Genomic DNA, 56,277 nt, shown 5'->3' with positions numbered 1-56,277 from the left:
CCGAGGCCGCCTTCCCGGACGGCGAGCTGCGCACCGGCGACATCGGCTTCATGGACGCGGCGGGCTGGCTCTACGTCGTCGACCGCAAGAAGGACATGATCAACGCCTCCGGGTTCAAGGTCTGGCCCCGCGAGGTGGAGGACGTCCTGTACACCCACCCGGCGGTGCGCGAGGCGGCCGTCGTGGGCGTGCCCGACGCGTACCGCGGGGAGACCGTACGCGCCTATGTCAGTCTGCGTCCGGGCACAACCGTCGAACCGGGCGAGCTGGGGACGTACTGCAAGGAAAGGCTCGCCGCGTACAAGTATCCGCGCGAGGTGGAGATCCTGGCCGAGCTGCCGAAGACGGCGAGTGGGAAGATCCTCAGGCGGGAACTGCGTTCCTCCCGTTAGAACCTCGTCGAAACAGCGAACGCACGGTATGAAAGGCAGGTGGCGGCTCATGGCCAAGGCGACGGAGCAGAACGGCACTCCCGTCCCCCAGAGGCTGCTGGCCGCCGCCACCCGGCTCTTCGCCGAACGCGGGTACGACCGCACCTCGGTCCAGGAGATCGTCGAGGCGGCGGGCGTCACCAAGGGGGCGCTCTACCACTACTTCGGCTCCAAGGAGGACCTCCTCCAGGAGGTGTACGCCCGGGTGCTGCGGCTCCAGCAGGAGCGGCTCGACGCCTTCGCGGACGCCGACGCGCCCATCGAGCAGCGGCTGCGCGACGCGGCCGCCGACGTGGTCGTCACGACCATCGACAACCTGGACGACGCCGCGATCTTCTTCCGCTCCATGCACCACCTGAGCCCGGAGAAGAACAAGCAGGTACGGGTGGAGCGCCGCCGCTACCACGAGCGGTTCCGGGCGCTGATCGAGGAGGGCCAGCGCAGCGGGGTGTTCTCCACCGCGACCCCCGCCGACCTGGTGGTCGACTACCACTTCGGCTCGGTCCACCACCTCTCCACCTGGTACCGCCCGGACGGCCCGCTCACCCGCCAGCAGGTCGCCGACCACCTCGCGGACCTGCTGCTGCGGGCCCTGCGCCCGTAGCGCGCCGAGCGCGGGGGAGCGCATGGGAGGGCACAACACCGCCCTGTTCAGAGCCGGTTGAACACGTCCAAACGCCGATATGTGTTCGTTAATGGAACTGACATGTCCGCTTTCCGCTCTTGACGGAACACTGTCACCTCATTGACCATCGGTCACGCGCCGCACGGGCCACCGGCCCCGCGGCGCGCACCACCAGCTCCAGGACCCGGCCGTACGTTCCACGCGGCCGGGTGCCCCCCGCACGTTCCGTCAGTCCCCGAACGGAATCCGGAGCCCCATCGATGAGACCGAACCGACTCACCCTGCGCAGATCCCCGGCGGCCGTCGCCGCCGTCGCCCTCGCAGCCCTCCTCGGGACCGCCGCGCCCACCGCGCAGGCCGCCCCGGCGACGACCACGGCGGCCGCCGCCGTGGCGGCGCCCGACATACCCCTGGCAGGCGTCAAGGGCCACCTCACGCAGTTCTCGACGATCGCCGCGAACAACGGCGGCAACCGCGCCCACGGCCGCCCCGGCTACAAGGCGTCCGTCGACTACGTGAAGGCCAAGCTCGACGCGGCCGGATACACCACGTCGATCCAGCAGTTCACCTCCAGCGGCGCCACCGGCTACAACCTGATAGCCGACTGGCCCGGCGGCGACCCGAACAAGGTCGTCTTCGCCGGAGCCCACCTGGACTCCGTCTCCTCCGGCGCCGGGATCAACGACAACGCCTCCGGCTCGGCCGCCGTCCTGGAGACCGCCCTCGCCGTCTCGCGCGCCGGCTACCAGCCCGACAAGCACCTGCGGTTCGCCTGGTGGGGTGCGGAGGAGCTGGGCCTGATCGGCTCCAAGTACTACGTCAACAACCTGCCGGCCGCCGAGCGCTCGAAGATCTCCGGCTACCTCAACTTCGACATGATCGGCTCGCCGAACGCGGGCTACTTCGTCTACGACGACGACCCGGTCATCGAGAAGACCTTCAAGGACTACTTCGCGGGCATCGGCGTGCCCACCGAGATCGAGACCGAGGGCGACGGCCGCTCCGACCACGCCCCGTTCAAGTCGGCGGGCGTCCCGGTCGGCGGCCTCTTCACCGGCGCCAGCCGCACCAAGACCGCGGCCCAGGTGCAGAAGTGGGGAGGGACGCAGGGCCAGGCCTTCGACCGCTGCTACCACTCCTCCTGCGACACCACGGCCAACATCAACGACACCGCCCTGGACCGCAACAGCGACGCCGCCGCCCACGCCATCTGGACCCTCTCCGCGGGCTCCACGGGCGAGCCGCCCACCGGCACCGTCTTCTCCAACGACGCCGACGTCGCCGTCCCGGACGCCGGGGCGGCCGTGACCTCCTCGGTCACCGTCTCCGGCCGGACCGGCAACGCGCCCGCCGCACTCCAGGTGGGCGTGGACATCAAGCACACCTTCCGCGGTGACCTCGTCATCGACCTGCTGGCACCGGACGGCGCCGCCTTCCGGCTGAAGAACTCCAGCAGCGGCGACTCGGCGGACAACGTCATCACGACGTACACCGTCAACGCCTCCGCCAAGGTCGCCAACGGCGTCTGGAAGCTCCGGGTGCAGGACATCGCCCGGCAGGACACCGGCTACATCGACAGTTGGAAGCTCACCTTCTGACCGTCACGTGACCCCGGTGCGGCCCGCTCCCCAGGAGCGGGCCGCACCCGGTTTCTCACACGTACCGCTTGATCTCCCGCCGGGCCAGCGACCGCTGGTGCACCTCGTCCGGCCCGTCCGCCAGCTTCAGCGTCCGCGCCGACGCCCACAGCTCCGCCAGCGGGAAGTCCTGGCTCACCCCGCCCGCCCCGTGCAGCTGCACCGCCGCGTCGAGGATGTCCACCACCGCGCGCGGGGTGGCGATCTTGATGGCCTGGATCTCGGTGTGCGCGCCCTTGTTGCCCACCGTGTCCATGAGCCAGGCCGTCTTCAGCACCAGCAGCCGCAACTGCTCCACCGTCACCCGGGCGTCCGCGATCCAGTTCTGTACGACGCCCTGCGAGGCGAGCGGCTTGCCGAACGCCGTACGTGCCACCGCCCGCCGGCACATCAGCTCGATGGCCCGCTCCGCCATCCCGATCAGCCGCATGCAGTGGTGGATCCGCCCCGGCCCCAGCCGGGCCTGCGCGATCGCGAAGCCGCCGCCCTCCTCACCGACCAGGTTGGCCACCGGCACCCGTACGTCGTGGAAGACCACCTCCGCGTGACCGCCGTGGGAGTGGTCCTCGTACCCGTACACCTGCATCGCGCGCCGCACCTCGACGCCCGGCGTGTCGCGTGGCACCAGGATCATCGACTGCTGGCGGCGGAGGTCGGCGCCGTCCGGGTCGGTCTTGCCCATAACGATGAAGACCGCGCAGTCCGGGTTCATCGCCCCGGAGATGTACCACTTGCGCCCGTTGATGACGTAGTCGTCGCCGTCCCGGATCATCCGGGTCTCGATGTTCGTCGCGTCCGAGGACGCGACCTCCGGCTCCGTCATCGCGAACGCGGAGCGGATCTCCCCGGCGAGCAGCGGCTCCAGCCACTGCTTCTTCTGCTCGGCGGTGGCGAACTGGAAGAGCACCTCCATGTTCCCGGTGTCCGGCGCCGCGCAGTTCAGGGCGGTCGGTGCGAGGTGCGGGGAGCGGCCGGTGATCTCGGCGAGCGGCGCGTACTGGAGGTTCGTCAGCCCGGCCCCGTACTCCGCGTCGGGCAGGAAGAGGTTCCACAGCCCCTGCCGCCGCGCCTCGGCCTTCAGCTCGCCGACGATCGCGGGCGTGTCCCACGGCGAGGCGAGCAGCGCCCGCTGCTCCTCGGCGACCGGCTCGGCCGGATACACGTACTCGTCCATGAAGGCGAGCAGCCGGGTACGGAGCTCCTCGGTACGGGCGTCGAATGCGAAGTCCATGGGGGGTCAGCCTTCCTGGAGGGTGGTGAGGCCGTGCTCGATGAAGACCGGGACCAGATCGCCGATCTGGTCGAAACCGGCGCCGACGGTCTGGCCGAGGGTGTAGCGGTAGTGGATGCCCTCCAGGATCACGGCGAGCTTGAACCAGGCGAACGCGGTGTACCAGGAGATGGCGGAGGTGTCCCGGCCCGACCCGGCGGCGTACCGCTCGATCAGCTCGGCGGGGGAGGGGTGGCCCGCCGCGCCGCTGGTGGTGGAGACGGGGGAGTGCGGCAGATCGAGGTCGGAGCTGTACATCACGAGGAGCCCGAGGTCGGTCAGCGGATCGCCCAGGGTGGACATCTCCCAGTCCAGGACCGCGTTGATGCGGTCGTCCGGGCCGAGCAGCACGTTGTCCAGGCGGTAGTCGCCGTGGACGACGGTGGGCGCGGGGGAGGCGGGCAGCTCACGGCCGAGCGAGGCGTGCAGCTCGTCGATGCCGGCCAGGTCCCGGTTGCGGGAGGCGTCCAGTTGCTTGCCCCAGCGCCGCAACTGCCGGTCCAGGAATCCCTCCGGCCGCCCGAAGTCCCCGAGCCCCACGGCCACCGGGTCCACCGCGTGCAGGTCGACCAGCGTGTCGACGAGCGCGAGGACGGCGGCCCGGGTGCGCTCGGGCCCCAGCGGGGCGAGCTGCTCGGCGGTGCGGTACGGGACGCCCTCGACGTGCTCCATGACGTAGAACGGCGCCCCGAGCACCGCGTCGTCCTCGCAGAGGAGCACCGGCTCCGGCACCGGGACGGCGGTGGGGTGCAGAGCGCTGATCACCCGGTGCTCGCGCTTCATGTCGTGCGCGGTGGCCAGCACATGGCCCAGCGGTGGTCTGCGCACCACCCAGCGGCCGGTCCCGTCGGTGACCGTGTACGTCAGGTTCGAGCGGCCGCCCTCGATGAGCCGCGCTTCGAGGGGTCCGCTCACCAGCCCCGGCCGCTCGCGGTCGAGATGGCCGCGCAGCAGCTCCGGGTCGAGACCTGGCGGGGGGACTGGGCTCATGGTGCGCACCTCCGGGGCGACGGGACGATCGCTGACAGGAACGATCGCTGACCATGATGCCGACCAGTCGGTATGTCGTCCAGTGCCCTCCCGCAATCAAGCGCGGGAACCCCGTCCCGTGAGCGCGGGAACCCCGTCCCGGCCCTGGCGATGGGTCGCATCCCTGAATGCAGTTCACGTGTGCATGCCGACGAAATGGTGATCGAAGGCGTCCGACTCACCCCGATCCTCGTGGCCGATCCGCCCCTGCCGCGCGGTCACCGATCCGAACGGACTCTTCGCCCTCGCCGACGAGGTGTGCGACGACGCACGGCCGGCCGGGGACCGGGAGGTGAGCGGCGCTGTCCGCTCTGAGTTGCGGCGACCCTGACCTGCGCGGAAGGTCGAGGGATGAAGGCGATCAGCTACAGCGCGTACGGCTCGGCCGATGTCCTGGAGTACGGCGAGCGGCCCGACCCCAAGGTCGGCCCCGACTCCGTCCTGGTGAAGGTGCGGGCCGCCGCCGTCAACCCGGTCGACTGGAAGGCCCGCGAGGGCTACCTCCAGGGCGGCCTCGAAGCCGTCTTCCCGGTGATCCCCGGCTGGGACGTCTCCGGGGTGGTCGTGGAACCGGGCATCGCCGTGGACGAGTTCGGGGTCGGGGACGAGGTGATCGGCTACGTCCGCGAGGACTTCCTCTCCCGCGGTACGTTCGCCGAGTACGTCGCCGCCCCCGTCCGCACCCTCGCCCGCAAGCCCCTCAGCCTCAGCTTCGAAGAGGCCGCGGGCCTGCCGCTGGCCGGGCTCACCGCGTACCAGGTGCTGCACCGCACCCTGAAGATCCGCGACGGCGACACCGTCCTCGTCCACGCGGCGGCGGGCGGCGTCGGCTCGCTCGCCGTGCAGCTCGCCCGCCACACCGGCTGCCGGGTCATCGGCACCGCGAGCGCCCGCAACCACGACCATGTACGGAGCCTCGGCGCCGAACCCGTGGAGTACGGGGACGGCCTCGCCGACCGGCTGCGGGAGCTGGTCCCCGAGGGCTTCGACGCGGCGTTCGACACGGTGGGCGGCGAGGCGCTGAGGGTCTCGGCCGAGACCCTCGCCGAGGGCGGCCGGCTCGCCTCGATCGCCGACAGCGAGGTCTTCTCCTACGGCGGCCGCTACGCCTTCGTCCGGCCCGACGCCGCCGACCTGGCCCAGCTCGCGGAGCTGGCCGAGCGGGGCATCGTCACCGTCCATGTGGACCAGGTCTTCCCGCTGGAGCAGGCGGCCGAGGCGTACCGCCTCAACCAGGAGGGACGCACGCGCGGCAAGATCGTGGTCACGGTGGACTGGGACGGCTGAACACCCCCCAGGCGCGCTCAGAACAGCATGGCCACCGCGAATACCGCGACCGCCACCGTGCACACCGCCGCCGCCAGCGCCCCGCGCGGCGCGAGCGGCTCCGGCCGCGCCACCCCCAGGCGCCGCACCCGGAGGTGGGCCACCGCCAGGAGCCCCAGCCAGGCCGCCGCCGTCAGCGCCACCGCCACCAGCGCGGCCGGGGACGCACCGCTGTGCAGCGCCTGCCGCGCGGCGATCAGGGCCACCACCGTGGCGGACAGCGTGGTACGCCGCCACGCGAGCCGGGTCCGCTCGGGCTGCAGACCCGGATCACGGTCCCGTACCACCGCCGTCACCGGCCCTCCCAGCCGAAGAGGACCACCACCACCATCGCCACGGCCACGACCGCCACCACGATCCCCAGCAGCGTCGGGAACCGGGAGACCGGCAGATCCTGCCCGCGCCGCATCGCCCGCTCGCACCGCACCCAGTGGTTGACCGCCCGCAGCGCGCACAGCACCCCGGCGGCGAGCAGCCCGAGCGCGAGTCCGGCCCGCACGCCCCAGGCCAGCTCCGGCAGGAACTGGTCCACGGCGAAGCCCCCGCCGATCAGGGCCAGCGCGGTCCGGATCCAGGCGAGGAACGTCCGCTCGTTGGCCAGCGAGAACCGGTAGTCCGGGGTGGTCCCCTCGTCCCGGACCCGCTGCGGCGCGAACCACAGGCGTACGCTCTGCGCGATCTTGTTCACACAGGGCACCTTACGAGGTCAGAGCGCCCGGAACCGCTGCAGCCGCCGGTACGCCTCCACCCCGTCCGGCACCCACGGCCACTCACCGAGACGCTCCTCCAGCTCCTTCTCGCCCAGGAAGGTGTGCCAGGCGACCTCCTCGGCCTGCGGGGCCACCGGAAGCTCGCACCGCACCTGGTAGACGGCGGACCACCAGGAGTGCTCGGCATCGGTGTAGAGGAACCGGAACAGCGGCTCGGGGGCCGGCAGCCCCGAGACCCCCAGCTCCTCCTCCGCCTCGCGCAGCGCCGCCTCGTCGTAGGACTCGCCCGCGCCCACCACCCCGCCCACGAACATGTCGTAGTGCGAGGGGAAGACCAGCTTGGTCGCCGTCCGGCGGTGGACGAAGAGACGCCCCTCGGCGTCGCGCGCCTCGATGAACACACAGCGGTGGCGCAGGCCCCGGGCGGTCGCCTCGCCGCGCGGGGCCTGCCCGATGACCTCGTCTCTCTCGTCGACGATGTCCAGGATCTCCTCGGAAGGCGTCATGCGATTCATCCAACAGCACCCGGGTGGTTGACGTGGCAGCGGCCGGTACCCAAGATCTGACGCACGGGTAACTTGTCTCCCGGCTGCCCCTCCCCGACAGGATGGAACCGATGGCGTACGACGCTGATGTGATCGTGATCGGGGCAGGGCTCGCCGGACTCGTGGCCACCGCCGAACTGGTCGACGCCGGCCGTTCCGTGATCCTCCTCGACCAGGAGCCCGAGCAGTCCATCGGCGGGCAGGCCCACTGGTCCTTCGGCGGCCTCTTCCTCGTCGACTCGCCCGAGCAGCGCCGGCTGCGGATCAAGGACAGCCGCGAGCTGGCCCTCCAGGACTGGTACGGCACCGCCGGGTTCGACCGCAAGGAGGACCACTGGCCCAAGAAGTGGGCCGAGGCGTACGTCGACTTCGCGGCCGGCGAGAAGCGCTCCTGGCTGCACCAGCAGGGGCTGCGGATCTTCCCGGTCGTCGGCTGGGCCGAGCGCGGCGGCTACGACGCGAACGGCCACGGAAACTCCGTACCCCGCTTCCACATCACCTGGGGCACCGGCCCCGGCGTCGTCGCCCCCTTCGAGCGCCGGGTCCGCGCGGGCGTCGCCAAAGGGCTCGTCCAGCTCAGGTTCCGCCACCGCGTCACCGGCCTCGCCCGCACCGCCGGGGTGCTGGACACGGTCACCGGCGAGATCCTGGAGCCGAGCGCGGCGGAGCGGGGCGCCGCCAGCAGCCGGGAGGCCACCGGCGCCTTCGAGCTCAGGGCCCAGGCGGTGATCGTCACCTCCGGAGGCATCGGCGGCAACCACGACCTGGTCCGCGCGCAGTGGCCCGAGCGCCTCGGCACCCCGCCCGAGAAGCTGCTCTCCGGCGTCCCCGCCCATGTGGACGGCCTGATGGTGGGCATCGCCGAGGAGGCGGGCGCCCACCACATCAACCGGGACCGGATGTGGCACTACACCGAGGGCATCGAGAACTGGAACCCGATCTGGGCCAAGCACGCCATCCGCATCCTGCCCGGCCCCTCCTCCCTCTGGCTGGACGCCCGCGGCAAGCGGCTGCCGGTCCCGCTCTTCCCCGGCTTCGACACGCTCGGCACCCTCGAACACATCATGCGCACCGGTTACGGCTACACCTGGTTCGTGCTCAACCAGCGGATCATCGGCAAGGAGTTCGCCCTGTCGGGCTCCGAGCAGAACCCGGACCTGACCGGCAAGTCGGTACGGGACGTGATCGGCCGGGCCCGCGCGGACGTGCCCGCACCGGTCAAGGCGTTCATGGACCACGGCGCGGACTTCGTCGTGGAGAAGGACCTCGACGCCCTGGTCCGGGGCATGAACGCGGTCAGCGGCGACGGCCTGATCGACGCGGCCGAACTGCGCCGCGAGATCACCGCCCGCGACCGGGAGATCGCCAACCCCTTCACCAAGGACCTCCAGGTCACCGCGATCCACGGCGCCCGCGCCTACCTCGGCGACCGCCTGATCCGTACGGCGAAACCGCACCGCATCCTGGACCCGGCGGCGGGCCCGCTCATCGCCGTACGCCTCAACATCCTGACCCGTAAGTCCCTGGGCGGCCTGGAGACGGACCTCTCCTCCCAGGTCCTCACCGCCGACGGCACCCCGCTCCCCGGCCTGTACGCGGCGGGCGAGGCGGCGGGCTTCGGCGGCGGCGGAGTCCACGGCTACCGCTCGTTGGAGGGCACGTTCCTGGGCGGCTGCATCTTCTCGGGCCGAGCAGCAGGCAGGGCGGCGGCAAAGACACTGGCTGACTGAGCCCCTCCGGCCTCCATGAGCCGTTCCGGCACAGGACGGACCGGGCCAGCAAACCAAGCCCCTCCGGCGATTGAGGAGCGGGGCCCGGGGCAGCGCCCCGGAACCTCACCCGGCCGAAGGCCGCCGCGCACCCCGAGGGGCCCTCACCCGGAGGAGGCCCCACCCGGACCCAACACCTCCACCACCCGAAACCGCTCAGCCACGATCATCGTCCCGTCATCCACCGTGAACGACGGATCCCCCATCGCCTCCCGCATCTCCTCCCCGTGCCAGAACGCCTCGTGCCCCGCGCGCCATTCGGCCACCGACCGATACCCCTCGCCCTCGTCCAGCGCATGCTGGAGACCGACCTCCCCGAGCGGCAGCACCCGTACCTCGGTCATCTCCAGCACCGCCACCTCCCGCCCCTCCGAGTCGATCAGCGCGGACCGTTCGCCCACCGGCGGAAGCTCCTCGCCCTCCAGCTCGTACTCGGCCAACAGCCCGGAGGTGGACACCTTTTCACCGGAGAGGACCGCCGCCACCAGCCGGTCGCGCAGCGGTCCGGGAAAGGCGAGAAGGAAAGGAGGGAGAGGTTCACGAGGTTCCATAACCTCAGTGTGTCAGGGGTCACCCGCCCCCCGCCCACCCCACCCGCACGCTGCGTAAACACCTCTCCCGGCCCGACGACTTCCAGCCAACTATCCGGAAACGGAGAGGAGTTGGTAGAGACCACCTCTTGACTCGGAGCATTCCCTACCGCTTTGCTGTGCGCGATCGTCTGCTCGCACACCGCGTCGAAAGAAGTCTGCGGCATGTCCCCGCCTCCGCCGCCCCTGGGCCGCTCCCGCCGCCGGGGCGGCCGCTCGGACCACGCCTTCGACCCGGCCCTGGACGACCGCGAACTCATCGACGCCCGGAATCAGTTCACCCAGGGCCGCTGGGGCGACGCCCGCGCCCTGCTGGTGACCACCGGCAAGGACTGGGACCGCCGGGGACACCGCCTCCTGGCCCTCGCCGAGATCCCCTCCGCCGCGGACTGGGCCGGCGAGTGGCTGCTCGCCGAACCGGAGAGCGCCGACGCAACCACGCTCCTCGGCTGCGCCGGTGTCGTACGGGCCCTGCGCCCCAAGGCCAGGCCCGACGACGCGGCCCGCGCCCGGCAGGCCTGTCTCACCGCCGCCCGCATCACCCCCGACGACCCCACCCCGTGGCTGGCCCTGCTCCTCCTGGACCGGGGCCGCGACGACGGCGGTGACGAGACCGGCCGGCTCTTCGAGGAGGTCCGCTCCCGCCACCCCGAGCACCACCACGCCCACCACGTGATGACCGCGCAACTGGCCGAGAGCCGCCCCGACAGCGGCCAGGACCCGCTGCACGAGGTGTACGACTTCGCCGCCTGGGCCGCCGAACAGGCCCCGGCCGACTCCCCGCTCGCCGTCCTCCCCGTCATCGCCCACGCCGAGCGCTACCGCGTCCTCGTCGCGGCGGGCAGCGAACCGGACGACCCGGTGGCGTCCGGCCACTGGTCGGGCAGGCGGGCCCGGCAGGTGATGAAGGCGGCCTTCGACTGGTGGCTGGAGTGGGAGCACGAGGGCCACCCCCGCCACCGCGTCGACCTGAACTTCCTGGCCCACGCCAAGGTCTGCGAGGGCCGGACCGCCGAGGCCGCCGCCCTCTTCCACCGCATCGGCCCGCACGCCACGGCCGCGCCCTGGTCGTACTCCGGCCGCGACCCGTACGCCACGTTCACCGCCGCCCGCGACCACGCACTCGGCACCCCCTGATCAGCGCGCCACCGAGAACCGAAGACGGAACCCCGAGAACCGAAGACGAAACCCCAGAACCGAAGAAGGGACCACCCCCGCCATGTCGACGGGCAGTTCATCTCCAGGCAGGACCCGGCAGACCGGCACCACCAGGCTGACCGGCGATACCGGCGGGATCAACACCTACAAGGGGGAGGAACGCGCCCTGCGGGCCGACCGCCTCGGCACCCCCGGCCTGCTGCTCTCCGTGCTCGCCGCCAGCGCCCCTCTGATGGTGGTCGCCGGGGTGATGCCCACGGTCTTCGGCGTGATGGGCATCGTCGGCCAGCCCTTGCTCTACGTGATCCTCGGCGTCGTCCTGATGCTGTTCAGCGTCGGCTACGCGGAGATGAGCCGGCACGTCCACAACGCGGGCGCCTTCTACGCGTACATCGCCCGGGGCCTCGGCCCGACGGCCGGTGCCGGCGCCTCGCTCGTGGCGCTGGTGGCGTACAGCGCGATGCAGGTCGGTATCTACGGGATCCTCGGCTTCGAGGTCTCCGTCATCCTCTCCACGTACGCCGGCATCGACGTGCAGTGGTGGATCCCCGCACTGATCTCGGTGGTCGCGGTCGGCATCCTCGGCTGGCTGAAGATCGACCTCAACGCCAAGGTGCTCGGCGTCCTGCTGGTCATCGAGTGCCTGCTCGTCGTGATCTTCGACATCGCCGCCGTCTCCGACCCGGGCCCCGAGGGGCTCTCGTTCGCGGCGTTCGACCCGCAGACCCTCACCGGCGCCGGGCTCTCCACCGCGCTCTGCTTCTGCATCGCCGCGTTCGTCGGTTTCGAACAGGCCCCGGTCTACGCGGAGGAGACCAGCCGCCCGCAGATCGTGGTCTCCCGGGTGATGTTCCTGGCGGTGGGGTACGCGGCGCTGTTCCTCGCCATCAGCTCCTGGGCCATGACCGTCGCCGCCGGCCCCGGCTTCATCGCCGACACCTCGCTCAAGGAGGGCCCGGGCATGCTGTTCGGCCTGACCGAGGAGCGGCTCGGCTCGACCTTCACCGACGTCCTGCACATCCTCTTCGTCACCGGCATGTTCGCGGCACTCCTCAGCTTCCACAACGTGGTCGCCCGTTACGCGTTCGCCATGGGCCGCGAAGGCCTGCTGCCCGCCCGCTTCGGCCGCACCAACCGGGCCAGCGGCGCGCCCGGCACCGGCTCGCTGCTCCAGTCCGTGATCTCCGTCGTGATCGTGCTGGCCTTCGCCTTCGCCGACGGCAACCACATCGGCGACCCCACCGTCCCCGTCCTGCGCCTGTTCACCTGGATGGGAAACGTCGGCGCGCTCGGCGTCATCCTGCTGATGGCCGCCGCCTCGTTCGCCGTCATCGCCTTCTTCGTCAAGCGTGGCGCGGGCCGCGCCCAGGCCCCGCGCCTGGTCGCCTCGGGCCTCGCCGGGATCGCGCTGCTGTCGATCGCCGTCTTCACCGTCCGCGACTTCGACATCCTGGTCGGCTCCGGCGACGGCTCGGCCCTCAACTGGCTGCTGCCCGGCGTGATCGTCCTCGCCCTGATCGGCGGCCTGGTCTACGGAGCGGTCCTGCGCAAGGTCAAGCCCGAGGTGCACGCCCGGATCGGCCTCGGCAACGAGGCGTTCCAGTTGGAGAAGGCGGCCGAGAGCGAGGCCACCCGCCGCTGACCACGCCGTAACCCTTCTCCGTACGCAGAGAAAGCGCGCGCCCCGGTGGATTCCTCCGGGGCGCGCGCTTTCCCACTTCTCAGCGCCGCTACAGCAACAGCGACAGCAGCATGATGAAGGCCATCGCGACCACCGAGATGATCGTCTCCATCACCGACCAGGTCTTCACGGTCTGGCCGACGTCCATCCCGAAGTACTCCTTCACCAGCCAGAACCCGGCGTCGTTCACATGGCTGAAGAAGAGCGAACCGGCGCCGACCGCCAGGACCAGCAGGGCCGCGTGCGCGGTCGACATGTCGGCCGCGAGCGGGGCGACCAGACCGGCGGCGGAGATCGTGGCGACCGTGGCCGAGCCGGTGGCGAGGCGGATCGCGACGGCGATCAGCCAGCCGAGCAGCAGGGCGGGGATCGACCAGTTCTCGGAGAAGTCCAGGATCATCTGGCCGACCCCGGCGTCGATCAGCGTCTGCTTGAAGCCACCGCCGGCGCCGACGATCAGCAGGATCCCCGCGATCGGGGCGAGCGACTTCTCGACCGTCCCGGCGAGCTTGCCCTTGGTGAACCCGGCGGCCCGGCCGAGGGTGAACATCCCGAGCAGGACGGCGGCGAGCAGGGCGATCAGCGGCGAGCCGATCACGTCCGTCACCCGCTGGACGCTGTTCTCCGGGTCGTCGACGACGATCTCGACGAGCGCCTTGAGCAGCATCAGCACGACCGGCAGCAGGATCGTCACCAGGGTGGCGGCGAAGCTGGGGCGGCGGTCAAGGTCCTCGGACGGGCGCTGCGGGATCATCTTCTCCGGCGGCTCGATGTCCACCCAGCGCGCGGCGTACCGGGCGAAGACCGGTCCGGCGATGATCACGGTCGGGATGGCGACCAGCACACCGAGCGCCAGCGTCACCCCGAGGTTGGCGTCCAGCGCGTCGATCGCGACCAGCGGGCCGGGGTGCGGCGGGATGAGCCCGTGCATCACGGAGAGTCCGGCCAGCGCCGGGATGCCGATCCGCATCAGGGAGAAGTTGCCGCGCTTGGCAACGAGCAGCACCACCGGGATCATCAGCACGATCCCGACCTCGAAGAAGAGCGGCAGACCGATGATCGAGGCGATGAGGACCATCGCCCACGGCATGGCCCCCCGGCTCGCCTTCGCCAGGATGGTGTCGACGATCTGGTCGGCCCCGCCGGAGTCGGCGAGCAGCTTGCCCAGGATGGCGCCGAGCGCGATGAGCACGCCCACGCTCGCGACGGTGGAGCCGAGGCCCGCGGTGAAGCTGGCGATCGTGTCGGCCGGGGCCGCTCCCGCGAAGGAGCCGAGCGCCAGCGAACCGATGGTCAGCGCCAGGAACGCGTGCATCTTGAGCTTGGTGATCAGGAGAACGATGACGGCGATGCCCGCCAGTACGGCGATGCCCAACTGCGCGTTGCCTGCCGAAGTGATCGGTTCGGCGGCGTCCGCTGCCAGCATCTCGACGCTGAGACTGGTCACGGTGATGGTCCTTAACTGTCGAGCCGGCGCAGTGCCGCGACGGCTCGCTGGGTGATTTCCGTAGGGGTGCCGGACACGTCGACATCCACCCCGGCCTCATCGGCCTGGAGCGGCTGCAACGTCGCGAACTGGGAGTCGAGCAGCGCGGTGGGCATGAAATGGCCCTTGCGGTCCGCCATCCGCTCCTCGATCAGCGCCCGGTCGCCGGTCAGATGCAGAAACAGCGCGTCAGGCGCCCCGGCCCGCAGCCGGTCCCGGTAGGACCGCTTGAGGGCCGAGCTGGAGACGACCCCGCCGAGCCCCGCCCGCCCGTGCGCCCACGCACCGATGGCGTCCAGCCAGGGCCACCGGTCGTCGTCGTCCAGGGGGGTGCCGGCCGACATCTTCGCGATGTTCGCCGGCGGATGGAAGTCGTCGCCCTCGGCGTACGGAACGCCGAGTTCGGCGGCGAGCAGGGGACCGATCGTGGTCTTGCCGGTTCCTGCTACGCCCATCACCACGACGACGTGAGGGGTGCTCATGGGGTGCCTCGCTGTCTTCCTCGACATCGGTCCGTCGCGCTACTGAAACCTATTAGGTACGACTTATTCAAGAGTCTGTGACACATACGTCGTACTTTTTGTTCCCGAGGGCCGCCCCGTAGGCTTGACCCATGACCACACAGAGCCAGGGGCTGCATACACATGTGCTGGACACCCTGGGTCTGGAGATCTCCTCCGGCCAGTGCCCGCCGGGCAGCGTCCTACGCACCGACGAGCTGGCCCAGCGCTTCGACGTCTCCCGTACGGTGATCCGCGAAGTGATCCGGGTCCTCGAATCAATGCACCTGGTCGAGTCCCGCCGCCGCGTCGGCGTAACGGTCCGCCCCACCGAGACCTGGAACGTCTACGACCCCCAGGTCATCCGCTGGCGCCTGGCCGGCTCCGACCGCCCCCGCCAACTGCGCTCCCTCACCGTGCTGCGCTCCGCGATCGAACCGGTCGCCGCCTCCCTCGCCGCCCGCCACGCCACCGCCGAACAGTGCGCCGAGCTCACCGAACGCGCCCTCGGCATGGTCGCCACCTCACGTGGCCAGCAGTTGGAGGGCTACCTCGAACACGACATCGCCTTCCACCGGATCGTCCTCAACGCCTCCGGCAACGAGATGTTCGCCCGCCTCGGGGACGTCGTCGCCGAGGTCCTCGCGGGCCGTACCCACCACCAGGTGATGTTCGAGGACCCCGACCCGGCCGCCGTCACCCTGCACGTACGCCTCGCCGAAGCGGTCCGCGAAGGCGACCCGGAGGCCGCCGAGCGCATCACCAAGGAGATCGCGGTGGGCGCCCTGCACGAGTTGGACGTGCTCGCTCCGTAGAGCGTCCTTTGAGGCGTACGGTGGTCCGCGATCGATCTTCGCGAAGCGCGGGAGCAGGGAGAGCAGGGTTATGCCACAGCAGGTGCAAGGGGTCATCGCTCCAGGGAAGAACGAGCCGGTGCGGGTCGAGACGATCGTGATCCCGGACCCCGGTCCCGGAGAGGCCGTCGTGAAGATCCAGGCGTGCGGCGTCTGCCACACCGACCTGCACTACAAGCAGGGCGGGATCAACGACGAGTTCCCCTTCCTCCTCGGCCACGAGGCGGCGGGCGTCGTGGAGTCGGTCGGCGAGGGCGTCACGGACGTCGCCCCCGGAGACTTCGTCATCCTCAACTGGCGTGCGGTGTGCGGCCAGTGCCGTGCCTGTCTGCGCGGCCGCCCCTGGTACTGCTTCGACACCCACAACGCCAAGCAGAAGATGACCCTGCTCGACGGCACGGAGCTGTCGCCCGCCCTCGGTATCGGTGCCTTCGCGGAGAAGACCCTGGTCGCCTCCGGCCAGTGCACCAAGGTCGACCCCGAAGTGGCCCCCGAGGTCGCCGGACTCCTCGGCTGCGGCGTCATGGCGGGCATCGGCGCCGCCATCAACACCGGCCAGGTCGGCCGCGGCGACTCGGTCGCCGTCATCGGCTGCGGCGGCGTCGGCGACGCGGCCGTCGCCGGAGCCCGGCTGGCCGGCGCGGCGAAGATCATCGCGGTCGACATCGACGACCGCAAGCTGGAGACGGCGAAGAAGATGGGCGCCACCCACACCGTCAACTCCCGCTCCACCGACCCCGTCGAGGCGATCCGCGCCCTCACCGACGGCAACGGTGCCGACGTCGTCATCGAGGCAGTCGGCCGCCCGGAAACCTACGAACAGGCCTTCTACGCCCGCGACCTCGCTGGAACGGTCGTCCTCGTCGGCGTCCCCACCCCGGACATGAAGCTCGAACTCCCGCTCCTGGACGTCTTCGGCCGCGGCGGCTCCCTCAAGTCCTCCTGGTACGGCGACTGCCTGCCCTCCCGCGACTTCCCGATGCTCGTCGACCTCCACCAGCAGGGCCGCCTCGACCTCGCCGCCTTCGTCACCGAGACGATCGGCATCGGCGACATCGAGCAGGCCTTCGCCCGGATGCACGACGGCGACGTCCTCCGCTCGGTGGTGGTCTTCTGATGACCGTCCGCATCGACCACCTGGTCACCTCCGGCACCTTCGCCCTCGACGGCGGGGAGTGGGACGTCGACAACAATGTCTGGATCGTCGGCGACGACACCGAGGCGATCGTCATCGACGCCGCCCACGACGCCGCCGCCATCGAGGCCGCGCTCGGCGGCCGTACGCTGCGCGCCATCGTCTGCACTCACGCGCACAACGACCACATCGACGCCGCGCCGGCCCTCGCGCAGGCCACCGGCGCCCCGATCCTCCTCCACCCGCACGACCTCCCGCTCTGGCTCCAGACCCACCCGGAACGGACCCCCGACGGCCCCCTGGCCGACGGCCAGGAACTCACCGTCGCCGGGACCACCCTCACGGTCCTGCACACCCCTGGCCACGCCCCCGGCTGCGTCTGCCTCTACGCCCCCGAGCTGGGGACGGTCTTCACCGGCGACACGCTCTTCCAGGGCGGCCCCGGCGCCACCGGCCGCTCCTTCTCGTCGTTCCCCACGATCATCGACTCGATCCGGGACCGGCTGCTCACCCTCCCCGGCGACACCAAGGTCCGCACGGGCCACGGCGACCCCACCACCATCGGCGCGGAAGCCCCGCAGCTCGACGACTGGATCAAGCGCGGCCACTGAGCACGGCCGCCCTCACCTCTCCGGCCAGGCGGAGAGCCGCAGCCCGCTCTCGAAGCGGCGCGGCTCCCCGCTGACCGGATCGGTGAACTCCAGCCGCCGCGCCAACAGCTGCAAGGGCCGGTTCCAGTCCTCCACGGCCTCCTCCGGCTCCACCACCGGATACAGCGGATCGTGGACGATCGGCACCCCCAGCGCGTTCATGTGCACCCGGAGCTGATGGGTACGCCCGGTGGCGGGCACCAGCCGATACCGCCCCAGCGAACCCCGACGCTCCACCAGCTCCACCCGGCTCTCACTGTTCGCCTCACCCGGCTCCTCCCGGGCGGCGAGCACCCCGCGCTCCTTCACGATCCGACTCCGCACGGTCCGGGGAAGGACCAGCTCCGGGTCGTACGGAGCCACCGCCTCGTACTCCTTGCTCACCAGCCGGTCCCGGAACAGCGTCTGGTACGCGCCCCGCTCCTCCGGTCGCACCACGAAGAGCACGAGCCCCGCCGTCAGCCGGTCCAGCCGGTGCGCGGGCTGGAGCGTAGGCACCCCCAGCTCCCGCCGCAGCCGCGCCACCGCGGTCTCCGTGATGTGCCGCCCCCGGGGCGTGGTGGCGAGGAAGTGCGGCTTGTCAGCGACCACGAGATGCCCGTCCCGGTACACGATCCCGATGGGGAAGGGCACCGGCTCCTCGGCCGCGAAGTCCCGATGGAACCAGAGGCTCCGCCCGGCGGTATACGGCTCGTCACTCCGTACGCCGGTCCCGTCGGCCCCCACGAACCGCCCCGCGTCGAGCATCGCCGCGACCCGCCCGGCCCCGATCGCCCCACCGAACCGCCCGAGGAGATACTCCCCGACGCATCCCCAGCGCCCCTCCGGATCCTCCGGCAGCCGCACCCGCACGGCATCGATCCCGTCCCGCTGGGGCAGAGGCCCGGCGGGAGTCTTCCTGCGGCCCCTCATCCTCGCCCTTTCCCGCTCCGGCCCGGTGACGCAAAAGAGCCCCACCGAAGTGGGGCTCCTGCTGGTGTCCGAGGGGGGACTTGAACCCCCACGCCCGATAAAGGGCACTAGCACCTCAAGCTAGCGCGTCTGCCATTCCGCCACCCGGACAAGGTGTCTGTCTCGCGGGCCGTGCCCGTTCCGACGTGGAAAACCATAGCAAACATTCGGGGGTGCTCGATCACGCCCCGATGGCTGTGAACGGTGCGTGACGGGGGGTGCACGGCCTTGGGCGTGGGCCGTGGGCGCGGGAGGATGGGAAGGGAGCACCAGAGCGACAGCGGAAGGAAGCAGCGTGAGCGAGAGCAGCACGGGCAAGGCCGTCGGCGGCGGCAACGCCGAGAAGGAGGTCGTGGACCTCTGTCGCGACCTGATCCGGATCGACACCAGCAACTACGGCGACCACTCCGGCCCCGGTGAGCGGCTCGCCGCCGAGTACGTGGCGGAGAAGCTCGCCGAGGTGGGCCTGGAGCCGCAGATCTTCGAGTCGCACAAGGGCCGCGCCTCCACCGTCGCCCGCATCGAGGGCGAGGACCCCTCCCGGCCCGCCCTGCTCATCCACGGTCACACCGACGTCGTCCCGGCCAACGCGGCGGACTGGACGCACGACCCGTTCTCCGGGGAGATCGCCGACGGCTGCGTCTGGGGGCGGGGCGCCGTCGACATGAAGGACATGGACGCGATGACCCTCGCGGTCGTACGCGAGCGGATGCGCACCGGCCGCAAGCCCCCGCGCGACATCGTGCTGGCCTTCGTCGCGGACGAGGAGGCGGGCGGTACGTACGGGGCCCGCTACCTCGTCGACCACCACCCGGGGCTCTTCGAGGGCGTCAACGAGGCGATCAGCGAGGTCGGCGGGTTCTCGTTCACCGTCAACGAGAAGCTGCGCCTGTATCTGGTGGAGACGGCCCAGAAGGGCATGCACTGGATGAAGCTCACCGTGGACGGCACGGCCGGGCACGGCTCGATGATCCACAAGGACAACGCCATCACGGAGCTGTCCGAGGCGGTCGGACGGCTGGGGCGGCACAAGTTCCCCGTCCGGGTCACCAAGACGCTGCGGCACTTCCTGGACGAGCTCTCGGACGCGCTCGGCACCGAGCTGGACCCGGAGAACATGGACGAGACGCTCGCCAAGCTGGGCGGCATCTCCAAGCTGATCGGGGCCTCCCTCCAGAACACCGCCAACCCCACCCAGCTCGGCGCCGGCTACAAGGTCAACGTCATCCCGGGCCAGGCCACCGCCCACGTGGACGGCCGGTACCTGCCGGGGTACGAGGAGGAGTTCCTCGCCGACCTGGACCGGATCCTGGGCCCCAACGTGAAGCGCGAGGACGTGCACGCGGACAAGGCGCTGGAGACCACGTTCGACGGCGCGCTGGTCGACGCCATGCAGACCGCGCTGGTCGCCGAGGACCCGATCGCCCGGGCCGTGCCGTACATGCTCTCGGCCGGCACCGACGCCAAGTCCTTCGACGACCTCGGCATCCGGGGCTTCGGCTTCGCCCCGCTGAAGCTGCCGCCGGAGCTGGACTTCGCCGGGATGTTCCACGGTGTCGACGAGCGGGTCCCGGTGGACGGTCTGCAGTTCGGCGTGCGGGTGCTCGACCGGTTCATCGACAACTGCTGACCGGGGCCACCCGTACTGCTGACCGGTCCGCACGAACCGCCGACCGGTCCCGCACGAACCACCGACCGGCCCGGTACGCAATTCGACTGCCTGTGCGTACGTGACCGAAAGGGTGAAACGCGCCGTTCATGCGTAGCCCCGCTCCACCCTCCTCGTTACAAGGTGTGCGGTCCGCGGCTGGGACCGCACTTTCCAACTAGGAGGAATCATGATCAAGAAGGTCGTCGCAGTTGCGGCTGCCACCGGTGGCCTCGTTCTCGCGGGTGCGGGCATGGCTTCCGCCGACGCGGGCGCCCAGGGTGCGGCCATCGGCAGCCCCGGCGTGCTCTCCGGCAACGTCGTCCAGGTCCCGGTCCACGTGCCGATCAACCTGTGCGGCAACACGGTCTCCGTGATCGGGCTGCTGAACCCCGCCTTCGGCAACACCTGCGTCAACGCCTGACGCTGGTCGTCAACCCGTTAAGGGTTTGAGCCCGGCCGGTCCCGGAGTGCGTGCCATGCACTCCGGGACCGTTCGGCATTCGGCTCCCGCACGGTCATGTCCGGGGGTTTTTCGGAAGGCAGAAGGCAGGAAACGAACCTATGCGACAGGTCACTCGTAAAGGCCTGATCACCATGGCGGCGGCGGGCGGGGTCCTCGCTCTCAGTGGCGGCTACGCCCACGCCGACGCCGGGGCGGCCTCGACGGCCACGGGCTCGCCGGGCGTGCTGTCCGGCAACTCGGTCTCGGTCCCGATCGACATCCCGGTCAACGTCTGCGGCAACTCGGTCACCGTCGGCGGTCTCATCAACCCCACCTTCGGGAACGACTGCGAGAACGGGTCGGCGCAATCGCGCCAGGACTCGGGATCGCAGAACCGTATCGGCGGCTCCGGCGAAGGAGCCCAGGCCGGCAACGGCGCGCAGGGCGGCAACGCCGCGCAGGCGGGGAACACCACCGCGACCGACCGGCACGGCGAGCCCGGCACGGGCCGTCACCGGGCCGGTGGCGCGAGCGCGGAGGGGGTCGCGCAGGGCTCGCCCGGCATCCTCTCCGGCAACGCGGTCCAGGCGCCCGTCAGCGTCCCGGTCAACGTCTGCGGCAACAGCGTCTCCGTGATCGGGCTGCTGAACCCGACCTTCGGCAACAGCTGCTCCAACGACGCCGAGCCGCCGCCGCCCCCGCCGCCGGTGAAGCCTCCGGTGAAGCCCCCGGTCACGCCGGAGACGCCGGTGGACCCGCCGGTCGAGCCCCCGGCCAACCAGCCGCCCGAGCCGAATGTCCCCGGGCCGCAGCTCGAGCCGGAGGAGCAGCTCGCGCAGACCGGCGCGGGGGGCATGGAGATGCTCATCCCCGCGAGCGCCGGACTGCTGCTGGCCGGAATGGGATCGGTGCTCTACCGCCGCTCCCGCAGCGCCGCCTGATCCGGGCACGCACAGCTCAGCAGGACGCACCATGGACGGGCCCCGCGGTCACGCGGGGCCCGTTCCCTGTCGTTCAGGTGGCGCGTATCCCTGTCACCAGGTGGCTCGCAGCTGACGGATGATCCGTCGGCGCAACCGCACCCTGCGGCTGCCGTCGCGGCGCAGCGTCAGGCGGTCCAGCTCCCAGTGTCCGTACTCGGCGTGGTCGGTCAGCAGTCGGGCCGCTTCCTTGCGGGAGACCCCGCGCGGCACATACACGTCGACAAATTCGTATTCCGGCATCGCATCTATTGTGCGGGCAGAGCCCCGGTACGGATAGCGTCTGCACTATGTCTGATGCTGCGCAGCCCACCGCTGCCGAGGTACGTGCCGCCGCCGAGGCGGTCAAAGCCGCGATCGACCGTCACCTCGACGCGGTCGAACGCCGTACCGGGGACGACGACCCCGCCGTCTACGAAGCGTTCAACTCACTGGCCGCCGCTGCCGAGGTCTACGACGAGCTCCTCTACGACCGCTACGACGAGGTCACCCCCTTCGAGATCCCCGGCGCGGACGACTCCCTGCCGCCCTACGCCGGACCCGCCGAGCCCAGCGCGCTGAGCGTGCTGATCCGGCGCGACTACGCGGTCGCGGAGCCCCCGCGGCTGCTCGCCCAGGCCCAGCGCCTCGCCGACATCGACGCCGGACCCGGCGCGGACGGTTCCACGACCGCAGTGGTCGGCACCAGCGTCCACGCCGCGCTCGGCATGCTCTTCGGCGAGTACGAACCGGACGAGATCGCCTCCCGGCACAAGGAGTTCGGCCTGGAGGAGGGGGACTCCACCCTCTGGGTCTCGGCCGCCGACGCGCTGCCCGAGCCGGGGGAGTGGCTCGGCGCCCCGTTCGAGGACGCCGACCCGGAGCTGGTGGTGTGCCGCTTCGACGTCAGCGCCGTCTTCGACGAGGAGGAGCTGGACGAGGAGCTCGACGAGCCGGCGGCGGGCCGCGCGTGACATGAGAGCGGGCCCCGGCGCGAAGTGCGCCGGGGCCCGCTGTCGTACGTCCCTCAGGAAGCCGCGTCAGGCGTCGGGACGGCTTCGAGCAGTGCCCGGAGCCGGGTCGTCCGTTCCTGGGCCGGGACCTGCGCCACCGCGTGCGGGAGCGCCTGGTCCACCCCGTGGACCACGGACAGGTGGCGCTCTCCTCGGCCGAACGCGGTGTAGACCCACGGCCGGCTCAGCCCCGCCGCCGCATCGCCCGGCAGCACCACCACCGCGGCGGGCCAGCGCATCCCGGCCGCCTGATGGGCACTGAGCGCCCACCCGTGCCGCACCGCCGACTCCACCCGCTCCTGCGGTACGACGACGGGGACGCCGCCGCACTCCAGGTGGAGCCCCTCCGCGTCGGCCGAGCGCACCACCCCGGGCACGGCGCGGCCGGGCGCGGGGACATGGATCACGCGGTCCCCCGGGTCGAACCCGCCGAACCGGCCGGGCCCCGGGTTGAGCCGCTGCTTGAGGGCCTCGTTCAGCACCCGGGTCCCGGCCGCCCCGCCGTGGCCCACGGTGATGACCTGGGTGTCGCCTGCGGGGATGGAGAAGGCCCGGGGCACCGAGTCCGCGACGAGCTGCACCGTACGGTGGACCGCCTCGCCCGCATCGCGGACCGGGACGATCACGACCTCCTTGCCGGGGGCCTCGACCTGGGCCAGCTCACCGATGCCGATGCCGGAGACCAGCTCACCGATCGGCCCGGGGTCCGGCGTACGGGAGACGACCTGCGGGCACGCCCGTGCCGCCAGCACATCGGCGAAGACGCGTCCGGCGCCCGCCGAGCCCAGCACACCGGGGTCACCGCTCAGCACCAGCCGGACCCCGTCTGCCAGCGCCTCGACCAGGACGGCCGCGCCCTCCACGTCGAGCTGCGGCGCGTCCAGCACCACCAGCAGGTCCAGGGCGAGCGCCCCGTCCTCGTCGCGGCCGGGGCCCTCGGCGCCGGAGAGCAGCCCGGCCAGGGTGACCGCCGCGTCCGGGGCGCCGACCGCGTCGGCCAGCCGGCGGCGGCCGTCCTCGCTGTGGACGGCGCCCAGGGCCCGCAGCCCCAGGCCCCGCGCCGCGGCGATCAGGGCGGCGGGTTCGGCCCGGGCCGCCTCGCCGCCGCTGTGCGCGACGAGCCCGGCGGTGGCCGCCGTACGGATCAGCTCGGCGGCCGAGGGGGAGGGCGCGGCGGCGGCCGCCTCCGCCCAGTCGGCGCCCTTCTCGCAGGCGTTCATGAGGCGGGCCAGGCCGTCGGCGAGGCTCTCCTCGGCCAGCGCGTACCGGTCCAGGCCCAGCAGCACCTGGACCGGCTCCGGTGCCTCGGTCTCCGCCTCCGCAGGTGCCTCGCCGTCCTCCTCGTACGCGGCGTCCGGCTCCGTGGGGTCCGTGCCCTCCTGGAAGACCAGGGCGACCCCCTCCTCCACGGCGTTGCGCACGGCCTCCTCCGGGTCGCTCACCGCACGCTCGGCGAGCGCCGCCCGGACCGCATCGGCGTCCAGCGCCGTGTGGCCCTGGAGGGCGGCGCGCTCCAGCAGCCAGCCGACCAGGGCCGCCGTGCGGCGCCCATCGTCCGGGCCGCACGCGGCGCCCAGCAGGGCCCGGGCGAAGCCGTCCGCCTGCTCGGGGCGGACGCCCGGGACCGCCAGCAACTGCCAGGGGTCGGCGCGCAGCAGCTCGGCGGCCTGCTCGCCCAGGATCCCGGTGGCGGGGCGGGCCAGGGCCTCGGGGGCCCCGCCCTCGGTGAGAACCGCCCGCACCGCGTCCAGGGCCTCGGGCGAGGCGGCGAGGTCGGCGGGAGCGGTCGTCACCGGTGCGGGGCGGGGAGGCTGTCCGGCGGGGGCCGGGGCGGCGCGGCGGGGCGCGGGCGCTGGTGCGGGGGAGTCGAAGAACTCCGCGCCCGCCTTCTCGCCGCTCTCCACGGCCCGTACGGCCGCGAGCAGATCGGCGGCGGTGCCGCTCAGCTTCGTACCGGCGGGGACGGGGCCTTCCTTCTCGGCCTTGCGCTTCGCGATCTTCTCGCGCAGCTCACGCTGGGCGGCCAGCTCGGCCTGCGCCTCGGAGAGCGCGGCGGCTACGGGCGCGTCGCCCTCTTCGCCGACGGAAGCCTCACCGACGGAAGACTCACCGGCAGGTGCGTCACCGGCGGAAGCACCACCGCCAGGTGCGTCACCGGCGGCCAGGTCCTCCGCAGCGGTCTCCGCACCGTCGGAGCCGTCCGCTGCGGGCTCCGTGGCTTCGGCCGACTCCTCGGCGCCGGGCGCTTCGGCGTGCGCGGGGCCTTCGGCGTCGGTGGCCACCGGGGGCTCGGCGCCCTGCGGTGTGTCCGTGCCGACGGTGCCGGGGGTCTCCCCGGGAAGCGCAGTCACAGCGTGCTCCAGTCCTGGTCGGGATAGCGGTGCACGGGCGCCGACACATCGTCGAGCGCCTGGCAGATCTCGTAGGGAAGACTAAGCGCCTCCACTGACAAAGCCTCCGCGAGCTGCCCGGCGTTGCGCGCACCGACGATCGGGGCCGCCACCCCCGGCCGGTCGCGCACCCAGGCCAGCGCCACGTGCAGGGGGCTCGTCGCCAGGCCGTCCGCCGCCGTCGCCACCGCGTCGGTGATCCGGGCCGCCGCGTCGTCCAGATACGGCTCGACGAAGGGGGCGAGCCGTTCCGAGGCGCCCCGGGAGTCGGACGGGATGCCCTGGCGGTACTTACCGGTCAGCACGCCCCGGCCCAGCGGCGAGGAGGGCAGCAGCCCGATCCCGAGGTCCAGCGCGGCGGGCAGCACCTCACGCTCGATGCCCCGCTGGAGCAGCGAGTACTCCATCTGCGTACTGGCCAGCCGGGTGCGCACCCCGGGCGCGGCGAGCTGCCAGGTGGCGGCCTTGGCCAGTTGCCAGCCGCAGAAGTTCGACACGCCCGCGTACCGGACCCGGCCGGAGGAGACGGCCAGGTCCACCGCCTGGAGGGTCTCCTCCAGCGGGGTCGCCGGGTCGAAGGCGTGGACCTGCCACAGGTCCACGTAATCCGTGCCGAGCCGCTCCAGCGAGGCATCCAGGGCGGCCAGCAGGTGCCCGCGCGAGCCGTTGAAGCGGCGGTAGGGGTCGGGGACGTTGCCCGCCTTCGTGGCGATGACCAGATCCTCGCGCGGCACCAGGCTGCCCACGAGCCGCCCGAGCAGGAATTCGGCCTCCCCGCCCCCGTACACATCGGCGGTGTCCACCAGGGTGCCGCCCGCGTCCCAGAAGGTCTTGAGCTGGTCGGCGGCGTCGTGCTCGTCCGTGTCCCGGCCCCAGGTGAGGGTGCCGAGCCCGATCCGGGACACGCGTAGGCCGGTGCGGCCGAGATGCCTCTGCTCCATGGGCGCTGAGATTACTGGCCACGGCCCCACGGGGTGCGGGCCTGTGGACAACGGGAGGTCGCGCGGGCCTGCCGGATCGCCGTCACCCGCGCTAGAGTCGCGAGGAAGGGACGTTACTGATCAGTAAGGGGAGCGGCTATGCGGCTCGGCATCAATCTCGGCTACTGGGGCGCGGGCATGGACGGCGACAACCTCGCCGTCGCGCAGGAGGCCGACCGCCTCGGCTACGACGTCTGCTGGGCGGCCGAGGCCTACGGCTCGGACGCACCGACCGTGCTGACCTGGGTCGCGGCCCAGACCGAATCCATCGACGTCGGCTCCGCGATCATGCAGATCCCGGCCCGCCAGCCCGCCATGACCGCGATGACCGCCGCCACCCTGGACTCGCTCTCCGGCGGCCGCTTCCGGCTCGGCCTCGGCGTCTCGGGCCCGCAGGTCTCCGAGGGCTGGTACGGCGTCAAGTTCGACAAGCCGCTGGCCCGCACCCGCGAGTACGTCGAGATCGTCCGCAAGGCGATGACCCGTGAGCGCCTCTCGTACGAGGGACAGCACTGGACGCTGCCGCTGCCCGGCGGCCCCGGCAAGCCGATCAAGCTCACCGTCCACCCGGAGCGCGAACACATCCCGCTCTACATCGCCGCGATCGGTCCGAAGAACCTGGAGCAGACCGGCGAGATCGCCGACGGCGCCCTGCTGATCTTCCCCTCCGCCGAGCACCTGGAGGAGACCGCGCTCACCTATCTGCGCGCGGGCCGGGAGAAGGCCGGGAAGACCATGGACGGCTTCGACGTCTCCCCGACGCTGCCGCTCGCCATCGGTGACGACGTCAAGGGCCTCGCCGACATGTTCCGCCCCTACACCGCCCTGTACGTCGGCGGCATGGGCAGCCGGAAGCAGAACTTCTACAACCAGCTCGCGCAGCGCATGGGGTACGAGAAGGAGGCCGCCGAGATCCAGGACAAGTACCTGGACGGGGACAAGGCCGGGGCCGCCGCCGCCGTACCGCACCAGCTGATCGACCAGACGACGCTGCTCGGGCCCATCGAGCGCATCGCCGATCGGATGCAGGCGTACGCGGCCGCCGGGGTCACCACGCTCAACCTCGCCCCCGCCGGGTTCACCCTGGAGGAGCGGCTCACCGCCCTTCGCGCCGGCACGGACGCCCTGGAGCGTTCCGGACTCGCGTAAGCCTCGCGTAACGCCTTCAGGGGCTTCGGGAGCTTCGGGGGGGGCAGCACTACGGCCGTGGTGGGGGCTCGGGGGTCTTCCCCGCCACGGCCGTCACCCGGAACAACGCGCCGTACGCCCCGGGGTTACGCCGGGCCGCGCGGCCCGGCCCCGTACCCTCGCCGCCGTTGCTCCGGTTGCCGACCGCTCCCCGGCGCATTTGACTGCTGCTCTGCGCACTACTGCCCCGCGGCGCCTGCTCCGCGGGGACCGGTACGGAGGTGGCCCGCATGCTCTCAGCCCGAAGCCTGTTCCAGGAGATCCTGGACGACGACGAGGCCTACCGGCTCTTCTGCTCCATCGCCGCCAGCGGGGAGTCCCAGGGCGGCTGGGAGAACGCCCGGATCGCCGCCCTGGTCCCCGAGAGCCGCCGCGCCCTGGCGCCCAGGATCGTCCGGCACGGCGCCGACGAGGACAAGCACGGCCGGATCTTCAACGCCCTCCTGAAGAAGCGCGGGCTGCGACCGGCCGACGTCCCCCCGGAGACCGACTACACGATGCTCCTGGAGCAGCAGGGCATCGGCCTCGCCCACTCCCGGCTGCGCGGCGAGGAGCGGCTCACCGAGCGCGACATCATCACCTATCTGGCCCACAGCCGGATCACCGAGCAGCGCGCCTCCGAGCAGATGCGGCTGCTGCGACGGTACTTCGCCGACCACCCCGACCTCGGGCGCGCGGTGCGGATGATCTCCGACGACGAGGACAACCACCTCGCGTACTGCCACGAGGAGCTGCTGCGGCTCGCCCGGGAGGGCCACGGCCGCACCATCCAGCGCATCATGAGGGAGTGCGCCCTGGCGGAGATCCGCGTCTACCGCGACGTCAGCCTCGCCGTGATGGACCACATGGGCCGGCTGCTGGGCTGGCCGCGCGTCAAGGCCGTGGCGCTGGCGGCCGGAATCCACGCGGTGTACGCGTACGAGCGCCTGATCGGCTGGCGGCGCATGGTCAGCCTTCAGATGCCCGAGCGGCGCGATGCGCTCGGCGGCCGGGCCGTACCGGAACCCGAGTACGCGTGACCCTGCACGGTCACGCGTGACTCCCAGGGCAATGCGTGACCCCTCAGGGCAACGCGTGACCTCACAAGTCGTGTGTGACCCTCACAGCCATCCCCGCCGCTTGAACTGCCGGTGCAGGCCGACCACCGCCAGGGTCATGAACAGGATCACGGCCGGGTACGTCCATCCCCAGTGCAGCTCCGGCATGTGGTCGAAGTTCATGCCGTAGATGCCCGCCACCATCGTCGGGACGGCGGCCATGGCCGCCCACGCCGAGATCTTGCGCATGTCGTCGTTCTGCCGCACCCCCATCTGCGCCAGATGGGCCGAGAGGATGTCCGACAGCAGCCGGTCCAGCCCCTCCACCTGCTCGTTGACCCGCGTCAGGTGGTCGGCGACGTCACGGAAGAAGGGCTGCGCCTCCTGGTGGACGAACGGCACCCCGGCCCCCGCGAGCCGGGTCATCGGCGCCGTCAGCGGCCCGGTGGCCCGGCGGAACTCCAGGACCTGCCGCTTGAACGTGTAGATGCTCGCCGCCGTGTTCGAGGAGTCGCCGCTCCCGCTCGGGGCGAAGACCTCGGTCTCCAGCTCCTCCAGGTCCACCTGGAGCTCACCGGCCACGTCGATGTAGTGGTCCACCACCGCGTCGCTGATCGCGTAGAGCACCGCGGTCGGTCCGTGCGCCAGTATCTGCGGGTCCGCCTCCAGACGGCTGCGTACATCCGCCAGCGGGGCGCTGTCGCCGTGCCGGACCGTCACCACGAACGAGTCCCCGATGAAGACCATCAGCTCGTCGGCGCTCACCGTGTCGCTGCTCGACTCGTAGACGACCGGCTTCAGCACCGCGAACAGGGAGTCGTCGTACACCTCCAGCTTGGGCCGCTGGTGCGCGCGCAGCGCGTCCTCGATCGCGAGCGGGTGCAGCCCGAACTCGTGGCGTACCAGGTCGAACTCCCGCTCGGTCGGCTCGTGCAGACCGATCCAGAGGAAGGCGTCGCCGGACTTCCGCGCCTCGTCGAGGGCGTCGGAGAAGTCGGCGGGCCCATCGGTCCGGCGGCCGTCCTGGTAGATGGCACAGTCCACGATCATTTTTCGGCATCCTCGGGAGGTTAAGGACCACAACGTACAAGGTGGGCGAGGGTCCGCTCACCGCCCCCTCCTTCCCCGCGACGGCCGTCCTCGCACCCGGGACCGCGGGACATCTAGGCTGACGGGTATGCCCACGCTGATCCTCGTACGCCACGGACGCTCCACCGCCAACACCGCCGGAGTGCTCGCGGGACGCACCCCCGGGGTCCTCCTCGACGAGCGCGGCACCGAACAGGCCGCCGCGCTGCCGGCACGGCTGGCCGCCCTCACCCTCGCCGCCGCCGTCACCAGCCCCCTGGAGCGCTGCCGCCAGACGCTCCAGCCGCTCATCGACGCCCGGCCCGGGCTGCCCGTGCACACCGAGGAGCGCATCAGCGAGTGCGACTACGGCGACTGGTCGGGCCGCAAGCTCGCCGAGCTCTCCGACGAACCGCTGATGTCCGTCGTCCAGCAGCACCCCTCCGCCGCCGCCTTCCCCGGCGGCGAGTCGATGCGCGCCATGCAGGCCCGCGCCGTCGACGCCGTACGCGACTGGAACGACCGGGTCCAGGCGGAGCACGGCGAGGACGCCACGTACGTCATGTGCTCGCACGGCGACATCATCAAGTCCCTCGTCGGCGACGCCCTCGGCATGCACCTGGACCTCTTCCAGCGCATCCACGTGGACCCCTGCTCGGTCACCGCGATCCGCTACACGCGGCTGCGCCCCTTCCTCCTGCGGGTCGGCGACACCGGAGACCTGACCCCGCTGGCACCGCGCGAACAGCCCGTCGGGGCGGACGCCGTGCCGTCCGGCGCGAGTGACGGCACGTCGGACGCGGCGGTCGGGGGCGGCGGGGGCGCGCCGTGATCTCCGTGGGCAGTAGGGTGGACGCGCCGTAGCGCCGCTATCCACCCCATCGATTCTCAAGGGAGACAGGACGTGTCCCGTCAGGTGTTCCTCTACGACCCACCGGACCGATTCGTGGCCGGTACGGTCGGGTTGCCTGGCCGCCGTACGTTTTTCCTCCAGGCCTCCTCCAAGGGCCGGGTCACCAGCGTCGCCCTGGAGAAGACCCAGGTGGCCGCCCTGGCCGAGCGGATCGACGAACTGCTCGACGAGGTCGTCCGGCGTACCGGTGGCAACTCGCCGGTGCCCGCCGTGGCTCCCACCGACGTCACCGACACCGCCCCCCTCGACGTCCCCGTCGAGGAGGAGTTCCGCGTCGGCACCATGGCCCTGGCCTGGGACGGCGACGAACAGCGCATGATCGTCGAGGCGCAGGCCCTCGTCGAGCTCGACGCGGACTCCGAGGACGACCTCGCGGAGGCCGAGGAGAAGCTCCTCCAGGACGAGGAGAACGGCCCGCCGATGCTCCGCGTCCGGCTCAGCGGCGCCCAGGCCCGCGCGTTCGCCAAGCGCGCCCTGGACGTCGTCAACGCCGGCCGCCCGCCGTGCCCGCTGTGCAGCCTGCCGCTCGATCCGGAAGGACACGTATGCCCGCGCCAGAACGGATACCGTCGCGGAGCCTGACGGACACCGAGCTGCTCACCCTGCTCACCGAGGGCACCCTCACCGTGCTCGGGCAGGTCGGCGGGGCGTCCAACGCGGTGCTGCACTGCACCGTCGCGTACGAGGGCGAGGAGCGCACCTGCGCCTACAAGCCGGTCGCGGGCGAGCAGCCGCTGTGGGACTTCCCCGACGGCACGCTCGCGCAGCGGGAGGTGGCCGCGTACGAGATCTCCCGGGCGACCGGGTGGGACCTCGTGCCGCCCACGGTGCTGCGGGACGGGCCGTACGGGCAGGGCATGTGCCAGCTCTGGATCGACGCGCCCGCCGAGGACCCGCCGGAACTGCTGGCCCTCGTCGAGGACGACGAGCCGGGCGAGGGCTGGAAGGCCGTGGGCTTCGCGGACGTCGGAGGGGGGAGGACCGCGCTGCTGGTGCACGCGGACGACCCCCGGCTGCGCCGGCTCGCGGTGCTGGACGCGGTGATCAACAACGGTGACCGCAAGGGCGGCCATCTGCTGCCCGCCCCCGGCGCGCTCCTGTACGGCATCGACCACGGGGTCACCTTCAACGCGGACGACAAGCTGCGCACCCTCCTGTGGGGCTGGGCCGGCGAGCCGCTCACCGAGGAGGCGCTGCGGGTGCTCGGGCTGCTCGCCGACGAGCTGGCGGCGGGGGAGCCTCTGGCCACCCGGATGGCGCAACTCATCACGGCGGCCGAACTGGAGGCACTGCGGGAGCGGGTGGCGGGGCTGCTCGACAGCCGTGTGCACCCGAAGCCGAGCGGGCAGTGGCCGCCGATCCCCTGGCCGCCCGTGTAGCGGGCCCGGCGGGCATGGGCGAACGCCCTGGCCGTACAGCCTTTCGAAGGTTTACCGCAAGAGTGTCTCTTCGGACAGGAATACGGATCCGGTTCGTATCCGGAAGCATCGTCCGGTTACGCTCATGACATGCATGCCTGGCCCGCTTCTGAGGTCCCCGCCCTGCCTGGCAAGGGCCGCGACCTTCGGATCCACGACACCGCGACCGGCGGACGGATCACCCTTGACCCCGGTCCCGTCGCCCGCATCTACGTCTGCGGCATCACGCCGTACGACGCGACCCATATGGGTCATGCGGCGACCTACAACGCGTTCGACCTCGTTCAGCGCGTGTGGCTCGACACCAAGCGGCAGGTTCACTACGTCCAGAACGTGACCGACGTGGACGACCCGCTCCTGGAGCGGGCCGCACGCGACGGTCAGGACTGGACCGAGCTCGCGGAGCGCGAGACGGCACTCTTCCGCGAGGACATGACCGCCCTGCGGATGCTGCCCCCGCAGCACTACATCGGAGCGGTCGAGGCCATACCGGGCATCGTGCCGCTCGTCGAGCGGCTGCGGGAGGCGGGCGCCGCCTACGACCTCGAAGGCGACGTCTACTTCTCCGTCGACGCCGACCCGCACTTCGGCGAGGTCTCCGGCCTCGACGCGGCGGCCATGCGCCTGCTCTCCGCCGAGCGCGGCGGCGACCCCGATCGCCCCGGCAAGAAGAACCCCCTGGACCCGATGCTCTGGACGGCCGCCCGCCCGGGCGAGCCGAGCTGGGACGGGGCCTCCCTGGGCGAAGGCCGCCCGGGCTGGCACATCGAGTGTGTGGCCATCGCGCTGGACCACCTCGGCATGGGCTTCGACGTCCAGGGCGGCGGCTCCGACCTCGTCTTCCCGCACCACGAGATGGGCGCCTCGCACGCCCAGGCGCTGACCGGCGAGCACCCGTTCGCCAAGGCGTACGTCCACGCCGGCATGGTCGGCCTCGACGGCGAGAAGATGTCCAAGTCCAAGGGCAACCTCGTCTTCGTCTCCACCCTGCGCCGCGAGGGCGTGGACCCGGCGGCGCTCCGGCTCGCCCTGCTCTCCCACCACTACCGCGCCGACTGGGAGTGGACCGACCAGGTCCTCGCCGACGCCGTCGAGCGCCTCGCCCGCTGGCGCGCCGCGGTCTCCCGCCCCGACGGGCGGCCGGCCGACGCACTGGTCGAGGAGGTCCGCGAGGCCCTCGCCGACGACCTGGACACGCCGACGGCGCTGGCGGCCGTGGACCGCTGGGCCGAGCTCCAGAGCGCGGAGGGCGGTACGGACGAGGGGGCACCCGGCCTCGTCTCCCGTACCGTCGACGCCCTGCTGGGGGTCGCGCTCTAGAGGAGCGGCGGACCGCACCACAAGAGCCGGCCCCGGACTTCGCGGAGAAGTCCGGGGCCGGCTCTTGTGGTCACTCCTCGTCGGGACTCTCCCCGGATGCCTCGTCAGGCCCCTTGTCCCCCTTGTCCTCGGGCTTCTTCGCGGGACCGGGGCCTGGCTGGCCCTGGCCCGGCTGCCCCTGACCGGGCTGCCCTTGACCCGGCCCCGCCTCCGGCCGCGGCGGCTTCGCCGGCCGGGTGCGGCCGCTCGACGGGTCCCGCAGATACGCCGCCGAGTCCCCGCTCTCCGTAGCGTGGCCGCCCGGACCCGGCCCGGGACCGCCGTCCCGGCGCCGCAGATACCGCTCGAACTCCCGGGCGATGGCCTCGCCGGACGCCTCGGGCAGCTCCGCGGTGTCCCGCGCCTCCTCCAGCGTCTGGACGTACTCCGCGACCTCGCTGTCCTCCGCCGCCAACTGGTCCACCCCGACCTGCCAGGCCCGCGCGTCCTCGGGCAGCTCGCCCAGCGGGATGCGCAGCCCGATCAGGTCCTCAAGACGGTTCAGCAGGGCCAGCGTCGCCTTCGGGTTCGGCGGCTGCGACACGTAGTGCGGCACCGCCGCCCACAGGCTCACCGCCGGCACCCCGGCATGCGTGCACGCCTCCTGGAGGATGCCGACGATCCCCGTCGGACCCTCGTACCGGGTCTCCTCCAGGTCCATCGTCCGCGCCAGGTCCGCGTCGGAGGTGACCCCGCTCACCGGCACCGGCCGGGTGTGCGGGGTGTCACCGAGCAACGCGCCCAGGATGACGACCATTTCGACGCCCAGCTCATGGGCGAAGCCGAGGATCTCGTTGCAGAACGAGCGCCAGCGCATCGACGGTTCGATCCCGCGCACCAGGACGAGGTCCCGCGGCTTCTCCCCGCCGACGCGCACCACCGAGAGCCGGGTCGTCGGCCAGGTGACCTTGCGCACCCCGTTCTCCAGCCACACCGTGGGCCGGTTGACCTGGAAGTCGTAGTAGTCCTCGGCGTCCAGCGCCGCGAACACCTCGCCCTTCCACTCCCGGTCCAGGTGGCTCACCGCTGTGGAGGCGGCGTCACCGGCGTCGTTCCAGCCTTCGAACGCGGCCACCATGACCGGGTCGACCAGCTCGGGCACCGACTCGAGCTCGATCACCCGGGCCTCCTTCCGAAGTCTCCATACGTACGGAGCAACCTTACGGCTTCGGGACCCTTGGACCGCAGCCCGTTTGCACGGCCGGGTGAACCTTGCCAGCAGGAGTGGATCAGCGGGCCGAACAGTGCATCAGCCCGCTCCCGCCCTCATCGCCAGAGCGTCGAAGGCGCCTCCCGCCGCACCACCGGGGCGATCTCCTCCGCGAACCGCTGGAGCGTCTCCAACTGCTCCGGCCGGCTCAGCCCGAAGCCGTCCACGGTGATCGACTGGAGGTCGTGGCGGTAGACCGTGTGCCACCCCAGGATCTTGTCGATGATCTGCTGCGGGGAGCCGATCAGTTGGGGGCCGCCCGCGATCGCGTCCTCGATGGTCCGGAACGGGGTGTTGTAGCCGGCCTTGCCCGCCAGGTGCGGCTTGAAGGTCTGCCGCACCCGCGCCTCGTACAGCTCCTTGTACTGCTCGACCGCCGCCTGCGAGCTGTCCGCGACGAGCAGCCCGCCGGAGCCCGCCGCCACCCGTGCCTCCGTCGGATCGTGCCCGTACGCCTCGAACCGCTCCCGGTAGTGCGCGATGAGCTTCGCGTACGCCTCGCGCGGCTGGATGGCGTTGGCGGTGAAGAGCGGGTCGCCGTGTTTCGCCGCCAGCTCGGGGGAGTTCAGGCTGGTCGCCGAGCCGTGCCAGATGCGGGGGAGACCGTCGTACGGGCGCGGCACCGTCGTCACGTTCTTCAGCGGCGGGCGGAACTCGCCCTCCCAGTCGACGCCCTCCTCGGTCCAGAGCCGGCGCAGCAGCTCGTACTTCTCCCTCTGGAGGTCCCACTGCCGCTCCTCGTCGAGCCCGAAGAGGTCGAAGTGGCCCGCCTCGGCGCCCTTCCCGACGACCAGCTCGACGCGGCCCCCGGATATCTGGTCGAGCGTCGCGAAGTCCTCCGCCACCCGGACCGGGTCGAGGATCGCCACGACGGTCACCCCGGTGAGCAGCCGGATCGTCCTCGTACGGGCCGCGATCGCGCCGAGCACCACGCCCGGGCTGGAGGAGAGGAACGCCCCGGCGTGCCGCTCGCCGACCGAGTAGGAGTCGAAGCCGAGCTCCTCCGCCACCGCCGCGGTGGCGATCACTTCCTCGAACCGGTCGGCGGGGGAGGGGAGTTCACCGGTGAGGGGGTGCGGGTCATGGCCGATGAGGGAAAGCACCGAAAATCTCATGGCCTCCACTCTCCTCGCGGCACGTTGCGCGCGGATGGCGGGAGTGTGGCGCGTGCCGTGGGCGGCTTCCGTGGCCAGGGAAAGCCTGGGCAAGCCGCCCACGGTGGATCAGCCGCGGTCGGCCAGCAGCTTCTCGACGCCGTCGCGGACGTCGTCCGTCGCCAGGCCGCGGATCGTCAGGGTGGTCCGGCGGCGCAGCACGTCGTCCGCCGTCTCGGCCCACTCGTGGTCGCGGGCGTAGGCGACCTGGGCCCAGATCTCCGGGGCGTCCGGATGGACGCGCTCGGCCAGCTCCGGGCTCTCGTTGGCCAGGCGCGCGATGTCGAAGGCGAGCGAGCCGTAGTGCGTGGCCAGGTGCCGGGCGGTGTCCGGCGCCATGCGCGGGCCGGGCGTGCCGCCGTCGATGAGCAGCCGGTGCGCGACCGCGTTCGGGTTGGCGATGCCGGGCAGCGGCAACTTCCTCGGCAGCATGTTCATCGGCTCCATGTCCTCCGCCAGCGGGTGCCCGGGCAGGGCGGCCAGCTTGTTCATCACCGTACGGCCGATGTGGCGGAAGGTCGTCCACTTGCCGCCGGCCACCGACAGCATCCCGCCGCGGCCCTCCGTGACGACCGTCTCGCGCTTGGCCTTGGAGGTGTCGCCCGGTCCGCCGGGCAGCACGCGCAGACCGGCGAAGGAGTAGGTGATCAGGTCGCGCGAGAGCTGCTGGTCCTTGATCGAGAACGCCGCCTCGTCGAGGATCTGCGCGGTGTCGGCCTCGGTCACCGAGACGTCCGCCGGGTCGCCCTCGTACTCCTCGTCCGTCGTGCCGAGGAGCAGCATGTCCTCCCACGGCAGCGCGAACGTGATGCGGTACTTGTCGATCGGGGTGGCCAGCGCGGCCCGCCACGGACGGGTCCGCTTGAGGACCAGGTGGGCGCCCTTGGAGAGGCGGATGGAAGGCGCCGCGTTCGGGTCCTCCATCTTCCGCAGGTGGTCGACCCACGGGCCGGTCGCGTTCAGCACGAGGCGGGCGGTGACGCCGAACTCCGTACCGTCCACGCTGTCCTTCAGCTCGGCGCCCGTGACCCGGCCCCGGGTGAAGCGCAGGCCCGTGACGGCCGCGTGGTTGAGGACGACGGCGCCCGCGTCGACGGCCGCGCGGACCGTCATCAGCGCCATGCGGGCGTCGTTCATCTGGTCGTCGCCGTAGACCGCGACGGCCTTGAGGTTGTCGGTGCGCAGCTCGGGGACGTCGCGCTGGGCCTTGGCCGGGGATATGACGTGGCCGACGCCGTCGCCGAACGCGGAGAGCGCGGAGTAGGCGAAGACGCCCGCGCCGAGCTTGGCCGCGCCGTGCGGGCCGCCCTTGTAGACGGGCAGGTAGAAGGTGAGCGGGTTGGCCAGGTGCGGGGCCACCTCGCGCGAGACCGCGCGGCGCTCGAAGTGGTTCTCCGCGACCAGCTTGACCGCGCCGGTCTGGAGGTAGCGCAGACCGCCGTGGAGCAGCTTGGAGGAGGCGGAGGAGGTGGCGCCGGCGAAGTCACCGGCGTCCACCAGAGCCACCCGCAGCCCGGACTGCGCGGCATGCCAGGCGGTGGAGATGCCCAGGATGCCGCCGCCGATGACCAGGAGGTCGTACGTCGCCCGGGACAGCTGCTCCCGGGTTTCGGCGCGGCTCGGCAGGGAACCGGAGGCCGGGTGCGTTCCGAGGGCGGGAACGCTCTGCAGGGTGGTCATGTCGAATGCTCCTCGTCAGCTTTCTTCGTCCTCGACCCAGCCCATGGTCCGTTCGACGGCCTTGAGCCAGCTCTTGTACTCGCGGGCACGGGTGTCCGCGTCCATGCGGGGTGTCCACTCGGCGGCCCGGCGCCAGTTGGCGCGCAGCGCGTCGGTGTCCGGCCAGAAGCCGACGGCCAGGCCGGCGGCGTAGGCGGCGCCGAGGCAGGTGGTCTCGGCGACCATGGGGCGCACCACGGGTGCGTCCAGGAAGTCGGCGAGCGTCTGCATCAGCAGGTTGTTGGACGTCATGCCGCCGTCGACCTTGAGCGCGGTCAGCTCGACGCCGGAGTCCTTCGTCATGGCGTCGCTGATCTCGCGGGTCTGCCAGGCGGTGGCCTCCAGGACGGCACGGGCGATGTGCGCCTTGGTGACGTAACGGGTGAGACCGGTGATCACACCCCGGGCGTCGGGACGCCAGTAGGGGGCGAACAGTCCGGAGAAGGCGGGCACGAAGTAGGCGCCGCCGTTGTCCTCGACCGAGGAGGCCAGCGTCTCGATCTCGGCGGCCGACTTGATCAGGCCCATCTGGTCGCGCATCCACTGCACCAGCGAACCGGTGACCGCGATGGAGCCCTCCAGCGCGTACACCGGGGGCTTGTCGCCGATCTGGTAGCCGACGGTGGTGAGCAGCCCGTTGTACGAGTTCACCGGGGTGGAGCCGGTGTTCATCAGCATGAAGGTGCCGGTGCCGTACGTGGACTTGGCCTCGCCCTCGGCGAAACAGGTCTGGCCGAACAGGGCCGCCTGCTGGTCACCCAGCGCGGAGGCGACGGGCACGCCGTCGAGGATGCCGCCCTTGGCGTGGCCGTACACCTCGGCGGAGGAGCGGATCTCGGGGAGGACCGCGGCCGGGATGCCGATGGAGGAGAGGATCTTCTCGTCCCACTCCATCTTGTGCAGGTTCATCAGGAGGGTGCGCGAGGCGTTGGTGACGTCGGTGACGTGGACGCCGCCGTCGGTGCCGCCGGTCAGGTTCCAGATGACCCAGGAGTCCATGGTGCCGAAGAGGATGTCCCCGGCCTCGGCGCGCTCGCGCAGCCCCTCGACGTTGTCGAGCAGCCAGCGGACCTTGGGCCCGGCGAAGTACGAGGCGAGCGGCAGCCCGGTCTCGCGGCGGAAGCGGTCCTGGCCCACGTTGCGGCCGAGCTCCTTGCAGAGCGCGTCGGTACGGGTGTCCTGCCAGACCAGCGCGTTGTGCACCGGCTCACCGGTGTTCTTGTCCCACAGGAGCGTGGTCTCGCGCTGGTTGGTGATGCCGATCGCCTTGACGTCGGCGGAGGTGATGCCGGCCTTGACGATGGCCCCGGCGACGACCTCCTGCACGTTCTCCCAGATCTCGGTCGCGTCGTGCTCGACCCAACCCGGCTTCGGGAAGATCTGCTCGTGCTCCTTCTGGTCGACCGAGACGATCCGGCCGTCCTTGTCGAAGACGATGCAGCGGCTGGAGGTGGTGCCCTGGTCGATGGCCGCGATGAACGGGCCGGTGCCGTGGGTGCCGGTGGTGTGTGCGTCGGTCACGGTGTGCTCCGGAAGTCTGTGAAGGGGAAAGGGGTTACGGCGCTGATACCCGCGGGGGCTAGGCGAAGGCCAGGTTGTAGAGCCCACCGGCGAGGGCGCCGCCGATGAGCGGACCCACGATGGGTACCCACGCGTAGCCCCAGTCGGAACCACCCTTGTTCGGCAGCGGCAGTAGTGCGTGCACGATGCGCGGTCCGAGGTCGCGGACCGGGTTGATGGCATAACCCGTGGGCCCGCCGAGCGAGAGGCCGATGCCGACGACGACCAGGGCGGTGATCAGGGCGCCGAGCGTGCCGAGGCCGTTGCCCTCGTCGTTCAGGCCCTGGGTCAGGATGGCCAGGACCAGCACGAGGGTGGCGATGACCTCGGTGACGACGTTCTGCACGCCGTTGCGGATCTCGGGGCCGGTGGAGAAGATCCCGAGCACCGGTCCGGCCTTCGGGGCGGAGGTCTGGTCGACCATCGCCTCGTCGGTCGGCTGCGCCTTGATGATCTCCGGGTCGGTGAGGTGGGCGTGGAACTGCCCGTAGTACACCGCGTAGACCAGGACGGCGCCGATCATCGCGCCGAGCAGCTGGGAGCCGAGGTAGAGGGGCACGTCGCCCCACGCGGTACCGCCCTGAATGGCGAGGCCGAGGGTGACCGCGGGGTTGAGGTGGGCGCCCGAGACGCCGCCGGCCAGGTAGGCGCCGGTCAGCACGGCGAAACCCCACCCGAAGGTGATGGCCAGCCAGCCAGCGTTCTGGGCCTTCGAGCGCTTCAGCGTGACGGCGGCACAGACACCGCCGCCGAGCAGGATGAGTACGGCGGTACCGATGGTCTCGCCGATGAAAATGTCGGAGCTGGACACCCGCGACTCCTTTGTCCTTCGTCCAGGGGGAGCGGAACACCGGTCCCTCGGTGTTTCACGCCCCAGGCGGGTATCCACAAAGCGTGGGCATCCCACCTGTGAGGGCTTGACCGGCCCTTGGCACTGTCACACCCTAACGCGTATTGCCGTTAGGCGTTCGACAATGCCGACCGTTGAACGGCAGTGTTTCCCTCGAGTGAAGGAAGCGTCAAGGGTTCTGTGGCCGAGGACTCGGTGCGCGACGCGATCGTTACCCCACGATGCGCCCGGACGCGCGCAGGCGCACCCGGGCGCTCGGATGGGTACATGCGCCAGGTGTTACGGGGGAGGTCGCCCCGGCCCTCAGGAGCGCCCGGCCTTCGGGGGCACCCGGCCTTCAGGAGCGCCCGGCCATCAGAAGCGCCCGGCGCCCAGGTCCCGGGAGACCGCCCGCGCACAGTCCCGTACGGCCGCGATCAGCTCGGGCCGCAGCAGGCCGCCCGGCGCCACCCGCTCCACCGCCCCCGTCACCGCCACCGCGCCCACCGGCATCCTGCGCCGGTCGTGGACGGGGGCTGACACGGCGGCCACACCCTCCCAGGTCTCCTCGGCGTCGGCGGCCCAGCCCTGGGCGCGGATCAGGTCCAGCATCGCCTCGAACTCGTCGGCGGCCGTGACCGTGCGCCCCGTGAAGGAGCGGCGCTCCGCCTCCATGACCTCGCTGTGCGCCACCGGGTCGTAGGCGGACAGCACCTTGCCCAGCGCCGTGGAGTGCAGCGGCTGCATCGCCCCGACCTCCAGCACCTGGCGGCTGTCGTCGGGCCGGAAGACGTGGTGGACGATGAGGACGCCGTGCTGGTGCAGTACGCCGAGGTGGACGCTCTCGCCGCTGGAGCGGGCCAGGTCGTCCGTCCAGACCAGGGCGCGGGCCCGCAGCTCGTGGACGTCGAGATAGCTGTTGCCGAGCCGCAGCAGCTCGGCGCCGAGCTGGTAGCGCCCCGACGCCGCGTCCTGCTCGACGAACCCCTCCAGCTGGAGGGTGCGGAGGATTCCGTGGGCGGTGCCCTTGGCCAGCCCCAGGGAGGAGGCGATATCGGACAGCCCGAGCCGCCGCTCGCCGCCCGCCAGCAGACGCAGCATCGCGGCCGCCCGCTCCAGCGACTGGATGTTCTTGGCCATCGCGCCGTACTCCTCCACCTCGGTTCGACAATGCTGAACACTATCGGTCGATGCCGACCTGCGCCGGACTCCGGGGGAAAGTCTCCTCCGGGCGGCCGGCCGCGCCCGCACCCGCACAGCATGCAGTCCGTCTCCTGGACGGACCGACCACGGGCAGGGGTGTCCGGCTACGCTGACGGGGTGCGCCTTCCCCAAGAAGGACGTAAAGCCGACAGCCGTCGCATCCCTGGGAGATCATCCATGGCCTCGTTGCCGACACCCGCCCCCGACAGCCGGACCCGCGCAGCAGCCCTGCGCGAGGCGCTCGCCACCCGGGTGGTGGTGGCAGACGGTGCGATGGGCACCATGCTCCAGGCACAGGACCCGACCCTTGAGGACTTCGAGAACCTCGAAGGCTGCAACGAGATCCTCAACATCACCCGCCCCGACATCGTGCGCTCGGTCCACGAGGAGTACTTCGCGGTCGGCGTCGACTGCGTCGAGACCAACACCTTCGGCGCGAACCACTCCGCCGCCAACGAGTACGAGATCGCCGACCGGATCTTCGAGCTCTCCGAGTCCGGCGCCCGGATCGCCCGCGAGGTCGCCGACGAGTTCGCCGAGAAGGACGGCCGCCAGCGCTGGGTCCTCGGCTCCATCGGCCCCGGCACCAAGCTGCCCTCGCTCGGCCACATCACGTACGACGTCCTGCGCGACGGCTACCAGAAGAACGCCGAGGGCCTCCTCGCGGGCGGCTCCGACGCCCTGATCGTCGAGACCACCCAGGACCTGCTGCAGACCAAGTCCAGCATCATCGGCGCGCGCCGGGCCATGGAAGCCCTCGGCATCGACGTGCCGCTGGTCTGCTCCCTCGCCTTCGAGACGACCGGCGTCATGCTGCTCGGCTCCGAGATCGGCGCCGCCCTCACCGCCCTGGAGCCGCTGGGCATCGACTTCATCGGTCTGAACTGCTCCACCGGCCCGGACGAGATGAGCGAGCACCTGCGCTACCTCGCCCGCCACTCCCGTACGCCCCTGATGTGCATGCCCAACGCCGGCCTGCCCGTCCTCACCAAGGACGGCGCGCACTTCCCGCTCGGCCCCGACGGCCTCGCCGACTCCCAGGAGACGTTCGTCCGGGACTACGGCCTCTCCCTCATCGGCGGCTGCTGCGGTACGACCCCGGCCCACATGAAGGCCGTCGTGGACCGGGTCCGCGGGCTCACGCCGACCGAGCGCGACCCGCGCCCCGAGCCCGGCGCCGCCTCGCTCTACCAGACCATCCCCTTCCGCCAGGACACCGCCTACCTGGCGATCGGGGAGCGCACCAACGCCAACGGTTCCAAGAAGTTCCGCGAGGCCATGCTGGAGGCCCGCTGGGACGACTGCGTGGAGATGGCCCGCGACCAGATCCGCGAGGGCGCGCACATGCTCGACCTCTGCGTCGACTACGTGGGCCGCGACGGCGTCGCCGACATGGCGGAGCTGGCCGGCCGCTTCGCGACCGCCTCCACCCTCCCGATCGTGCTGGACTCCACCGAGCTGCCCGTGCTCCGCGCCGGCCTGGAGAAGCTCGGCGGCCGGGCCGTGCTGAACTCGGTGAACTACGAGGACGGCGACGGCCCCGAGTCCCGCTTCGCGCAGGTCAGCGCCCTGGCCTCCGAGCACGGCGCCGCCCTGATCGCCCTGACCATCGACGAGGAGGGCCAGGCCCGCACGGTCGAGCACAAGGTCTCCATCGCCGAGCGGCTCATCGAGGACCTCACCACCAACTGGGGCATCCGCGAGTCCGACATCCTCATCGACACCCTGACCTTCACCATCTGCACCGGCCAGGAGGAGTCCCGCGGCGACGGCATCGCCACCATCGGGGCCATCCGCGAGCTGAAGAAGCGCCACCCGGACGTCCAGACCACCCTCGGCCTCTCCAACATCTCCTTCGGCCTCAACCCGGCCGCCCGCGTCGTGCTGAACTCGGTCTTCCTGGACGAGTGCGTCAAGGCGGGGCTGGACTCCGCGATCGTGCACGCCTCCAAGATCCTGCCCATCGCCCGGCTGGAGGAGGAGCAGGTCAAGGTCGCCCTCGACCTGATCTACGACCGCCGCGCCGAGGGCTACGACCCCCTCCAGAAGCTCATGGAGCTCTTCGAGGGCGTCAACATGAAGTCGATGAAGGCGGGCAAGGCCGAGGAGCTGATGGCCCTCCCGCTGGACGAGCGGCTCCAGCGCCGCATCATCGACGGCGAGAAGAACGGCCTGGAGGCCGACCTGGACGAGGCGCTCCAGGACACCCCGGCCCTCGACATCGTCAACAACACGCTGCTCGAAGGCATGAAGGTGGTCGGCGAGCTGTTCGGCTCCGGCCAGATGCAGCTCCCGTTCGTCCTCCAGTCCGCCGAGGTCATGAAGAGCGCGGTGGCCCACCTGGAGCCGCACATGGAGAAGTCCGACGCCGACGGCAAGGGCACGATCGTGCTCGCCACCGTCCGCGGCGACGTCCACGACATCGGCAAGAACCTCGTCGACATCATCCTCTCCAACAACGGCTACAACGTCGTCAACCTCGGCATCAAGCAGCCCGTCTCCGCGATCCTGGAAGCCGCCGAGGAGCACCGCGCCGACGTCATCGGCATGTCCGGTCTCCTGGTGAAGTCCACCGTGATCATGAAGGAGAACCTCCAGGAGCTGAACCAGCGCAAGATGGCCGCCGACTTCCCGGTCATTCTCGGCGGCGCCGCGCTGACCAGGGCCTACGTCGAGCAGGACCTGCACGAGATCTACGAGGGCGAGGTCCGCTACGCCCGCGACGCCTTCGAGGGCCTGCGCCTGATGGACGCGCTCATCGGCGTCAAGCGCGGCGTGCCGGGCGCGGTCCTGCCCGAGCTGAAGCAGCGCCGGGTCCCCAAGAAGGAGGCCGCGGCGGTGCTGGAGGTGGCGGAGGAGCCCGAGGGTTCGGTGCGCTCGGACGTCTCCACCACCAACCCCGTCCCCGAGCCGCCGTTCTGGGGCACCCGGGTCATCAAGGGCATCCCGCTCAAGGAGTACGCCTCCTGGCTCGACGAGGGCGCCCTGTTCAAGGGCCAGTGGGGCCTCAAGCAGGCCAGGACCGGCGACGGACCGACGTACGAGGAGCTGGTGGAGACCGAGGGACGCCCGCACCTGCGCGGCTGGCTCGACCACCTCCAGTCCAACAACCTGCTGGAAGCCGCCGTCGTCTACGGCTACTTCCCCTGCGTCTCCAAGGGCGAGGACCTGATCCTCCTCCACGAGGACGGCTCCGAGCGCACCCGCTTCACCTTCCCCCGCCAGCGCCGCGGCCGCCGCCTCTGCCTCGCGGACTTCTTCCGCCCCGAGGAGTCCGGCGAGACGGACGTGATCGGCCTCCAGGTCGTCACCGTCGGATCCAGGATCGGCGAGGCCACCGCCGAGCTGTTCGCCGCCAACTCCTACCGCGACTACCTGGAGCTGCACGGCCTCTCCGTCCAGCTCGCCGAGGCCCTCGCCGAGTACTGGCACGCCCGGGTCCGCAGCGAGCTGGGCTTCGCCGGGGAGGACCCCGCCGACGTCGAGGACATGTTCGCGCTGAAGTACCGGGGCGCCCGGTTCTCGCTCGGTTACGGGGCCTGCCCCGACCTGGAGGACCGGGCGAAGATCGCCGACCTCCTCCAGCCGGGCCGGATCGGCGTCGAGCTCTCCGAGGAGTTCCAGCTCCACCCGGAGCAGTCCACCGACGCCCTCGTCATCCACCACCCCGAGGCGAAGTACTTCAACGCACGGTAGCCGCCCCTTCACCGCGCGGCTTCGCGTCGTTCGCGCACCGTGGCCGGACACGTCGTACACTGGTCGGTCCAGTGCAGGCCGGTCGCCCTCCCCTCCGGGAATGGCGGCCGGCCTTCTCGTCCCTCACGGAAGGTGTGCCGGATGACGAGTACGGCCCCCGCGTCCCTGACCCGCACGGCCGAAGGCGCCGCCCTGCAGGCGGTCCTTCTCGACATGGACGGCACCCTGGTCGATACCGAGGGCTTCTGGTGGGACGTCGAGAAGGAGGTCTTCGCCGACCTCGGACACCGTCTTGAGGAGCCCTGGCGGGACGTCGTCGTCGGCGGACCGATGACCCGCAGCGCCGGCTACCTGATCGACGTCACCGGAGCCGACATCTCTCTGGACGAGCTGACCGTGCTGCTCAACGACCGCTTCGAGAAGCGCATCCGGCACGGCGTGCCGCTGATGCCCGGCGCCGCGAGACTGCTCGCCGAGCTGGCCGCGTCGCAGATCCCCACCGCGCTCGTCTCGGCCTCGCACCGCCGGATCATCGACCGGGTGCTCGACTCCGTCGGCCACCACCACTTCGCGCTCACGGTCGCCGGCGACGAGGTCACCCGCACCAAGCCGCACCCCGAGCCCTACCTCACCGCCGCCGCCGGCTTCGGCGCCGACCCGTGGCGTTGCGCGGTCATCGAGGACACCGCGACCGGAGTGGCCGCAGCCGAGGCCGCCGGGTGCCGGGTGGTCGCCGTGCCGTCCGTGGCCCCCATCGCCCCCGCCTCCGGCCGGGTCGTCGTCGGCTCCCTCGAAGAGGTCGACCTCGCCTTCCTGCGGAAGCTCGTCACCGCCACAGGCTGAAGAATCCGTGTGCGTTCCGGCAATTTTCCGTGGACGTGAATCAGCCACAGTCCCCCTGTGTGAAGAGGGGGAGAGGGTGAGCTTCCTCACCTGGAGACCCTTCCTGACCTGCCGTGATCGGTTGATCTGTCCGGAATGGTGATCAAATATCGCCCCCTCCGGGGGCCGGGGGAGGGCGCCCCGCTCCGAGGGCGGTCGGGGCGGTCACCGGCGGCTACTAACTTTGATTCCTCACCCACCGTGATGAGGGAGACCGTCCGTATGAACCGCAAGACCCTGGTGCTGCCGGCCGTCGTCGGCCTGCTCGCCCCCGTGCTCGCCGCCTGCGGCAGCACGGACAGCGGCGCCGGTGGCGGCAACGCCATCGTCGTCGGCACCACGGACCAGCTCGTGGCCTCCGAGGAGAACCCCGCTCCTCTCGACCCGGCCATCGGGTACGAGGCAGGCGTCTGGAACGTCCTGCGGCAGACGGTGCAGACCCTGACCACCGTCCCGGCCGGCGGCGGCGAGCCGGTCCCCGAGGCCGCCCGGAGCTGCACCTTCACGGACAACGCGAACGAGAGCTACCGCTGCACCCTGCGCGCGGGCCTGAAGTTCGCCGACGGCACCCCCGTCACCGCCGAGGATGTGAAGTTCTCCATCCAGCGGGTCATCGACATCAACTCCGACAGCGGACCGGTCGGGCTCCTCGCCAACATCGACACGATCGAGACCAAGGGCGACGACCAGGTGGTCTTCCACCTGAACACGCCCGACGCGACCTTCCCGTACAAGCTCGCCACCCCCGCCGCCGGCATCGTCCCGAAGGGGAAGTACCCGGCGAAGGAGGCGCGCGACGGCTTCCAGGTCGACGGCTCGGGGCCGTACACCATGAAGCCGCAGACCGAGGACGGCCGGGTCACCCGGATCACCTTCAGCAAGAACCCCTCCTACCAGGGCGAGCTGAAGGTCCTCAACGACAAGGTCGAGATGGACCTCTTCCCGGACGCCGACGCCATGGGCAAGGCGCTGGAGGAGGAGAAGATCCACATGATGACCCGGGCCATGTCGCCCGAGCAGGCCCGCGACATGCTGGTGAAGCCGAAGGAAGGCATCGAGCTCACCGAGATGCCCGGCCTCGCCATCAGCTACCTCGGCTTCAACACCAAGGACCCGGTCGTCAACAAGGCCGTACGGCAGGCCATGGCGCAGATCATCGACCGGGGCGAGATCGCGGGCAAGGTCTACGGCACCACCGCCGAGCCGCTCTACTCGCTGATCCCCTCCAGCATCACCGGCCACACCAACGCCTTCTTCAACAAGTACGGCGAGCCCAGCGCCGCCAAGGCCGAGCAGACCCTCAAGAACGCCGGGGTCAAGACGCCGGTCAAGTTCACCCTGCACTACACCAACGACCACTACGGCTCCGCCACCGCCAAGGAGTTCAAGGCGCTCCAGGCGCAGCTGAACGGCTCGGGCCTCTTCGACGTCGACGTCCAGGGCAAGGAGTGGTCGAAGTACCGCCCGGAGCAGAAGCGCGGCGACTACGCGGCGTACGGCATGGGCTGGTTCCCCGACTTCCCGGACCCGGACAACTACACCGCCCCGTTCCTGGACAAGAACAACTTCCTCAACTCCCCCTACCGGTCGCACGAAGCGCAGAACGTCCTCATCCCGAAGTCGCGCCGCGCGGCCGACCGCAGCGCCGCCGCCACGACGTACGAGAAGCTCCAGGACATCGTCGCCACCGACGTCCCGGTCCTGCCGATCTGGCAGGGCAAGCAGTACGTGGCCTCCCGCAGCGGGGTCGCCGGGGTCGAGCGGTCCGTCAGCGCCACCTCCGAGCTCCAGCTCTGGGAGCTGAACAGGACCAACGCCTGAGCACCGCTCGGAGCCACGAAAGCCGTCCGGCCCGCACCCACTGTCAACAGGGTCGGTGCGGGCCGGACGGCTTTCGCCTGGTGACCGCTACTGCGCGCCGGGGCGCACCAGGCCGCTCTCGTACGCGTACACCGCGGCCTGCACCCGGTCGCGCAGGCCCAGCTTCGTCAGCACATGGCCCACATGCGTCTTGACCGTCGTCTCGCTGACGAACAGGTCCGCCGCGATCTCCGCGTTGGACAGGCCCCGCGCCACCAGCTTCAGGACCTCCACCTCACGGTCCGTCAGCGTGTGCAGCGCGTCCGGGACCGGGTCCTCGCCCGAGGGCAGGTGGTCCGCGTACTTGTCGAGGAGCCGGCGCGTGATGCTCGGGGCGAGCATCGCCTCGCCCGCCGCCACCACCCGGATCGCCTGGACCAGCTCGTTGGCCGGGGCGTCCTTCAGCAGGAAGCCGCTCGCGCCGGCGCGCAGCGCCTCCACCACGTACTCGTCGAGATCGAACGTGGTCAGTACCAGCACCTTCGCCGGGCCGTCCTTGCCGGGGCCGGTGATCTGGCGGGTCGCCTCCACCCCGTCCATCCGCGGCATCCGGATGTCCATCAGCACCACATCGGGCTGGAGCGCCCGCACCTGGTCGATGGCCTGCAGACCGTCACCGGCCTCACCCACCACCGCCAGATCGCCCTCGGCCTCCAGGATCATCCGGAAACCGGTGCGCAGCAGAGGCTGGTCGTCGACCAGAAGGACGCGGATCGCCACAGGAACTCCTTAAGGGCCCTCAAGGGCCACGGCACGGCCGGCCTCGGCCCGGACCGGTCCCATTCTGCCCTGGTCATCCTCGCCGGACTCCGCCGGGCGGACCGACAGCGGATAGACCGGGGGAGTTCCGCCGAATTCCGGACACACCGCCTGGTGATCGCACCAGCCGCACAGCTTCGTCGGACGCGGCCGCCAGTCACCGGTCTCCGTCGCCAGCGCGATCGCCTCCCAGAGCGCGAGCAGCTTCCGCTCCACCCGCTCCAGGTCCGCCACCACCGGGTCGTACGTCAGCACATCGCCGCTGCCGAGATAGACGAGCTGGAGCCGGCGCGGCACGATCCCCTTCAGCCGCCAGATCACCAGCGCGTAGAACTTCATCTGGAAGAGCGGGCCCTCGGCATACTCCGGCCTCGGCGCCTTCCCCGTCTTGTAGTCGACGATCCGCACGTCCCCGGTCGGCGCCACGTCGATCCGGTCGATCACCCCGCGCAGCCGCAGCCCCGACTCCAGCTCCGTCTCGACGAACAGCTCACGCTCGGCCGGCTCCAGACGCGTCGGGTCCTCCAGCGAGAACCACCGCTCCACCAGCCGCTCCGCCTCACCCAGCCAGCGCGACAGCCGCTCGCCCTCGGCATCCTCGGCGAACAGCTCGCCCAGCTCCGGCCTCGACTCCAGCAGCCGGTCCCACTGCCCGGGAATCAGGGCCCGCGCCCGCGGCGCCGTACGGTCCGCCGCCGGGGCGTCGAAGAGCCGCTCCAGCACCGCATGGACCAGCGTGCCCCGGGTAGCCGCCTCGCTGGGCTTCTCCGGCAGTTTGTCGATGACCCGGAAGCGGTAGAGCAGAGGGCACTGCATGAAATCGCTCGCCCGCGACGGCGACAGAGATGTGGGCGGCTGCGGCGGCCGGGGCACGGTGCTCATGTCTCACGACCCTACGGCCCGCCACTGACAACCGGCGGCATACCATCGACGGCAGACCCTCCCAGACAGCATCATCGTGGCGCAGGCCACGTACCGAACCGAAGGGACCCCGTGGACGAGAGCGGCGACAGCGGGCGGCCGCAGCCCGGCGCAGGGGGAACGGACCCCTCCGCCGCCCCCGGCGGCGGCAAGCCGAAACGGCCCGCCGACCCGGGCGGCGGTCTGCTCATGGGCCGCCCCTTCGGCGTGCCCGTGTACGTGGCGCCCAGTTGGTTCGTCGTCGCCGCACTGATCACCTGGGTCTTCGGCGGCCAGCTCGACCGGGTGCTGCCCGAACTCGGCGGCGCCCGCTATCTCGTCGCCCTCTTCTTCGCGATCGCCTTCTACGCCTCCGTACTCGTGCACGAACTGGCCCACACGGTCGCCGCCCTGCGCTACAAGCTGCCCGTCCGCCGCATCCAGCTCCAGTTCTTCGGCGGCGTATCCGAGATCGAGAAGGAGACCGAGACCCCCGGCCGCGAGTTCATCCTCGCCTTCGTCGGCCCCCTCCTCTCCCTCGTCCTCGGCGGTGTCTTCTACGGCGCGATGCGCTTCGTCGAGCCCGGCACCGTCCCCGGCGTCCTGATCGCCGGCCTGATGATCTCCAACCTCATCGTGGCCGCCTTCAACCTGCTTCCCGGCCTGCCCCTCGACGGCGGCCGGATGCTCCGCGCCATCGTCTGGAAGATCACCGGCAAGCCCATGAGCGGCACCATCGCCGCCGCCTGGGTCGGCCGGGGCCTCGCCGTCACCGTCCTCATCGGGCTGCCGCTGCTCACCCACACCGGTGCGCTCGGCAGCGCCAACGAGGGCATCGGCGGCGTGGAGACCGTCATGGACGCCCTGCTCGCCGCGATCCTCGCCGGCATCATCTGGACCGGCGCCGGGAACAGCCTGCGCATGGCCCGGCTCCGCGAGCACCTGCCCGACCTGCGGGCCCGCACCCTCACCCGGCGCGCCGTCCCCGTCGAGTCCGCCACCCCCCTCTCCGAGGCCCTGCGCCGGGCCAACGAGGCGGGCGCCCGCGCCCTGGTCGTCGTCGACGGACAGGGCCACCCCAAGGGCGTCGTCCGCGAGGCCGCCATCGTCGGCGTCCCCGAACACCGCCGTCCCTGGGTCGCCGTCAGCGGCCTCGCCCAGGACCTCACCGACGGCATGAAGGTCCCCGCCGAGCTCGCCGGCGAAGCCCTCCTGGACCGGCTCAAGGCCACCCCGGCCACCGAGTACCTGGTGATCGAGGAGACCGGAGAGATCTACGGAGTCCTCTCCACCGCCGACGTCGAGCGCGCCTTCGTCAAGGCGATGGCCCGCCCCGAATCCTGAAGGGCCCCGGAAAAGGGCCCCTGAAACACCGGTACGCTGGTCACATGTCTGAACCGACCGGTGCCGCCCGCCGACGTGGGCCCTTCAAGGTCGGGGACCAGGTCCAGCTCACCGACCCCAAGGGACGCCACTACACCTTCACGCTCGAAGCCGGGAAGAACTTCCACACCCACAAGGGTTCTTTCCAGCACGACGAGCTGATCGGTGCTCCCGAGGGCAGTGTTGTCCGCACCACGGGGAACGTCGCCTACCTCGCGCTGCGCCCCCTGCTCCCCGACTACGTCCTCTCCATGCCCCGCGGCGCCGCCGTGGTCTACCCCAAGGACGCGGGCCAGATCCTGGCCTTCGCCGACATCTTCCCCGGCGCCCGCGTCGTGGAGGCCGGGGTCGGATCCGGCTCGCTCTCCACCTTCCTGCTGCGCGCCATCGGTGAGCAGGGCATGCTGCACTCCTACGAGCGCCGCGAGGACTTCGCCGAGATCGCCCAGCAGAACGTCGAGCGCTACTTCGGCTCGCCGCACCCCGCCTGGCAGCTGACCGTCGGGGACCTCCAGGACAACCTCTCCGACACCGACGTCGACCGCGTCGTGCTGGACATGCTGGCCCCCTGGGAGTGCCTGGAGGCCGTCTCCAAGGCCCTGGTGCCCGGCGGCATCCTCTGCGCCTACGTCGCCACCACCACCCAGCTCTCGCGCACCGTCGAGTCCATCCGCGAGATCGGCTGCTTCGCCGAACCGCAGCCCTGGGAGTCGATGATCCGCAACTGGCACGTCGAGGGCCTGGCCGTCCGCCCCGACCACCGGATGATCGGCCACACCGGCTTCCTGGTCACCGCCCGCCGGCTCGCGGACGGCGTCGAGCCGCCGCTGCGCCGCCGCCGCCCCTCCAAGGGCGCCTACGGCGAGGACTACGACGGACCGGGCAGCCAGAGCCGCGGAGGCTCCGCCGCCGACCGCGGCTGACCCGCCCAACGAACCGGCGCCGCCGCGCAGTTCCCCGACCGACCGGGGAACTGCGCGGCGGCGCCTTCGCGTTGCCCCCGGGCGCGAGCCGGGTGCGCCCCGGCGGTGAAACCGGCGCACACCCCGCCGTTCCCCCGGCGTGTGAGGTGTGGCACGATGCTGGCCACCCCTCGGGGGCGGACCCGCCCTTTCCCCGGGCCCCCAGGAACCACATCTCCCAGGAACCACATGGAGACACACCGCGTGCAGACCTCCGCGCTCCCGGACCTCGCGCACACCGCCACGAAGCCGGTGCACTGGCTCGCCACGGCCGCGGCCATGGCCGCCGTCGTCGCCCTGGCCGGGCTGCTCCAGCCCCGTACGGCCACCGCCACCGCCACCGCCACAGCCCCGGAGAAGCGGACCACCACGCCCGTGGCCGCCCCGGACCCGGCGACGGTGGACTTCCCGATGGAGTGCGGCGGGGCCGGGACCACCGTGGCCAAGCAGGCACCCGGAGACCTCGACGGCGACGGCCGGCCGGAGACCGTCGCCGTGGTCCACTGCGACGCGGGCTCGGGGACCCCGCCGAGCGGCATCTACGTCCTGACACAGCGGAGCGGGGCCGCACCGAGGGTCGTGGCGACCCTGGTGGACCCCGCTGACAAGAAGACCGTCGGGGACTTCGCCGTACGCGAGGGGCGCATATCGGCCACGCTGCTCGGCTACTCCTCGCTGGAGGTGCCCCGCTGCTGCCCCGACCAGGAGGAACAGGCCTCCTGGCGGTGGAAGGGCAACGCCTTCGTCCGTACCTCGGGAGACCTCGCGCGCAGCGTCTGAACGGCTGCCTGCGCGAGTAAGGCCGCGTCGGCTGCCCGTACGGGTCAGGCCGCGTCCGGCCCGTACACCTCGACGCTGTCCTTCACGCGCCGTACGTGGATGCAGTCCCCGGGGCACTCCTTGGCCGAATCCACCACGTCCTGGAGGAGCGGCAGCGGCACCGGAGTGGTGGCACCCGGGTCCTGGAGGAGCTCGTCGTCGCCGCTCTTCACGTACGCCAGGCCGTCGATGTCCAGCTCGAAGACCTCCGGCGCGTACTGCACGCAGATGCCGTCGCCCGTACAGAGGTCCTGGTCGATCCAGACCTCCAGGTCCTGCGTGTCACCGTCGCCCGGCGAGTCCTGCTGCACGGTCATGTGTCCTGCCGTTCCTGCGTATCCGAACCAATTGGAGCCAGCCCTGACGGGTGTTGAACGCTTCGACGATACAACCGGCGGCTTTCCGGTGCCGAAGGGTGGGTATTCCCTTGACGTGAGGGAGAGCGCAAGGGTGAAGATCGGACACACCCCGCAGTCTTTGTGATCTAGGGGTTTCAATCACCACCAGCCCAGGTAGGGTCAGGAAGCGTCCAGCTCCCCATGGAGGAGGTGAGGACCGTGGCAGCCCACGACGACGACATCAACCGCGGCATCCGGCCCGCGCGAGGGTCAGAAGACCCGGCCGGCCAGGTTGCCTATCTCGAGCAGGAAATCGCCGTCCTGCGACGTAAGCTCGCCGACTCTCCGCGTCATACGAGGATTCTCGAAGAGCGGATCGTCGAGTTGCAGACGAATCTGGCAGGCGTGTCCGCACAGAACGAGCGGCTCGCCAACACGCTCCGTGAGGCGCGTGACCAGATCGTGGCGCTCAAGGAGGAGGTCGACCGGCTCGCACAGCCGCCGGCTGGCTTCGGAGTGTTCCTGCAGGCCAACGAGGACGGCACCTGCGACATCTTCACCGGGGGCCGCAAGCTCCGGGTGAACGTGTCCCCCAGCGTCGAACTGGATGACCTCCGGCGCGGCCAGGAGGTCATGCTCAACGAAGCGCTCAACGTGGTCGAGGCCATGGAGTTCGAGCGGGCCGGGGACATCGTCACCCTCAAGGAGATCCTTGAGGACGGCGAGCGCGCCCTGGTGGTCGGGCACACCGACGAGGAGAGGGTGGTGCGGCTCGCCGAGCCCCTGCTGGACATCACCATCCGCCCCGGCGACGCCCTGCTGCTGGACTCCCGGTCCGGTTACGTCTACGAGGTGGTCCCCAAGAGCGAGGTCGAGGAGCTCGTCCTCGAAGAGGTTCCGGACATCGACTACGACAAGATCGGCGGTCTGGGCGACCAGATCGAGCTGATCCGCGACGCGGTCGAGCTCCCCTACCTCCACCCCGACCTCTTCAAGGAGCACGAACTGCGACCGCCGAAGGGCATCCTGCTCTACGGTCCGCCCGGCTGCGGCAAGACGCTCATCGCCAAGGCCGTCGCCAATTCGCTCGCCAAGAAGGTCGCCGAGGTGACCGGGCAGCCCGCGGGGAAGAGCTACTTCCTCAATATCAAGGGCCCCGAGCTGCTCAACAAGTACGTCGGCGAGACCGAGCGGCACATCCGCCTGGTCTTCCAGCGCGCACGGGAGAAGGCGAGCGAGGGCACCCCCGTCATCGTCTTCTTCGACGAGATGGAGTCCCTCTTCCGCACCCGCGGCAGCGGCGTCAGCTCGGACGTGGAGAACACCATCGTCCCGCAGCTGCTCGCCGAGATCGACGGTGTGGAGGGTCTGGAGAACGTCATCGTCATCGGCGCCTCCAACCGCGAGGACATGATCGACCCCGCCATCCTGCGACCCGGCCGACTCGATGTGAAGATCAAGATCGAGCGTCCGGACGCCGAGGCCGCGAAGGACATCTTCGCGAAGTACCTGACCCCGTCGCTCCCGCTGCACGCGGACGACCTCTCCGAGCACACCGGCTCGCGCGAGGCCGCCGCCCACGCCATGATCCAGTCGGTCGTGGAGCGGATGTACACGGAATCCGAGGAGAACCGCTTCCTGGAGGTCACGTACGCCAACGGCGACAAGGAAGTCCTGTACTTCAAGGACTTCAACTCCGGCGCGATGATTCAGAACATCGTCGACCGGGCAAAGAAAATGGCCATCAAGGCATTCCTCGAACACCAGCAGAAGGGTCTGCGCGTCTCCCACCTCCTCCAGGCCTGTGTGGATGAGTTCAAGGAGAACGAGGACCTGCCCAACACCACCAACCCGGACGACTGGGCCAGGATTTCCGGTAAGAAGGGTGAGCGGATCGTCTTCATCCGCACACTCGTCACCGGAAAGCAGGGCGCGGACACCGGGCGCTCCATCGACACCGTGGCCAATACCGGCCAGTACCTGTAATACGCCGACCGGCTGCGGATGCCCGGAGGGGCATCCGCAGCCGCTCGTTTTCCCCTGTTCCGGCCATGTCGGAGCAATGTCGTAGGTGATCTCCCCACCGGCGCAGAGGCGCTCTAGGCTCTGCGGTACCGCCGAGTCGCGCAGTGCGGTGACGGGCACCGCACACGCACCGGACAAGCAGCGGTACTTGAGCGTCGCTCCCGGACGGGACCGACGCCGGGCAAGGAGGGCCGCATGACCGTACGGCGAGTAATGGGCATCGAGACGGAGTACGGGATCTCCGTCCCCGGCCACCCCAACGCCAATGCCATGCTCACCTCGTCCCAGATCGTCAACGCCTACGCGGCGGCGATGCACCGGGCGCGACGCGCCCGCTGGGACTTCGAGGAGGAGAATCCGCTGCGCGACGCGCGAGGCTTCGACCTCGCCCGTGAGACCGCCGACTCCAGCCAGCTCACCGACGAGGACATCGGCCTGGCCAATGTGATCCTCACCAACGGTGCCCGGCTATACGTCGACCACGCGCACCCCGAATACAGCTCGCCGGAGATCACCAACCCGCTCGACGCGGTGCTCTGGGACAAGGCCGGCGAACGGATCATGGCCGAGGCCGCCGAGCGGGCCGCCGCCATCCCCGGCGCCCAGCCGATCCACCTCTACAAGAACAACACCGACAACAAGGGCGCCTCCTACGGCACGCACGAGAACTATCTGATGCAGCGGGAGACCCCGTTCTCGGACATCGTGCGCCATCTGACGCCGTTCTTCGTCTCCCGCCAGGTCGTCACCGGCGCGGGGCGGGTCGGCATCGGCCAGGACGGCCACGAGCACGGCTTCCAGATCAGCCAGCGCGCCGACTACTTCGAGGTCGAGGTCGGCCTGGAGACCACGCTCAAGCGCCCCATCATCAACACCCGGGACGAGCCCCACTCCGACGCGGAGAAGTACCGCCGGCTCCATGTGATCATCGGCGACGCCAACCTCTCGGAGATCTCGACCTACCTGAAGCTCGGCACCACGTCCCTGGTGCTGTCCATGATCGAGGACGCCTTCATCACCGTCGACCTCGCCGTCGACCAGCCCGTACGCACGCTGCACCAGGTCTCGCACGACCCGGACCTGCGCCAGCTCATCACGCTCCGCAGCGGCCGGACACTCACCGCTGTCCAGCTCCAGATGGAGTACTTCGAGCTGGCCCGCAAATACGTCGACGAGCGGTTCGGCACCGACGCCGACGACCAGACCAAGGACATCCTGACCCGCTGGGAGGACACGCTCAACCGGCTGGAGACCGATCCGATGAGCCTGGCCGGGGAGCTGGACTGGATCGCCAAGCGGGAGCTCATGGAGGGCTACCGCCGCCGCGACGCGCTGGACTGGGACGCCCCGCGCCTCCACCTCGTCGACCTCCAGTACGCCGACGTACGCCCCGACAAGGGCCTCTACAACCGTCTGGCGGCCCGCGGGAAGATGAAGCGGCTGCTGGACGAGGACGACGTCACCAGGGCCCGTACGAAGCCTCCGGAGGACACCCGGGCCTATTTCCGGGGCCGCTGTCTGGAGCAGTACGCCGACGACGTGGCGGCCGCCTCCTGGGACTCGGTCATCTTCGACCTGCCCGACCGCGACTCGCTCCAGCGGGTCCCCACCCTGGAGCCGCTGCGGGGCACCAAGGAGCACGTCAAGGACCTCCTCGACCGCTGTCGTACGGCGGAGGAGCTGGTCCGCACGCTCTCGGGCGGCTGAAAGGGGTCCGGGCTGGGAATCAATCACCCGAGGCCCGGACGTTGAACGACTACCGGGCCAAATGTCGGACCTCGTGGGTAGGGTCTGATCAAGAGCTGCGATTGCTTCGAACCGAGCGGGGTGAGCTACATGGCGACCAAGGACACCGGCGGCGGACAGCAGAAGGCCACGCGTTCCACCGAGGAGACCGAGGAGCAGGTGCAGGACGCGCAGGCGTCCGAGGACCTCGCGGAGCGCCAGGAGAAGCTGAGCGACGATGTCGACTCGGTCCTGGACGAGATCGACGACGTCCTCGAAGAGAACGCCGAGGACTTCGTGAGGTCGTTCGTCCAAAAGGGTGGACAGTAGTTCACGAGTGTGAACGCCCGGTAGGTCCCGGGCGACCGTGACGAACCGGGGGAGACGGGGTGTCGGGGCCCGCCCCGGCGGGGGGCGGCCCCCCCCGCGCCCACCCGCGGGGGGCCCCCCGGCCGCCGGCGGGGGGGCGGGGGCGAAAAAGGGTCATA

The 56,277-nt window shown here is 71.0% G+C and carries 51 protein-coding genes and 1 tRNA gene (1 of these 52 only partly in view); 29 read left to right on the top strand and 23 right to left on the bottom strand.

Features of this window, described 5'->3' with window-relative positions; all coding sequences use genetic code 11:
• The 3 genes from ACFWRT_RS30980 to ACFWRT_RS30970 form a co-directional block, all read left to right on the top strand.
• A protein-coding gene (locus ACFWRT_RS30980) for an AMP-binding protein (protein ID WP_380953927.1) crosses the window boundary here: on the top strand, positions 1-392 show its 3' portion. It extends 1,294 nt beyond the left edge of the window; 392 of the gene's 1,686 nt are visible here — the last part of the coding sequence; its start codon lies off the left edge, out of view; its stop codon occupies positions 390-392.
• A gap of 49 nt (positions 393-441) precedes the next feature.
• Complete coding sequence (locus ACFWRT_RS30975) at positions 442-1,035, top strand: TetR/AcrR family transcriptional regulator (protein WP_380953925.1); 594 nt, start codon at positions 442-444, stop codon at positions 1,033-1,035.
• A gap of 281 nt (positions 1,036-1,316) precedes the next feature.
• On the top strand, positions 1,317-2,654 hold the full coding sequence (locus tag ACFWRT_RS30970) for a M28 family metallopeptidase (RefSeq protein ID WP_380953923.1): 1,338 nt from the start codon (positions 1,317-1,319) through the stop codon (positions 2,652-2,654).
• A 55-nt stretch (positions 2,655-2,709) separates the two neighbouring features.
• On the opposite strand, the gene ACFWRT_RS30965 is transcribed toward ACFWRT_RS30970, so the two are convergent.
• A complete protein-coding gene (locus ACFWRT_RS30965; RefSeq protein ID WP_380953921.1) occupies positions 2,710-3,924 on the bottom strand; it encodes an acyl-CoA dehydrogenase family protein in 1,215 nt (404 codons plus the stop codon).
• A gap of 6 nt (positions 3,925-3,930) precedes the next feature.
• Entirely contained in the window at positions 3,931-4,953 is a 1,023-nt protein-coding gene (locus tag ACFWRT_RS30960) for a phosphotransferase family protein (protein ID WP_380953919.1), read from the bottom strand.
• A 390-nt stretch (positions 4,954-5,343) separates the two neighbouring features.
• On the opposite strand from ACFWRT_RS30960, the gene ACFWRT_RS30955 reads away from it, so the two are divergent.
• Positions 5,344-6,279 (top strand): NADP-dependent oxidoreductase, encoded by a 936-nt coding sequence (locus ACFWRT_RS30955; RefSeq protein ID WP_380953917.1) that lies wholly within the window; start codon positions 5,344-5,346, stop codon positions 6,277-6,279.
• Between the two features lie 17 nt (positions 6,280-6,296).
• Here ACFWRT_RS30955 and ACFWRT_RS30950 read toward each other — a convergent pair whose 3' ends face one another.
• Genes ACFWRT_RS30950 through ACFWRT_RS30940 form a run of 3 tightly spaced genes read right to left on the bottom strand, consistent with a single transcriptional unit; the run spans position 6,297 to position 7,534 of the window.
• Positions 6,297-6,614: a DUF202 domain-containing protein gene (locus ACFWRT_RS30950; protein ID WP_380953916.1), complete on the bottom strand. Its 318-nt coding sequence runs from the start codon at positions 6,612-6,614 to the stop codon at positions 6,297-6,299.
• Positions 6,611-7,006: a YidH family protein gene (locus ACFWRT_RS30945; RefSeq protein WP_380953914.1), complete on the bottom strand. Its 396-nt coding sequence runs from the start codon at positions 7,004-7,006 to the stop codon at positions 6,611-6,613. The genes ACFWRT_RS30950 and ACFWRT_RS30945 overlap by 4 nt, the downstream gene beginning before the upstream one ends.
• 18 nt (positions 7,007-7,024) lie before the next feature.
• The gene (locus ACFWRT_RS30940; RefSeq protein ID WP_380953912.1) at positions 7,025-7,534 is read right to left on the bottom strand and encodes an NUDIX hydrolase; all 510 of its coding nucleotides are present in this window, start codon (positions 7,532-7,534) and stop codon (positions 7,025-7,027) included.
• A gap of 110 nt (positions 7,535-7,644) precedes the next feature.
• Here ACFWRT_RS30940 and ACFWRT_RS30935 point away from each other — a divergent pair, with 110 nt between their 5' ends.
• Positions 7,645-9,303, top strand: a complete 1,659-nt coding sequence (locus tag ACFWRT_RS30935) for an FAD-binding dehydrogenase (RefSeq protein ID WP_380953910.1) — start codon at positions 7,645-7,647, stop codon at positions 9,301-9,303.
• A 143-nt stretch (positions 9,304-9,446) separates the two neighbouring features.
• Here the strand turns inward: ACFWRT_RS30935 and ACFWRT_RS30930 are convergent, their stop codons facing one another.
• Complete coding sequence (locus ACFWRT_RS30930) at positions 9,447-9,893, bottom strand: ASCH domain-containing protein (protein WP_380953908.1); 447 nt, start codon at positions 9,891-9,893, stop codon at positions 9,447-9,449.
• A gap of 204 nt (positions 9,894-10,097) precedes the next feature.
• Between ACFWRT_RS30930 and ACFWRT_RS30925 the strand changes: the two genes are divergently transcribed.
• Together ACFWRT_RS30925 and ACFWRT_RS30920 are read left to right on the top strand one after the other, a co-directional pair.
• A complete protein-coding gene (locus ACFWRT_RS30925) occupies positions 10,098-11,069 on the top strand; it encodes a hypothetical protein (protein WP_380953907.1) in 972 nt (323 codons plus the stop codon).
• An 82-nt stretch (positions 11,070-11,151) separates the two neighbouring features.
• Complete coding sequence (locus tag ACFWRT_RS30920; protein ID WP_380953906.1) at positions 11,152-12,732, top strand: APC family permease; 1,581 nt, start codon at positions 11,152-11,154, stop codon at positions 12,730-12,732.
• Positions 12,733-12,820: 88 nt separating this feature from the next.
• On the opposite strand, the gene ACFWRT_RS30915 is transcribed toward ACFWRT_RS30920, so the two are convergent.
• Both ACFWRT_RS30915 and ACFWRT_RS30910 read right to left on the bottom strand, forming a co-directional pair.
• Entirely contained in the window at positions 12,821-14,218 is a 1,398-nt protein-coding gene (locus ACFWRT_RS30915; RefSeq protein ID WP_380955798.1) for a GntT/GntP/DsdX family permease, read from the bottom strand.
• Between the two features lie 11 nt (positions 14,219-14,229).
• A complete protein-coding gene (locus ACFWRT_RS30910; RefSeq protein WP_380955800.1) occupies positions 14,230-14,739 on the bottom strand; it encodes a gluconokinase in 510 nt (169 codons plus the stop codon).
• A 131-nt stretch (positions 14,740-14,870) separates the two neighbouring features.
• Here ACFWRT_RS30910 and ACFWRT_RS30905 point away from each other — a divergent pair, with 131 nt between their 5' ends.
• The 3 genes from ACFWRT_RS30905 to ACFWRT_RS30895 all read left to right on the top strand — a co-directional run bounded on the left by ACFWRT_RS30905 (position 14,871) and on the right by ACFWRT_RS30895 (position 17,357).
• A complete protein-coding gene (locus ACFWRT_RS30905; protein WP_026242087.1) occupies positions 14,871-15,572 on the top strand; it encodes a FadR/GntR family transcriptional regulator in 702 nt (233 codons plus the stop codon).
• A gap of 70 nt (positions 15,573-15,642) precedes the next feature.
• Positions 15,643-16,728, top strand: a complete 1,086-nt coding sequence (locus tag ACFWRT_RS30900) for an S-(hydroxymethyl)mycothiol dehydrogenase (protein ID WP_380955801.1) — start codon at positions 15,643-15,645, stop codon at positions 16,726-16,728.
• Positions 16,728-17,357, top strand: coding sequence for an MBL fold metallo-hydrolase (locus ACFWRT_RS30895; protein ID WP_380955803.1), 630 nt, complete (start codon positions 16,728-16,730; stop codon positions 17,355-17,357). The genes ACFWRT_RS30900 and ACFWRT_RS30895 overlap by 1 nt, the downstream gene beginning before the upstream one ends.
• Before the next feature lie 12 nt (positions 17,358-17,369).
• Here ACFWRT_RS30895 and ACFWRT_RS30890 read toward each other — a convergent pair whose 3' ends face one another.
• Both ACFWRT_RS30890 and ACFWRT_RS30885 read right to left on the bottom strand, forming a co-directional pair.
• Positions 17,370-18,308 carry an RluA family pseudouridine synthase gene (locus ACFWRT_RS30890; protein WP_380955805.1) on the bottom strand — a complete coding sequence of 313 codons (939 nt, stop codon included), beginning with the start codon at positions 18,306-18,308 and terminating at the stop codon, positions 17,370-17,372.
• A gap of 62 nt (positions 18,309-18,370) precedes the next feature.
• A tRNA-Leu gene (locus tag ACFWRT_RS30885) sits at positions 18,371-18,458 on the bottom strand.
• Positions 18,459-18,642: 184 nt separating this feature from the next.
• Here ACFWRT_RS30885 and ACFWRT_RS30880 point away from each other — a divergent pair.
• The 3 genes from ACFWRT_RS30880 (at position 18,643) to ACFWRT_RS30870 (ending at position 21,381) form a co-directional block, all read left to right on the top strand.
• Positions 18,643-19,977, top strand: coding sequence for a M20/M25/M40 family metallo-hydrolase (locus ACFWRT_RS30880; protein WP_380955806.1), 1,335 nt, complete (start codon positions 18,643-18,645; stop codon positions 19,975-19,977).
• Positions 19,978-20,185: 208 nt separating this feature from the next.
• Positions 20,186-20,419 carry a chaplin ChpH gene (gene chpH / locus ACFWRT_RS30875; protein ID WP_015607544.1) on the top strand — a complete coding sequence of 78 codons (234 nt, stop codon included), beginning with the start codon at positions 20,186-20,188 and terminating at the stop codon, positions 20,417-20,419.
• 140 nt (positions 20,420-20,559) lie between these two features.
• Complete coding sequence (locus tag ACFWRT_RS30870) at positions 20,560-21,381, top strand: chaplin family protein (protein ID WP_380955808.1); 822 nt, start codon at positions 20,560-20,562, stop codon at positions 21,379-21,381.
• Between the two features lie 93 nt (positions 21,382-21,474).
• On the opposite strand, the gene ACFWRT_RS30865 is transcribed toward ACFWRT_RS30870, so the two are convergent.
• A complete protein-coding gene (locus ACFWRT_RS30865) occupies positions 21,475-21,663 on the bottom strand; it encodes a DUF5703 family protein (RefSeq protein ID WP_003970138.1) in 189 nt (62 codons plus the stop codon).
• A gap of 47 nt (positions 21,664-21,710) precedes the next feature.
• Here ACFWRT_RS30865 and ACFWRT_RS30860 point away from each other — a divergent pair, with 47 nt between their 5' ends.
• A complete protein-coding gene (locus tag ACFWRT_RS30860) occupies positions 21,711-22,373 on the top strand; it encodes a hypothetical protein (RefSeq protein WP_380955809.1) in 663 nt (220 codons plus the stop codon).
• A gap of 53 nt (positions 22,374-22,426) precedes the next feature.
• On the opposite strand, the gene ACFWRT_RS30855 is transcribed toward ACFWRT_RS30860, so the two are convergent.
• Together ACFWRT_RS30855 and ACFWRT_RS30850 are read right to left on the bottom strand one after the other, a co-directional pair.
• Positions 22,427-24,763, bottom strand: coding sequence for a helix-hairpin-helix domain-containing protein (locus ACFWRT_RS30855; protein ID WP_380955811.1), 2,337 nt, complete (start codon positions 24,761-24,763; stop codon positions 22,427-22,429).
• The gene (locus ACFWRT_RS30850) at positions 24,760-25,743 is read right to left on the bottom strand and encodes an aldo/keto reductase (protein WP_380955812.1); all 984 of its coding nucleotides are present in this window, start codon (positions 25,741-25,743) and stop codon (positions 24,760-24,762) included. Before ACFWRT_RS30850 ends, ACFWRT_RS30855 begins: the two co-directional genes overlap by 4 nt.
• Before the next feature lie 138 nt (positions 25,744-25,881).
• Here ACFWRT_RS30850 and ACFWRT_RS30845 point away from each other — a divergent pair, with 138 nt between their 5' ends.
• Positions 25,882-26,931, top strand: a complete 1,050-nt coding sequence (locus ACFWRT_RS30845; protein WP_380955814.1) for an LLM class F420-dependent oxidoreductase — start codon at positions 25,882-25,884, stop codon at positions 26,929-26,931.
• Positions 26,932-27,200: 269 nt separating this feature from the next.
• Positions 27,201-27,989, top strand: coding sequence for a ferritin-like domain-containing protein (locus ACFWRT_RS30840; RefSeq protein WP_380955816.1), 789 nt, complete (start codon positions 27,201-27,203; stop codon positions 27,987-27,989).
• An 81-nt stretch (positions 27,990-28,070) separates the two neighbouring features.
• On the opposite strand, the gene corA is transcribed toward ACFWRT_RS30840, so the two are convergent.
• Positions 28,071-29,057: a magnesium/cobalt transporter CorA gene (gene corA, locus ACFWRT_RS30835; RefSeq protein WP_380955817.1), complete on the bottom strand. Its 987-nt coding sequence runs from the start codon at positions 29,055-29,057 to the stop codon at positions 28,071-28,073.
• Between the two features lie 127 nt (positions 29,058-29,184).
• Between corA and ACFWRT_RS30830 the strand changes: the two genes are divergently transcribed.
• The 4 genes from ACFWRT_RS30830 to mshC all read left to right on the top strand — a co-directional run bounded on the left by ACFWRT_RS30830 (position 29,185) and on the right by mshC (position 32,726).
• Positions 29,185-29,907, top strand: coding sequence for a histidine phosphatase family protein (locus tag ACFWRT_RS30830; protein WP_380955818.1), 723 nt, complete (start codon positions 29,185-29,187; stop codon positions 29,905-29,907).
• Between the two features lie 72 nt (positions 29,908-29,979).
• Positions 29,980-30,570, top strand: coding sequence for a DUF3090 domain-containing protein (locus ACFWRT_RS30825; RefSeq protein ID WP_018515374.1), 591 nt, complete (start codon positions 29,980-29,982; stop codon positions 30,568-30,570).
• Positions 30,534-31,367, top strand: a complete 834-nt coding sequence (locus ACFWRT_RS30820; RefSeq protein ID WP_380955819.1) for an SCO1664 family protein — start codon at positions 30,534-30,536, stop codon at positions 31,365-31,367. Before ACFWRT_RS30825 ends, ACFWRT_RS30820 begins: the two co-directional genes overlap by 37 nt.
• Positions 31,368-31,496: 129 nt before the next feature.
• Positions 31,497-32,726, top strand: a complete 1,230-nt coding sequence (gene mshC / locus ACFWRT_RS30815; protein WP_380955820.1) for a cysteine--1-D-myo-inosityl 2-amino-2-deoxy-alpha-D-glucopyranoside ligase — start codon at positions 31,497-31,499, stop codon at positions 32,724-32,726.
• Between the two features lie 70 nt (positions 32,727-32,796).
• Here the strand turns inward: mshC and ACFWRT_RS30810 are convergent, their stop codons facing one another.
• From ACFWRT_RS30810 to ACFWRT_RS30785, 6 genes are all read right to left on the bottom strand, one after another.
• On the bottom strand, positions 32,797-33,885 hold the full coding sequence (locus tag ACFWRT_RS30810; RefSeq protein WP_380955876.1) for a PAC2 family protein: 1,089 nt from the start codon (positions 33,883-33,885) through the stop codon (positions 32,797-32,799).
• Positions 33,886-34,031: 146 nt separating this feature from the next.
• The gene (locus tag ACFWRT_RS30805; protein ID WP_380955874.1) at positions 34,032-35,090 is read right to left on the bottom strand and encodes an LLM class flavin-dependent oxidoreductase; all 1,059 of its coding nucleotides are present in this window, start codon (positions 35,088-35,090) and stop codon (positions 34,032-34,034) included.
• A 108-nt stretch (positions 35,091-35,198) separates the two neighbouring features.
• Positions 35,199-36,809, bottom strand: a complete 1,611-nt coding sequence (locus ACFWRT_RS30800) for a glycerol-3-phosphate dehydrogenase/oxidase (protein WP_380955872.1) — start codon at positions 36,807-36,809, stop codon at positions 35,199-35,201.
• A gap of 15 nt (positions 36,810-36,824) precedes the next feature.
• On the bottom strand, positions 36,825-38,369 hold the full coding sequence (gene glpK, locus ACFWRT_RS30795; RefSeq protein ID WP_380955871.1) for a glycerol kinase GlpK: 1,545 nt from the start codon (positions 38,367-38,369) through the stop codon (positions 36,825-36,827).
• Positions 38,370-38,427: 58 nt separating this feature from the next.
• Complete coding sequence (locus ACFWRT_RS30790; protein WP_380955869.1) at positions 38,428-39,219, bottom strand: MIP/aquaporin family protein; 792 nt, start codon at positions 39,217-39,219, stop codon at positions 38,428-38,430.
• 393 nt (positions 39,220-39,612) lie between these two features.
• Positions 39,613-40,377, bottom strand: a complete 765-nt coding sequence (locus ACFWRT_RS30785; protein WP_380955867.1) for an IclR family transcriptional regulator — start codon at positions 40,375-40,377, stop codon at positions 39,613-39,615.
• 240 nt (positions 40,378-40,617) lie between these two features.
• Between ACFWRT_RS30785 and metH the strand changes: the two genes are divergently transcribed.
• The 3 genes from metH (at position 40,618) to ACFWRT_RS30770 (ending at position 46,839) form a co-directional block, all read left to right on the top strand.
• Positions 40,618-44,136 carry a methionine synthase gene (gene metH / locus ACFWRT_RS30780; protein WP_380955866.1) on the top strand — a complete coding sequence of 1,173 codons (3,519 nt, stop codon included), beginning with the start codon at positions 40,618-40,620 and terminating at the stop codon, positions 44,134-44,136.
• 141 nt (positions 44,137-44,277) lie between these two features.
• On the top strand, positions 44,278-44,979 hold the full coding sequence (locus tag ACFWRT_RS30775; protein ID WP_380955864.1) for an HAD family hydrolase: 702 nt from the start codon (positions 44,278-44,280) through the stop codon (positions 44,977-44,979).
• A 261-nt stretch (positions 44,980-45,240) separates the two neighbouring features.
• Entirely contained in the window at positions 45,241-46,839 is a 1,599-nt protein-coding gene (locus ACFWRT_RS30770; protein ID WP_380955862.1) for an ABC transporter substrate-binding protein, read from the top strand.
• An 87-nt stretch (positions 46,840-46,926) separates the two neighbouring features.
• On the opposite strand, the gene ACFWRT_RS30765 is transcribed toward ACFWRT_RS30770, so the two are convergent.
• Together ACFWRT_RS30765 and ACFWRT_RS30760 are read right to left on the bottom strand one after the other, a co-directional pair.
• Positions 46,927-47,598 (bottom strand): response regulator, encoded by a 672-nt coding sequence (locus ACFWRT_RS30765; protein WP_030570198.1) that lies wholly within the window; start codon positions 47,596-47,598, stop codon positions 46,927-46,929.
• A 9-nt stretch (positions 47,599-47,607) separates the two neighbouring features.
• Complete coding sequence (locus tag ACFWRT_RS30760) at positions 47,608-48,453, bottom strand: RecB family exonuclease (RefSeq protein ID WP_380955878.1); 846 nt, start codon at positions 48,451-48,453, stop codon at positions 47,608-47,610.
• Between the two features lie 177 nt (positions 48,454-48,630).
• Here ACFWRT_RS30760 and ACFWRT_RS30755 point away from each other — a divergent pair, with 177 nt between their 5' ends.
• The 3 genes from ACFWRT_RS30755 (at position 48,631) to ACFWRT_RS30745 (ending at position 51,662) form a co-directional block, all read left to right on the top strand.
• The gene (locus ACFWRT_RS30755; RefSeq protein WP_380955861.1) at positions 48,631-49,881 is read left to right on the top strand and encodes a site-2 protease family protein; all 1,251 of its coding nucleotides are present in this window, start codon (positions 48,631-48,633) and stop codon (positions 49,879-49,881) included.
• 44 nt (positions 49,882-49,925) lie between these two features.
• Positions 49,926-50,843 (top strand): tRNA (adenine-N1)-methyltransferase, encoded by a 918-nt coding sequence (locus ACFWRT_RS30750; protein ID WP_018515359.1) that lies wholly within the window; start codon positions 49,926-49,928, stop codon positions 50,841-50,843.
• A 243-nt stretch (positions 50,844-51,086) separates the two neighbouring features.
• The gene (locus ACFWRT_RS30745) at positions 51,087-51,662 is read left to right on the top strand and encodes a hypothetical protein (RefSeq protein ID WP_380956068.1); all 576 of its coding nucleotides are present in this window, start codon (positions 51,087-51,089) and stop codon (positions 51,660-51,662) included.
• A 44-nt stretch (positions 51,663-51,706) separates the two neighbouring features.
• On the opposite strand, the gene ACFWRT_RS30740 is transcribed toward ACFWRT_RS30745, so the two are convergent.
• Entirely contained in the window at positions 51,707-52,018 is a 312-nt protein-coding gene (locus tag ACFWRT_RS30740) for a ferredoxin (protein ID WP_380956067.1), read from the bottom strand.
• A 240-nt stretch (positions 52,019-52,258) separates the two neighbouring features.
• Between ACFWRT_RS30740 and arc the strand changes: the two genes are divergently transcribed.
• The 3 genes from arc to ACFWRT_RS30725 all read left to right on the top strand — a co-directional run bounded on the left by arc (position 52,259) and on the right by ACFWRT_RS30725 (position 56,119).
• Positions 52,259-54,025, top strand: a complete 1,767-nt coding sequence (gene arc / locus ACFWRT_RS30735; protein WP_380956065.1) for a proteasome ATPase — start codon at positions 52,259-52,261, stop codon at positions 54,023-54,025.
• A 234-nt stretch (positions 54,026-54,259) separates the two neighbouring features.
• Positions 54,260-55,771, top strand: a complete 1,512-nt coding sequence (gene dop, locus ACFWRT_RS30730) for a depupylase/deamidase Dop (RefSeq protein WP_380956064.1) — start codon at positions 54,260-54,262, stop codon at positions 55,769-55,771.
• Positions 55,772-55,900: 129 nt separating this feature from the next.
• On the top strand, positions 55,901-56,119 hold the full coding sequence (locus tag ACFWRT_RS30725; RefSeq protein WP_380956063.1) for a ubiquitin-like protein Pup: 219 nt from the start codon (positions 55,901-55,903) through the stop codon (positions 56,117-56,119).
• Positions 56,120-56,277: the final 158 nt, after the last annotated feature.

The organism is Streptomyces cyaneofuscatus, assembly GCF_042718795.1.
Lineage (GTDB): Bacteria > Actinomycetota > Actinomycetes > Streptomycetales > Streptomycetaceae > Streptomyces > Streptomyces cyaneofuscatus_A.
The sequence above is the reverse complement of the archived record's forward strand: the minus strand, read 5'-3'. Positions and strand labels throughout refer to the sequence as shown.

What these genes read in the sequence shown, in the direction of transcription:
- ACFWRT_RS30975 (WP_380953925.1), top strand. Translation starts at nt 442, where the DNA reads ATGGCCAAGGCGACGGAGCAGAACGGCACTCCCGTCCCCCAGAGGCTG.
- ACFWRT_RS30970 (WP_380953923.1), top strand. Translation starts at nt 1,317, where the DNA reads ATGAGACCGAACCGACTCACCCTGCGCAGATCCCCGGCGGCCGTCGCC.
- ACFWRT_RS30965 (WP_380953921.1), bottom strand. Translation starts at nt 3,924, where the DNA reads ATGGACTTCGCATTCGACGCCCGTACCGAGGAGCTCCGTACCCGGCTG.
- ACFWRT_RS30960 (WP_380953919.1), bottom strand. Translation starts at nt 4,953, where the DNA reads ATGAGCCCAGTCCCCCCGCCAGGTCTCGACCCGGAGCTGCTGCGCGGC.
- ACFWRT_RS30955 (WP_380953917.1), top strand. Translation starts at nt 5,344, where the DNA reads ATGAAGGCGATCAGCTACAGCGCGTACGGCTCGGCCGATGTCCTGGAG.
- ACFWRT_RS30940 (WP_380953912.1), bottom strand. Translation starts at nt 7,534, where the DNA reads ATGACGCCTTCCGAGGAGATCCTGGACATCGTCGACGAGAGAGACGAG.
- ACFWRT_RS30935 (WP_380953910.1), top strand. Translation starts at nt 7,645, where the DNA reads ATGGCGTACGACGCTGATGTGATCGTGATCGGGGCAGGGCTCGCCGGA.
- ACFWRT_RS30930 (WP_380953908.1), bottom strand. Translation starts at nt 9,893, where the DNA reads ATGGAACCTCGTGAACCTCTCCCTCCTTTCCTTCTCGCCTTTCCCGGA.
- ACFWRT_RS30925 (WP_380953907.1), top strand. Translation starts at nt 10,098, where the DNA reads ATGTCCCCGCCTCCGCCGCCCCTGGGCCGCTCCCGCCGCCGGGGCGGC.
- ACFWRT_RS30920 (WP_380953906.1), top strand. Translation starts at nt 11,152, where the DNA reads ATGTCGACGGGCAGTTCATCTCCAGGCAGGACCCGGCAGACCGGCACC.
- ACFWRT_RS30910 (WP_380955800.1), bottom strand. Translation starts at nt 14,739, where the DNA reads ATGAGCACCCCTCACGTCGTCGTGGTGATGGGCGTAGCAGGAACCGGC.
- ACFWRT_RS30905 (WP_026242087.1), top strand. Translation starts at nt 14,871, where the DNA reads ATGACCACACAGAGCCAGGGGCTGCATACACATGTGCTGGACACCCTG.
- ACFWRT_RS30900 (WP_380955801.1), top strand. Translation starts at nt 15,643, where the DNA reads ATGCCACAGCAGGTGCAAGGGGTCATCGCTCCAGGGAAGAACGAGCCG.
- ACFWRT_RS30895 (WP_380955803.1), top strand. Translation starts at nt 16,728, where the DNA reads ATGACCGTCCGCATCGACCACCTGGTCACCTCCGGCACCTTCGCCCTC.
- ACFWRT_RS30890 (WP_380955805.1), bottom strand. Translation starts at nt 18,308, where the DNA reads ATGAGGGGCCGCAGGAAGACTCCCGCCGGGCCTCTGCCCCAGCGGGAC.
- chpH (WP_015607544.1), top strand. Translation starts at nt 20,186, where the DNA reads ATGATCAAGAAGGTCGTCGCAGTTGCGGCTGCCACCGGTGGCCTCGTT.
- ACFWRT_RS30870 (WP_380955808.1), top strand. Translation starts at nt 20,560, where the DNA reads ATGCGACAGGTCACTCGTAAAGGCCTGATCACCATGGCGGCGGCGGGC.
- ACFWRT_RS30865 (WP_003970138.1), bottom strand. Translation starts at nt 21,663, where the DNA reads ATGCCGGAATACGAATTTGTCGACGTGTATGTGCCGCGCGGGGTCTCC.
- ACFWRT_RS30860 (WP_380955809.1), top strand. Translation starts at nt 21,711, where the DNA reads ATGTCTGATGCTGCGCAGCCCACCGCTGCCGAGGTACGTGCCGCCGCC.
- ACFWRT_RS30850 (WP_380955812.1), bottom strand. Translation starts at nt 25,743, where the DNA reads ATGGAGCAGAGGCATCTCGGCCGCACCGGCCTACGCGTGTCCCGGATC.
- ACFWRT_RS30845 (WP_380955814.1), top strand. Translation starts at nt 25,882, where the DNA reads ATGCGGCTCGGCATCAATCTCGGCTACTGGGGCGCGGGCATGGACGGC.
- ACFWRT_RS30840 (WP_380955816.1), top strand. Translation starts at nt 27,201, where the DNA reads ATGCTCTCAGCCCGAAGCCTGTTCCAGGAGATCCTGGACGACGACGAG.
- corA (WP_380955817.1), bottom strand. Translation starts at nt 29,057, where the DNA reads ATGATCGTGGACTGTGCCATCTACCAGGACGGCCGCCGGACCGATGGG.
- ACFWRT_RS30830 (WP_380955818.1), top strand. Translation starts at nt 29,185, where the DNA reads ATGCCCACGCTGATCCTCGTACGCCACGGACGCTCCACCGCCAACACC.
- ACFWRT_RS30820 (WP_380955819.1), top strand. Translation starts at nt 30,534, where the DNA reads ATGCCCGCGCCAGAACGGATACCGTCGCGGAGCCTGACGGACACCGAG.
- mshC (WP_380955820.1), top strand. Translation starts at nt 31,497, where the DNA reads ATGCATGCCTGGCCCGCTTCTGAGGTCCCCGCCCTGCCTGGCAAGGGC.
- ACFWRT_RS30805 (WP_380955874.1), bottom strand. Translation starts at nt 35,090, where the DNA reads ATGAGATTTTCGGTGCTTTCCCTCATCGGCCATGACCCGCACCCCCTC.
- ACFWRT_RS30800 (WP_380955872.1), bottom strand. Translation starts at nt 36,809, where the DNA reads ATGACCACCCTGCAGAGCGTTCCCGCCCTCGGAACGCACCCGGCCTCC.
- ACFWRT_RS30785 (WP_380955867.1), bottom strand. Translation starts at nt 40,377, where the DNA reads ATGGCCAAGAACATCCAGTCGCTGGAGCGGGCGGCCGCGATGCTGCGT.
- metH (WP_380955866.1), top strand. Translation starts at nt 40,618, where the DNA reads ATGGCCTCGTTGCCGACACCCGCCCCCGACAGCCGGACCCGCGCAGCA.
- ACFWRT_RS30775 (WP_380955864.1), top strand. Translation starts at nt 44,278, where the DNA reads ATGACGAGTACGGCCCCCGCGTCCCTGACCCGCACGGCCGAAGGCGCC.
- ACFWRT_RS30770 (WP_380955862.1), top strand. Translation starts at nt 45,241, where the DNA reads ATGAACCGCAAGACCCTGGTGCTGCCGGCCGTCGTCGGCCTGCTCGCC.
- ACFWRT_RS30760 (WP_380955878.1), bottom strand. Translation starts at nt 48,453, where the DNA reads ATGCAGTGCCCTCTGCTCTACCGCTTCCGGGTCATCGACAAACTGCCG.
- ACFWRT_RS30750 (WP_018515359.1), top strand. Translation starts at nt 49,926, where the DNA reads ATGTCTGAACCGACCGGTGCCGCCCGCCGACGTGGGCCCTTCAAGGTC.
- ACFWRT_RS30740 (WP_380956067.1), bottom strand. Translation starts at nt 52,018, where the DNA reads ATGACCGTGCAGCAGGACTCGCCGGGCGACGGTGACACGCAGGACCTG.
- dop (WP_380956064.1), top strand. Translation starts at nt 54,260, where the DNA reads ATGACCGTACGGCGAGTAATGGGCATCGAGACGGAGTACGGGATCTCC.
- ACFWRT_RS30725 (WP_380956063.1), top strand. Translation starts at nt 55,901, where the DNA reads ATGGCGACCAAGGACACCGGCGGCGGACAGCAGAAGGCCACGCGTTCC.